Origin of the sequence: Kribbella sp. NPDC004536, from assembly GCF_042873835.1 — a bacterium.
Lineage (GTDB): Bacteria > Actinomycetota > Actinomycetes > Propionibacteriales > Kribbellaceae > Kribbella.
The window spans coordinates 789696-844506 of record NZ_JBIALY010000001.1 but is presented as its reverse complement, the minus strand read 5'-3'; the positions used below and the strand labels follow the sequence as shown (position 1 = coordinate 844506).

Annotated in this window: 60 protein-coding genes, 1 pseudogene and 1 riboswitch (1 of these 62 running past the window's edge); of the genes and pseudogenes, 29 read left to right on the top strand and 32 right to left on the bottom strand. The window is 68.5% G+C overall.

The genetic code is table 11. The features are described from left to right. Positions 1-88 precede the first annotated feature (88 nt). Positions 89-871, bottom strand: coding sequence for an alpha/beta fold hydrolase (locus tag ACFYRU_RS04095; RefSeq protein ID WP_387652735.1), 783 nt, complete (start codon positions 869-871; stop codon positions 89-91). Between the two features lie 154 nt (positions 872-1025). Between ACFYRU_RS04095 and ACFYRU_RS04090 the strand changes: the two genes are divergently transcribed. Together ACFYRU_RS04090 and ACFYRU_RS04085 are read left to right on the top strand one after the other, a co-directional pair. After that, complete coding sequence (locus ACFYRU_RS04090; RefSeq protein ID WP_387652733.1) at positions 1026-1472, top strand: phage holin family protein; 447 nt, start codon at positions 1026-1028, stop codon at positions 1470-1472. Then, positions 1469-1774 (top strand): DUF3618 domain-containing protein, encoded by a 306-nt coding sequence (locus tag ACFYRU_RS04085; RefSeq protein ID WP_387652732.1) that lies wholly within the window; start codon positions 1469-1471, stop codon positions 1772-1774. The genes ACFYRU_RS04090 and ACFYRU_RS04085 overlap by 4 nt, the downstream gene beginning before the upstream one ends. A 6-nt stretch (positions 1775-1780) precedes the next feature. Here ACFYRU_RS04085 and ACFYRU_RS04080 read toward each other — a convergent pair whose 3' ends face one another. Beyond that, a complete protein-coding gene (locus ACFYRU_RS04080; RefSeq protein ID WP_387652730.1) occupies positions 1781-3037 on the bottom strand; it encodes an RNA polymerase sigma factor in 1257 nt (418 codons plus the stop codon). A gap of 24 nt (positions 3038-3061) precedes the next feature. Here ACFYRU_RS04080 and ACFYRU_RS04075 point away from each other — a divergent pair, with 24 nt between their 5' ends. Further along, positions 3062-3439: a hypothetical protein gene (locus ACFYRU_RS04075; protein WP_387652728.1), complete on the top strand. Its 378-nt coding sequence runs from the start codon at positions 3062-3064 to the stop codon at positions 3437-3439. Between the two features lie 18 nt (positions 3440-3457). Here the strand turns inward: ACFYRU_RS04075 and ACFYRU_RS04070 are convergent, their stop codons facing one another. Further along, positions 3458-4426, bottom strand: coding sequence for a methyltransferase (locus tag ACFYRU_RS04070; RefSeq protein ID WP_387652726.1), 969 nt, complete (start codon positions 4424-4426; stop codon positions 3458-3460). 119 nt (positions 4427-4545) lie between these two features. Beyond that, positions 4546-5445, bottom strand: coding sequence for a TIGR03564 family F420-dependent LLM class oxidoreductase (locus tag ACFYRU_RS04065; protein ID WP_387652725.1), 900 nt, complete (start codon positions 5443-5445; stop codon positions 4546-4548). A gap of 88 nt (positions 5446-5533) precedes the next feature. On the opposite strand from ACFYRU_RS04065, the gene ACFYRU_RS04060 reads away from it, so the two are divergent. The 7 genes from ACFYRU_RS04060 (at position 5534) to ACFYRU_RS04030 (ending at position 15180) form a co-directional block, all read left to right on the top strand. Then, entirely contained in the window at positions 5534-6070 is a 537-nt protein-coding gene (locus tag ACFYRU_RS04060) for a TetR/AcrR family transcriptional regulator (protein WP_387652723.1), read from the top strand. 32 nt (positions 6071-6102) lie between these two features. Continuing rightward, positions 6103-9111 carry a glycine--tRNA ligase gene (locus ACFYRU_RS04055; RefSeq protein WP_387652721.1) on the top strand — a complete coding sequence of 1003 codons (3009 nt, stop codon included), beginning with the start codon at positions 6103-6105 and terminating at the stop codon, positions 9109-9111. Beyond that, positions 9108-10079 carry a pyridoxal-phosphate dependent enzyme gene (locus tag ACFYRU_RS04050; protein WP_387652719.1) on the top strand — a complete coding sequence of 324 codons (972 nt, stop codon included), beginning with the start codon at positions 9108-9110 and terminating at the stop codon, positions 10077-10079. Before ACFYRU_RS04055 ends, ACFYRU_RS04050 begins: the two co-directional genes overlap by 4 nt. After that, positions 10072-10980, top strand: coding sequence for a ribonuclease Z (locus ACFYRU_RS04045; protein ID WP_387652717.1), 909 nt, complete (start codon positions 10072-10074; stop codon positions 10978-10980). The genes ACFYRU_RS04050 and ACFYRU_RS04045 overlap by 8 nt, the downstream gene beginning before the upstream one ends. 114 nt (positions 10981-11094) lie before the next feature. Next, the gene (locus ACFYRU_RS04040) at positions 11095-12216 is read left to right on the top strand and encodes an imelysin family protein (RefSeq protein ID WP_387652715.1); all 1122 of its coding nucleotides are present in this window, start codon (positions 11095-11097) and stop codon (positions 12214-12216) included. 118 nt (positions 12217-12334) lie between these two features. Then, positions 12335-13528 (top strand): iron uptake transporter deferrochelatase/peroxidase subunit, encoded by a 1194-nt coding sequence (gene efeB, locus ACFYRU_RS04035; RefSeq protein ID WP_387652713.1) that lies wholly within the window; start codon positions 12335-12337, stop codon positions 13526-13528. A 23-nt stretch (positions 13529-13551) separates the two neighbouring features. Then, positions 13552-15180, top strand: coding sequence for a phospholipase C (locus ACFYRU_RS04030; RefSeq protein WP_387652711.1), 1629 nt, complete (start codon positions 13552-13554; stop codon positions 15178-15180). Here ACFYRU_RS04030 and ACFYRU_RS04025 read toward each other — a convergent pair. Beyond that, positions 15177-15998, bottom strand: coding sequence for an alpha/beta fold hydrolase (locus ACFYRU_RS04025; protein ID WP_387652709.1), 822 nt, complete (start codon positions 15996-15998; stop codon positions 15177-15179). The genes ACFYRU_RS04030 and ACFYRU_RS04025 overlap by 4 nt on opposite strands. Positions 15999-16014: 16 nt before the next feature. After that, positions 16015-16959 (bottom strand): helix-turn-helix transcriptional regulator, encoded by a 945-nt coding sequence (locus tag ACFYRU_RS04020; protein ID WP_387652707.1) that lies wholly within the window; start codon positions 16957-16959, stop codon positions 16015-16017. Positions 16960-17020: 61 nt separating this feature from the next. On the opposite strand from ACFYRU_RS04020, the gene ACFYRU_RS04015 reads away from it, so the two are divergent. Continuing rightward, complete coding sequence (locus ACFYRU_RS04015; protein WP_387652705.1) at positions 17021-18163, top strand: epoxide hydrolase family protein; 1143 nt, start codon at positions 17021-17023, stop codon at positions 18161-18163. Here the strand turns inward: ACFYRU_RS04015 and ACFYRU_RS04010 are convergent, their stop codons facing one another. Next, positions 18164-18994, bottom strand: coding sequence for an oxidoreductase (locus ACFYRU_RS04010; RefSeq protein WP_387652704.1), 831 nt, complete (start codon positions 18992-18994; stop codon positions 18164-18166). Between the two features lie 95 nt (positions 18995-19089). On the opposite strand from ACFYRU_RS04010, the gene ACFYRU_RS04005 reads away from it, so the two are divergent. Both ACFYRU_RS04005 and ACFYRU_RS04000 read left to right on the top strand, forming a co-directional pair. Continuing rightward, the gene (locus ACFYRU_RS04005) at positions 19090-19644 is read left to right on the top strand and encodes a TetR family transcriptional regulator (protein WP_387652702.1); all 555 of its coding nucleotides are present in this window, start codon (positions 19090-19092) and stop codon (positions 19642-19644) included. 81 nt (positions 19645-19725) lie between these two features. Then, positions 19726-21288: a trypsin-like peptidase domain-containing protein gene (locus ACFYRU_RS04000; protein ID WP_387652700.1), complete on the top strand. Its 1563-nt coding sequence runs from the start codon at positions 19726-19728 to the stop codon at positions 21286-21288. Between the two features lie 341 nt (positions 21289-21629). Here ACFYRU_RS04000 and ACFYRU_RS03995 read toward each other — a convergent pair whose 3' ends face one another. Together ACFYRU_RS03995 and ACFYRU_RS03990 are read right to left on the bottom strand one after the other, a co-directional pair. Then, a complete protein-coding gene (locus tag ACFYRU_RS03995) occupies positions 21630-22346 on the bottom strand; it encodes an NAD-dependent epimerase/dehydratase family protein (protein WP_387652698.1) in 717 nt (238 codons plus the stop codon). Then, the gene (locus ACFYRU_RS03990) at positions 22307-22498 is read right to left on the bottom strand and encodes an NAD-dependent epimerase/dehydratase family protein (RefSeq protein WP_387652696.1); all 192 of its coding nucleotides are present in this window, start codon (positions 22496-22498) and stop codon (positions 22307-22309) included. Before ACFYRU_RS03990 ends, ACFYRU_RS03995 begins: the two co-directional genes overlap by 40 nt. A gap of 134 nt (positions 22499-22632) precedes the next feature. Here ACFYRU_RS03990 and ACFYRU_RS03985 point away from each other — a divergent pair, with 134 nt between their 5' ends. From ACFYRU_RS03985 to metH, 3 genes are all read left to right on the top strand, one after another. Then, on the top strand, positions 22633-24030 hold the full coding sequence (locus tag ACFYRU_RS03985; protein ID WP_387652694.1) for an MFS transporter: 1398 nt from the start codon (positions 22633-22635) through the stop codon (positions 24028-24030). Between the two features lie 7 nt (positions 24031-24037). Next, positions 24038-24571 carry a TetR family transcriptional regulator gene (locus ACFYRU_RS03980; protein WP_387652692.1) on the top strand — a complete coding sequence of 178 codons (534 nt, stop codon included), beginning with the start codon at positions 24038-24040 and terminating at the stop codon, positions 24569-24571. A 69-nt stretch (positions 24572-24640) separates the two neighbouring features. Continuing rightward, positions 24641-24717: riboswitch (S-adenosyl-L-homocysteine riboswitch) on the top strand. Between the two features lie 22 nt (positions 24718-24739). After that, on the top strand, positions 24740-28357 hold the full coding sequence (gene metH / locus ACFYRU_RS03975; RefSeq protein WP_387652691.1) for a methionine synthase: 3618 nt from the start codon (positions 24740-24742) through the stop codon (positions 28355-28357). On the opposite strand, the gene ACFYRU_RS03970 is transcribed toward metH, so the two are convergent. Next, positions 28242-29237, bottom strand: coding sequence for a hypothetical protein (locus tag ACFYRU_RS03970; RefSeq protein WP_387652689.1), 996 nt, complete (start codon positions 29235-29237; stop codon positions 28242-28244). The two genes, metH and ACFYRU_RS03970, sit on opposite strands and share 116 nt — an antisense overlap. A 48-nt stretch (positions 29238-29285) precedes the next feature. Here ACFYRU_RS03970 and ACFYRU_RS03965 point away from each other — a divergent pair, with 48 nt between their 5' ends. Beyond that, positions 29286-29756, top strand: a complete 471-nt coding sequence (locus ACFYRU_RS03965) for a GNAT family N-acetyltransferase (RefSeq protein ID WP_387652687.1) — start codon at positions 29286-29288, stop codon at positions 29754-29756. Positions 29757-29849: 93 nt separating this feature from the next. Next, positions 29850-30701 carry an HAD family acid phosphatase gene (locus ACFYRU_RS03960; protein WP_387652685.1) on the top strand — a complete coding sequence of 284 codons (852 nt, stop codon included), beginning with the start codon at positions 29850-29852 and terminating at the stop codon, positions 30699-30701. Here the strand turns inward: ACFYRU_RS03960 and ACFYRU_RS03955 are convergent. Further along, complete coding sequence (locus ACFYRU_RS03955; protein ID WP_387652683.1) at positions 30689-31363, bottom strand: TetR family transcriptional regulator; 675 nt, start codon at positions 31361-31363, stop codon at positions 30689-30691. The two genes, ACFYRU_RS03960 and ACFYRU_RS03955, sit on opposite strands and share 13 nt — an antisense overlap. Positions 31364-31462: 99 nt before the next feature. Between ACFYRU_RS03955 and ACFYRU_RS03950 the strand changes: the two genes are divergently transcribed. Both ACFYRU_RS03950 and ACFYRU_RS03945 read left to right on the top strand, forming a co-directional pair. Continuing rightward, positions 31463-32389, top strand: coding sequence for an SDR family oxidoreductase (locus ACFYRU_RS03950; protein ID WP_387652681.1), 927 nt, complete (start codon positions 31463-31465; stop codon positions 32387-32389). Continuing rightward, positions 32386-33147, top strand: a complete 762-nt coding sequence (locus ACFYRU_RS03945; protein ID WP_387652679.1) for a class I SAM-dependent methyltransferase — start codon at positions 32386-32388, stop codon at positions 33145-33147. The genes ACFYRU_RS03950 and ACFYRU_RS03945 overlap by 4 nt, the downstream gene beginning before the upstream one ends. On the opposite strand, the gene ACFYRU_RS03940 is transcribed toward ACFYRU_RS03945, so the two are convergent. Continuing rightward, positions 33110-33652 (bottom strand): GNAT family N-acetyltransferase, encoded by a 543-nt coding sequence (locus tag ACFYRU_RS03940; protein ID WP_387652677.1) that lies wholly within the window; start codon positions 33650-33652, stop codon positions 33110-33112. The genes ACFYRU_RS03945 and ACFYRU_RS03940 overlap by 38 nt on opposite strands. A gap of 60 nt (positions 33653-33712) precedes the next feature. On the opposite strand from ACFYRU_RS03940, the gene ACFYRU_RS03935 reads away from it, so the two are divergent. Then, on the top strand, positions 33713-34006 hold the full coding sequence (locus ACFYRU_RS03935) for a YciI family protein (protein WP_387652675.1): 294 nt from the start codon (positions 33713-33715) through the stop codon (positions 34004-34006). Positions 34007-34350: 344 nt separating this feature from the next. On the opposite strand, the gene ACFYRU_RS03930 is transcribed toward ACFYRU_RS03935, so the two are convergent. The 8 genes and pseudogenes from ACFYRU_RS03930 to ACFYRU_RS03895 all read right to left on the bottom strand — a co-directional run bounded on the left by ACFYRU_RS03930 (position 34351) and on the right by ACFYRU_RS03895 (position 39736). Continuing rightward, positions 34351-34869 (bottom strand): nucleotidyl transferase AbiEii/AbiGii toxin family protein, encoded by a 519-nt coding sequence (locus ACFYRU_RS03930; RefSeq protein ID WP_387658007.1) that lies wholly within the window; start codon positions 34867-34869, stop codon positions 34351-34353. Beyond that, a complete protein-coding gene (locus ACFYRU_RS03925) occupies positions 34751-35302 on the bottom strand; it encodes a nucleotidyl transferase AbiEii/AbiGii toxin family protein (protein ID WP_387652673.1) in 552 nt (183 codons plus the stop codon). Before ACFYRU_RS03925 ends, ACFYRU_RS03930 begins: the two co-directional genes overlap by 119 nt. Then, positions 35299-36174 (bottom strand): type IV toxin-antitoxin system AbiEi family antitoxin domain-containing protein, encoded by an 876-nt coding sequence (locus ACFYRU_RS03920; protein ID WP_387652671.1) that lies wholly within the window; start codon positions 36172-36174, stop codon positions 35299-35301. Before ACFYRU_RS03920 ends, ACFYRU_RS03925 begins: the two co-directional genes overlap by 4 nt. Before the next feature lie 164 nt (positions 36175-36338). Next, a pseudogene (locus ACFYRU_RS03915) lies at positions 36339-36647 on the bottom strand (PDDEXK nuclease domain-containing protein); the annotation flags it as partial. Between the two features lie 125 nt (positions 36648-36772). Then, a complete protein-coding gene (locus ACFYRU_RS03910) occupies positions 36773-37867 on the bottom strand; it encodes a methyltransferase domain-containing protein (RefSeq protein WP_387652669.1) in 1095 nt (364 codons plus the stop codon). Between the two features lie 276 nt (positions 37868-38143). Continuing rightward, positions 38144-38596: an Imm1 family immunity protein gene (locus tag ACFYRU_RS03905; protein WP_387652667.1), complete on the bottom strand. Its 453-nt coding sequence runs from the start codon at positions 38594-38596 to the stop codon at positions 38144-38146. Then, positions 38593-39459 carry a DddA-like double-stranded DNA deaminase toxin gene (locus ACFYRU_RS03900; protein WP_387652665.1) on the bottom strand — a complete coding sequence of 289 codons (867 nt, stop codon included), beginning with the start codon at positions 39457-39459 and terminating at the stop codon, positions 38593-38595. The genes ACFYRU_RS03905 and ACFYRU_RS03900 overlap by 4 nt, the downstream gene beginning before the upstream one ends. Positions 39460-39475: 16 nt before the next feature. Next, positions 39476-39736, bottom strand: a complete 261-nt coding sequence (locus ACFYRU_RS03895) for a hypothetical protein (protein WP_387652663.1) — start codon at positions 39734-39736, stop codon at positions 39476-39478. Between the two features lie 109 nt (positions 39737-39845). Here ACFYRU_RS03895 and ACFYRU_RS03890 point away from each other — a divergent pair, with 109 nt between their 5' ends. Continuing rightward, positions 39846-40370: a hypothetical protein gene (locus tag ACFYRU_RS03890; protein WP_387652661.1), complete on the top strand. Its 525-nt coding sequence runs from the start codon at positions 39846-39848 to the stop codon at positions 40368-40370. A gap of 33 nt (positions 40371-40403) precedes the next feature. Here the strand turns inward: ACFYRU_RS03890 and ACFYRU_RS03885 are convergent, their stop codons facing one another. Further along, positions 40404-41246 (bottom strand): class I SAM-dependent methyltransferase, encoded by an 843-nt coding sequence (locus ACFYRU_RS03885; RefSeq protein WP_387652659.1) that lies wholly within the window; start codon positions 41244-41246, stop codon positions 40404-40406. Between the two features lie 559 nt (positions 41247-41805). After that, complete coding sequence (locus ACFYRU_RS03880) at positions 41806-42234, bottom strand: hypothetical protein (protein WP_387652657.1); 429 nt, start codon at positions 42232-42234, stop codon at positions 41806-41808. 94 nt (positions 42235-42328) lie between these two features. Between ACFYRU_RS03880 and ACFYRU_RS03875 the strand changes: the two genes are divergently transcribed. Together ACFYRU_RS03875 and ACFYRU_RS03870 are read left to right on the top strand one after the other, a co-directional pair. After that, positions 42329-43450, top strand: coding sequence for a helix-turn-helix domain-containing protein (locus ACFYRU_RS03875; protein WP_387652655.1), 1122 nt, complete (start codon positions 42329-42331; stop codon positions 43448-43450). 15 nt (positions 43451-43465) lie between these two features. Then, on the top strand, positions 43466-44041 hold the full coding sequence (locus ACFYRU_RS03870; protein WP_387652654.1) for an HD family hydrolase: 576 nt from the start codon (positions 43466-43468) through the stop codon (positions 44039-44041). A gap of 271 nt (positions 44042-44312) precedes the next feature. Here ACFYRU_RS03870 and ACFYRU_RS03865 read toward each other — a convergent pair whose 3' ends face one another. Beyond that, positions 44313-44858: a dihydrofolate reductase family protein gene (locus ACFYRU_RS03865; RefSeq protein ID WP_387652652.1), complete on the bottom strand. Its 546-nt coding sequence runs from the start codon at positions 44856-44858 to the stop codon at positions 44313-44315. 192 nt (positions 44859-45050) lie between these two features. On the opposite strand from ACFYRU_RS03865, the gene ACFYRU_RS03860 reads away from it, so the two are divergent. Continuing rightward, positions 45051-45911 carry a hypothetical protein gene (locus tag ACFYRU_RS03860; RefSeq protein ID WP_387652651.1) on the top strand — a complete coding sequence of 287 codons (861 nt, stop codon included), beginning with the start codon at positions 45051-45053 and terminating at the stop codon, positions 45909-45911. On the opposite strand, the gene ACFYRU_RS03855 is transcribed toward ACFYRU_RS03860, so the two are convergent. Further along, positions 45869-46624, bottom strand: coding sequence for an SDR family oxidoreductase (locus tag ACFYRU_RS03855; protein ID WP_387652650.1), 756 nt, complete (start codon positions 46622-46624; stop codon positions 45869-45871). The two genes, ACFYRU_RS03860 and ACFYRU_RS03855, sit on opposite strands and share 43 nt — an antisense overlap. Before the next feature lie 156 nt (positions 46625-46780). Between ACFYRU_RS03855 and ACFYRU_RS03850 the strand changes: the two genes are divergently transcribed. Continuing rightward, complete coding sequence (locus ACFYRU_RS03850; protein WP_387652648.1) at positions 46781-47158, top strand: YciI family protein; 378 nt, start codon at positions 46781-46783, stop codon at positions 47156-47158. 124 nt (positions 47159-47282) lie between these two features. After that, the gene (locus ACFYRU_RS03845) at positions 47283-47864 is read left to right on the top strand and encodes an adenylate kinase (protein ID WP_387652646.1); all 582 of its coding nucleotides are present in this window, start codon (positions 47283-47285) and stop codon (positions 47862-47864) included. A 3-nt stretch (positions 47865-47867) separates the two neighbouring features. Here ACFYRU_RS03845 and ACFYRU_RS03840 read toward each other — a convergent pair whose 3' ends face one another. Further along, positions 47868-48500: a hemerythrin domain-containing protein gene (locus tag ACFYRU_RS03840; RefSeq protein WP_387652645.1), complete on the bottom strand. Its 633-nt coding sequence runs from the start codon at positions 48498-48500 to the stop codon at positions 47868-47870. 133 nt (positions 48501-48633) lie between these two features. Between ACFYRU_RS03840 and ACFYRU_RS03835 the strand changes: the two genes are divergently transcribed. After that, complete coding sequence (locus ACFYRU_RS03835; protein ID WP_387652643.1) at positions 48634-49683, top strand: lipoate--protein ligase family protein; 1050 nt, start codon at positions 48634-48636, stop codon at positions 49681-49683. On the opposite strand, the gene ACFYRU_RS03830 is transcribed toward ACFYRU_RS03835, so the two are convergent. Continuing rightward, positions 49667-50488 carry a PhzF family phenazine biosynthesis protein gene (locus ACFYRU_RS03830; protein WP_387652641.1) on the bottom strand — a complete coding sequence of 274 codons (822 nt, stop codon included), beginning with the start codon at positions 50486-50488 and terminating at the stop codon, positions 49667-49669. The two genes, ACFYRU_RS03835 and ACFYRU_RS03830, sit on opposite strands and share 17 nt — an antisense overlap. Positions 50489-50500: 12 nt before the next feature. Continuing rightward, positions 50501-50860 (bottom strand): hypothetical protein, encoded by a 360-nt coding sequence (locus tag ACFYRU_RS03825; protein ID WP_387652639.1) that lies wholly within the window; start codon positions 50858-50860, stop codon positions 50501-50503. A 77-nt stretch (positions 50861-50937) separates the two neighbouring features. On the opposite strand from ACFYRU_RS03825, the gene ACFYRU_RS03820 reads away from it, so the two are divergent. Next, positions 50938-51321: a VOC family protein gene (locus ACFYRU_RS03820; protein WP_387652637.1), complete on the top strand. Its 384-nt coding sequence runs from the start codon at positions 50938-50940 to the stop codon at positions 51319-51321. On the opposite strand, the gene ACFYRU_RS03815 is transcribed toward ACFYRU_RS03820, so the two are convergent. From ACFYRU_RS03815 to ACFYRU_RS03795, 5 genes are all read right to left on the bottom strand, one after another. Beyond that, positions 51309-52151, bottom strand: coding sequence for a DUF1707 domain-containing protein (locus ACFYRU_RS03815; RefSeq protein ID WP_387652635.1), 843 nt, complete (start codon positions 52149-52151; stop codon positions 51309-51311). The genes ACFYRU_RS03820 and ACFYRU_RS03815 overlap by 13 nt on opposite strands. Further along, positions 52148-52876, bottom strand: coding sequence for a PadR family transcriptional regulator (locus tag ACFYRU_RS03810; RefSeq protein ID WP_387652633.1), 729 nt, complete (start codon positions 52874-52876; stop codon positions 52148-52150). Before ACFYRU_RS03810 ends, ACFYRU_RS03815 begins: the two co-directional genes overlap by 4 nt. Before the next feature lie 83 nt (positions 52877-52959). Then, entirely contained in the window at positions 52960-53661 is a 702-nt protein-coding gene (locus ACFYRU_RS03805) for a DUF2993 domain-containing protein (protein ID WP_387652631.1), read from the bottom strand. Then, the gene (locus tag ACFYRU_RS03800; RefSeq protein WP_387652629.1) at positions 53651-54559 is read right to left on the bottom strand and encodes an NAD-dependent epimerase/dehydratase family protein; all 909 of its coding nucleotides are present in this window, start codon (positions 54557-54559) and stop codon (positions 53651-53653) included. Before ACFYRU_RS03800 ends, ACFYRU_RS03805 begins: the two co-directional genes overlap by 11 nt. A 76-nt stretch (positions 54560-54635) precedes the next feature. Next, positions 54636-54811 carry the 3' end of an AAA family ATPase gene (locus ACFYRU_RS03795; protein ID WP_387652627.1) on the bottom strand. The gene runs 388 nt beyond the window's last position, so only the last 176 of its 564 coding nucleotides appear in the window; the start codon falls outside the window, past its right edge; the stop codon is at positions 54636-54638.

Below are 54811 nucleotides of genomic sequence, written 5' to 3'. Positions count from 1 at the left end.
GACCCGCAGGCCATCACAATCGATCGCGCCCGCCCGGTCCCCGCTCACGCGGGGCGGGCGGGCGCGATTGTGATGGCCTGGCCGTCCATCACTTGCAGAAGTCCGCGATCACCGGAGCGATCGCCGACGCCTTGATCACGTGGTTCTGGCCCGGTACTTCGGTGTGCTGCGCGCCCGGTACCGCTGCCGCGAGCGCGCGGGTCGACGTCTTCATCCAGCCCGGGCTCTTCCCGCCGTTGACCACCAGTACCGGCTGGTCGATCGGTGCCCACTGCGCCGCGTCCATCGGGTCCCCGAAGCAGTTCGTGCCGAGCACCTGGGCGTCGTACGGCAGCGTGTGCGCGATCGCCTTCATCGGCTTCCAGGCCGGCATCAGCTTCATCATCGTGACGAACGCGGCCGGCAGCCCGATGCCCTTGGTGAAGAAGTACTTGATCGCGGCGGCCGGCTCCAGCGCCTGCAGGTCAGCGACCCAGGTCCGCGGAATCTGCTTGCGGCTGCCGTCGACGACGTACGGCGGTTCGAACGCGACCAGCTTCTCGACCGGCAGGCCCGCGGCCGTCGCCCGTAGCGCCAGCGCCGCACCGGACGACGAGCCGTACACGTACGCCGATCCGCCGGCTGCCTCGATCACCGCGGCCAGGTCCTCGATCTCGCGGTCCACTGCGTACTCCGTACTGTCGCCCGAGTCGCCGCGCCCGCGACGGTCGTAGTTGTAGACGGTGAACCGATCCGCGAGCGCCTCGGCGAGCTCGGGCATCGGCCCCTGCGCACGGGAGCAGAGCGCCCCGTCGACCAGGACCAGCGCGGGGCCGTTGCCACGCCGGTCGTACGCGATGGTGGTGCCGTCCTTCGAAACCACGGTGTGCATGGTGTCCTCCTGAGTGGGTCGGTGTTCACCCGTGCGTCGACCGTCCCGGCTGGTGATCGACACATTGTGACCTAGATCACTCCCGCCCCGTATTTCGGTGCGTGACGGTCCGTGATCTGGGTACCGGACCGGAAGCCGAGCACAGGAGGCGGTCATGACGACACGTCCGGAGGCTGTCCGGCATCAGGCCGGAACGAGCGAGCAGTCTGCACATGTCGGAGCGCTGGTCAGTCAGGCGACGAGTGACCTGAGCCGGCTGGTCCGCGACGAGTTGCAGCTCGCGAAGGTCGAGCTGAAGGTGAAGGGGAAGGAAGCGGGCGTCGGCGCCGGCTTGTTCGGCGGAGCGGGGACGCTCGCGCTGTACGGCCTGGGCGTACTGATCGCCGCCGCGATCCTCGGGCTCGCGACCGCGCTGCCCGGTTGGCTGTCGGCGCTGATCGTGGCCGCCGTGTTGTTCGCCGCCGCGGCGGTGGCGGCCCTGCTCGGCAAACGGCACGTCTCGCGTGCCACTCCGCCCGTACCGCAAAGTGCCGTCGACGGCGTGCACGAGGACCTGGAAGCACTCAAAGGACACCAGTCGGAAGGGAAGGTCATGTCGTGAGTACCACCAAGAACGGAGCGCACCGCGAGCCGATGTCCGAGAGTGAGACCCTTCGGGTCGACCTCGAACAGACCCGGCAGCACCTGGCCGAGACCGTACAGGAGCTCAGCCGGCGCCTCGACGTACCGCACCGGATGAAGGAGACGGCGGGGCACGCCGGGCAGACGATCAAGCAGATGCCTGCCGCGATGAAGGACCTGCCGGCCGTCGGCAAGCGGCACCCGAAGGCCACCGCCGCGGTTGGCGGTGCGGTCGCCCTCGGCGCCGGAGCCGCGGTCTGGATGGCCCGGCATCACAAGTAACAGTGGTCAGCAGGCGGCGGCGCGTTCGAGGAGGAACTTGCGTTCCCGCTCGTTGCGGGTCAGTGCGGCGGCCTTCTCGAACTCGGCGCGCGCCTCGTCCAGGCGGCCGAGCTTGAACAGCAGGTCACCGCGGACGCTCGGCAGCAGGTGGTAGTCCTGCAGCGACGGGTCGTCGGCGAGCAGGTCGACCGCCTGCAGCCCGCGTTCAGGGCCGAACGCCATCGAGATCGCGACCGCCTGGTTGAGCTCGACCACCGGTGACGGCGTGACCTGGACGAGTACGGCGTACAGGCCGGCGATCCGGGCCCAGTCCGTGTCGTCCGGGTCGGCGGCGCGGGCGTGGCAGGCGGCGATCGCTGCTTGCAGGAGGTACGGGCCGGGTGGTTTCTCCAGCGTCCAGGCGCGGTCGATGCCTTCGAGGCCGCGGCGGATCAGCAGCCGGTCCCAGCGGCGGCGGTCCTGGTCGAGGAGCAGAACCGGTTCGCCGTCCTTGTCGGTACGGGCGTTGGCGCGCGAGGACTGCAGTTCCATCAGGGCGAGCAGGCCGAGTACTTCGGGTTCGGTCGGCATCAGCTCGACGAGCAGCCGGCCCAGGCGCATCGCCTCGTTGCACAGCGCCGGGCGCATCCAGTCGTCGCCGGCGGTTGCCGAGTACCCCTCGTTGTAGATCAGGTACACGACCTCGAGGACCGATTGGAGCCGGTCGAGCAGCTCGGGACCGGACGGTACCTCGAACCCGACACCGGCCTTCGCGAGGTTGCGCTTCGCCCGGACGATGCGCTGGGCGATCGTCGCCTCCGGGGCGAGGAAAGCGCGGGCGATCTCGTCGGTCTTCAGGCCGCCGAGGAGCTTCAGCGTGAGCGTGACGCGCGCGTCCGTGGTGAGCACCGGGTGACATGCGGTGAACACCAGCCGGAGCAGGTCGTCCTCGATGTGGTCCTTGAGGATGGCCTCGACGTCGTCCTCGACGGAATCGCCGTCGATCTCGAGTTCGTGGCCCAGCTCGGCGAGCTTGCGCTGGTACGTCTCCTTGCGCCGGATCAGGTCGATCGCGCGGCGTTTCGCGATCGCCATCAGCCAGGCGCCCGGGTTCTTCGGTACCCCGGACTCCGGCCACTGCTCCAGCGCCGCCACCAACGCGTCCTGAGCCAGCTCCTCCGCAAGCCCCACGTCCCGCACGATCCGCGCCACACCCGCGACGATCCGGGCCGACTCGATCCTCCAAACCGCGTCGACCGCCCCACCCGCATCAGTAACCGTCACCCGCCGATAGTAGACACTGCTCGGGTGGACCCGCTGCACACTGCACTCAGCCTGCTCGTCAGGGATCTCCGGAGCACTGGGGGAATCACCCTGCAACTGCTGGACGAGCCCGTGCTCGAGGACCCGGCCTACGAGTCGCTCTGGATGGTGTCCGGGGACGACAGCCGTACTGGCCTGCTTGTCCTCCGCGACCTACCTGCTGCGGAGCGGGTGGTCGAGGTCGCCGAACAGGTGCAGGACTTCGTCCACGAGGAACTGTGCCGCCTGGGCCTGCCCGTCACCTGGCCGGAGTGCCCCGAACACCCCGCCTCCCACCCACTCACCCCTGCACTGCCAGGCGGCGCCCCGACCTGGCAGTGCCCGAAGTCGAACCATGACATCAGCGCGATCGGTGAGCTGTAGGCACCCGGCTCCGGTGGCCTAGAAACCTTGTAGTTTCCAGAGGGTGGTGGTTTCACCGGTTCGCGCGCGCCCGTGGCGCGGTGTCACATCCTGCTGTCCGGCGACTCGCAACCCACCGGTGTGGATGAGGGTGAGTAGCTCGTGGCCGGTGCGCAGTCCTAGGTGTTCCGCTAGGTCGGAGAGGATGAGCCACACCTCGCCTCGCGGTTGGAGATGCTCGCGGGCGGTTCGGAGGAAGTCGCGGAGCATTCGGCTGTTCTCGTCGTAGACCGCGTGGTCGAGCGGCGTGAGCGGCTTCGCCGGGATCCACGGGGGATTGCACACGATCAGATCAGCTCTGCCTGGCGGGAACAGGTCGGTGTGGAGCACCTCGGCGGTCAGCCGCAGGCGGTGGAGGTTTTCGCGGGCGCACTCGACCGCCCGCGGGTTGTTGTCGGTGGCAAGTACTCGCGGGATGCCGCGGCGGGCGAGGATCGCGGCCAGTACGCCGGTGCCGGTTCCGATGTCGAACGCCGTACGTGCGCCGGGCGGGAGTGGGTGCTCGGCGACGAGGTCCGCGTACTCGGATCTGGTGGGGGCGAACACCGTGTAGTGCGGGTGGATCCGATCGCCGAGTGCCGGCACGTGCACACCACGAAGCCGGAGCTGGTGGGCGCCGATCACGCCCAGCAGTTCACGCAACGGCACCCAGCGGTTGCCGGTCGGTGGGCCGTACGCCTCGGCGCAGGCTGCGCTTACGTCTGGGGCTCGGCGGAGGGGGACCTGGTGGTTGGTCAGCGGGATCAGGAGTGCGTTGAGGATTCGCGTGCGCTCAGCCTGCGCTCGGCGCTGGGCTTTGAAGGGGGCTGTGCGGTTGGTCGGGAGGCGGCGGGCCAGCGCGGACAGGAGTTGTTTGGCGTTGTGGTAGTCGCCTTTCCAATAAAGGTTGGTACCGCGGTTGATCAGGCGGAGCGCTTGATCGGCGGAGATGGTGTCGTCGACATGCATGGGTCGTCCCTGCCAGGTGTTGATGCGAGATGGGCAGCACGGCTCGACCCGTACGCCGGGAGTGGCGCCGGGGAGCGGACGACGGAGCTAGCGAACTACGGCCGCATGTCTGGGCGAGGTCACCGGACAACTGTAGACAGGTACTCGCTCGTACGCCGCTGCTCCTCGGCGGTGCCGATCGGCGCGAGCATCACGTCGGTCGCTCCGGCGTCGCGGATCCGGTCGAGCTGCTTCCCGATCGCCGCCTCGTCCCCGGCCAGCAGGATGTCGGCCGGCCCGTCGGCGCCTTCCCGCTCGAGCATCGCGCGGTACTCCGGAACCTGCCCGGCGAGCGCGAACTCCTGCGCGAACCGTGCCCGGACGGCGTCCTCGGCGGACGTGAGACACACAGCAAACCCGGCCACGACCCGCGGCACCCGACTCCCCGCCGCTCGCGTGATCGACGGTACGACGTGGTTGCTGAGTGTCCGAGGTCCGGTCATCCAGGTGATCGTCCCGCCGGCGAGCTCGCCCGCCACCTTGAGCATCACCGGGCCCAGCGCCGCCACCAGCACCTCCGGGCGGTCATCCGCCGGCGGGGTGAGTTGACCGACGGCCGTGTAGTGCTTGCCGTGGTGGTCCACTGGGTCGCCTCGGAGGAGGGAGTGGAGGACTTGGAGGTACTCGCGGAGGCGGGCGGCCGGTTGGTCGGTGGGGAGGCCGTACATGGTCTCGACCATTCGGGCGATGCCGGCGCCGATGCCGAGGGTGAGGTGGCCGCCGACCGCGGCCTGGGTGGTGAGCGCTTGGCGGGCGAGTAGGAGCGGGTGACGTTGGGGGAACGGCACGACCGCGGTGCCGAGCTCCATCCCGGACGGCGTCGGGCCGACGGCGGCGAGGGCGGTCAGGGCGTCCCAGCCGACCCCGTCCGAGATCCAGGCCGACCGCACCCCGGCCGCGGCGGCCGCGTGGAGCTGGCGGGTGATCTCGGGCAGCGGGCTCGGTCCGCGGACGTCGCCGAATGCCATACCGATGCGCATACACAGTCCTTCCGATTAACTGGGGTACCACCCCGTTTACATCCGGTACGATATGGGGGACCGCCCCATTTACGCAAGGGACCTGAGGATGCGAGCCGACGCGCAGCGCAACCGTGACCGCCTGGTCGCGGTCGCGGCCGACGTGGTGGGGGAGTACGGCGCGGACGCGTCGCTGGAGGAGATCGCCCGGCGCGCGGGCGTCGGCTCGGCGACGTTGCATCGGCACTTCGGTGGCCGGGCCGCCCTGCTGGAGGCGGTTTTCCGGAGCAGTATCGACGCCGTCTGCGCGCAGGCGACCGAGTTGCTCGACGACCCGGATCCCCTGCGGGCGTTGACGTCCTGGCTGCACACGATGGTGGCGCACGCGACCGGCAGCCGGGGGCTGGCGGCCGCGCTGGTGATGAGCGGCGACTGTGGTTCGGACGCCCACGCCCGCCTGCTGACCGCCGGCCGGAAGCTCCTCGAACGGGCTCAGAGCGAAGGTGCCGTACCGAACGACACCCGGATCGAGGACCTGCTCAAACTGGCCAACGGCATCTCGCTGGCCAGCGGCGACGACCCCGCCCAGGCCTCCCGACTGCTCACTCTGGCAATCCGGGGAATAGCACCAGCACGCAGCGAATAGACTTCGTGACCGGAACTCCCCCGGACGATGGCATGAGGTTTGTTGTGCTCACCATGCAGGACGCGCTGCTGGCGCTGACGAAGTACTGGACCGATCGGGGCTGCATGGTCGTGCAGCCGTTCAACACCGAGGTCGGTGCCGGGACGCTGAACCCGGCCACGATCCTGCGGGTGCTCGGTCCCGAGCCGTGGCGGGTGGCGTACGTCGAGCCGAGTGTCCGGCCGGACGACAGCCGCTACGGCGAGAACCCGAACCGGCTGCAGACCCACACCCAGTTCCAGGTCGTACTGAAGCCCGACCCGGGCAACCCACAGGAGCTGTTCCTGGACAGCCTCGAGGCGCTCGGGATCGACATCGACGCGCACGACGTACGGTTCGTCGAGGACAACTGGGCGAACCCGGCGACCGGTTCCTGGGGCCTCGGCTGGGAGGTCTGGCTGGACGGCCTGGAGATCACCCAGTTCACGTACTTCCAGCAGGCCGGCGGCATGACGCTGGACCCGGTGTCGGTCGAGATCACCTACGGCATCGAGCGGATCATGATGGCGCTGCAGGGCGTCTCGCACTTCAAGGACATCGCGTACGCGCCGGGCATCTCGTACGGCGAGGCCTTCGGCCAGGCGGAGTACGAGATGAGCCGGTACTACCTGGACGACGCGGACGTCGAGTCGCAGAAGCGCCTGTTCGAGGAGTACGCGAACGAGGCCCGCCGGATGATCGACGACCGCCTCCCGGTGCCCGCGCACATCCAGGTACTGCGTTGTTCGCACACGTTCAACGTCCTCGACGCCCGCGGTGCCGTCAGTACGACCGAACGCGCGAAGGCGTTCGGCCGGATGCGCACGCTGGCGCGCGAGGTGTCGCGGCTGTGGGCGGAGCGCCGCGAGGAGCTGGAGCACCCGCTGGGTCTCGCGGAACTGCCGCCGGCCGCGCCGGAGCCGACCGAGTTCCCGGTGATCAGTGGCACCCGGCAGCTGACCTTCGAGATCGGCACCGAGGAGATGCCGCCGTCCGAGGTCACCAAGACCGCCGCGGCGGTGCAGGCCGCGCTGGAGGAGAAGCTCGCCGCGACCCGGCTCGAGCACGGCAAGATCACCACGTACGCGACTCCGCGCCGGGTGGTCGCGTTCGTCGCCTCGGTGCACGCGGGTGAGCCGGACGCGGAGCGGGTGGTACGTGGTCCGCGGAAGTCGGCCGCGTACGACGCCGACGGCAACCTGACGAAGGCCGCCGCCGGGTTCGCCCGCGGGCAGAAGGTCGACGAGAGCGAACTGCACGACCTGGAGGTCGACGGCGTCGAGTACGTCGCGGTCACCAAGCCGGACCCGGGTCGCGGCGCCGCCGAGGTGCTGAGCGGCGTACTGAGCGAGATCGTCGCGGGCCTCCGCTCCGACAAGAACATGCGCTGGAACGACGCCAAGCTCTCCTTCACCCGCCCGATCCGCTGGCTGGTCGCGCTGCTCGGTGACGAGATCGTCCCGGTCTCGGTGTCGAGCCTGGCTGCCGGTCGGACGACGCGGGTGCACCGGACCGCCGCGCAGCCGAAGGTCGAGATCGCGTCCGCCGAGGGGTACCTGGACCTGCTGCGGATCCACGGCATCGAGGCCGACCCGGCCCGGCGCCGCGCGACGATCGTGGAGGCTGCGGCCGACCTGTCCGCGAAGGTGCAGGGCACCGTGGACGTCGACAGTGAGGCGGCGCTGGTCGACCAGATCGTCAACCTGATCGAGGAGCCGACGCCGATCCTGGGCGGGTTCGCCCCGGAGTACCTGGATCTGCCGAGCGAGATCCTGACCACGGTGATGCGCAAGCACCAGCGGTATCTGCCGGTCCGGGACCACGACGGCAAGTTGCTGCCGCACTTCGTTGCCGTGGCCAACGGTTCGGTGGACGAGGACCTGGTCCGGGCCGGTAACGAGGCGGTGCTGCGGGCGCGGTACGAGGACGCCGCGTTCTTCTGGCGGGCCGACCTGGAGACGCCGCTGGAGCAGATGAAGGGCGAACTGGAGAAGCTGGCCTTCGAGGAGCGGCTCGGTTCGATGGCCGACCGGGCAGGGCGGATCGGGCGGATCGCGCTCAAGCTCGCCGAGACGGTTGAACTCGACGGGGACGAGCTGGCGACGTTGCAGCGGGCGGCCGAGCTGGCGAAGTTCGATCTGGGGTCGCAGATGGTGGTCGAGCTGACCAGCCTGGCCGGCACGATGGCGCGTGAGTACGCCAAGCGCGCGGGCGAGACCGACGCGGTCGCGCAGGCGCTGTTCGACATGGAGCTGCCGCGGTCGGCCGGGGATCCGGTTCCGTCGACGACTCCGGGTGCGCTGCTCGCGCTGGCCGATCGGTTCGATCTGCTGGCCGGGTTGTTCGGCGTCGGTGCGAAGCCGACCGGTAGCTCGGACCCGTTCGCGTTGCGGCGGGCGGCGGCGGGTGTGGTCGCGATCCTGCGCGAGCACCCGGAGCTGCGGGCGATCACGTTGCCGGTCGGGCTGCGGGCGGCCGCGGACGAGATCGGTGCCCAGGGCATCGACGTGCCGGCGGACTCGCTGGACGAGGTGGCCGAGTTCACCGTACGGCGGTACGAGCAGCAGCTGCTCGATCGTGGGGACGACCACCTGCAGGTGGCCGCGGTGTTGCCGCTGGCAACTGCTCCGGCGGCGGCGGACGAGACGCTGAAGTCGTTGCAGCAGCTGGTCGGCAACGACGACTTCGCCGGCCTGGTCGCGGTGCTGCAGCGGGTCCGACGGATCGTGCCGGAGGGTACGGAGGCGGAGTACGACGCGAGCAAGCTGACCGAGCCGGCCGAGGTCGCGCTGCACGAGGCGGTGCAGAAGATCGGCCAGGCGCCGACCGGCCTGTCCGACTTCGTCGCCGCCACGTCGGCGCTGGTCGACCCGGTGAACGCCTTCTTCGACGACATCCTCGTGATGGCCAAGGAACCGGACCTCCGCGCCGCCCGCCTCGGCCTCCTCGCAACCATCAGCAAACTGGCAGCCCCCGTCCTGGACTGGCAGGCCCTCGGCACCAGCCTGAGCCCCACGGAATGAGCAGTCCCGCAGAGGTTGCCGAACGGGCCGAGCGCATCGCTCCGGCCCTTCGGCAGCACCTGCCGGTGACGGCGTTCGTGCGGTACGACGCGTTCAGTGATGACGTTGGTGCTGAGGTGTTGGTGAAGTGTGAGCATCTGCAGCGGACCGGGTCGTTCAAGGCGCGGGGTGCGATGGCGAAGGTGTTGAACCTCACCGACGCCGAGCGGGCGGCCGGTGTTGTCACGGCGTCGACCGGCAACCACGGGCTGGGTGTGGGTAATGCCTTGGCGACGCTTGGTGGGCACGGCATCGTCTATCTGCCGGAGAACGCCGCGCCCGGCAAGGTCGCTGCTCTCCAAAGGTTCGGACTGGAGTTGCGGGCCGAGGGCAACGACACCGGTGTGCTGGAGTCGAAAGCGCGCGCGTATGCCGCGGAGCACGGGTTGACCTACGTGCCGCCGTACAACGATCCGGACGTCATCGCCGGGCAAGGGACCGTCGGTGTCGAGATCGTGGAGCAGTTGGACGGGCAACAGTTGGATGCGGTCGTCGTGTCGGTCGGTGGTGGCGGGCTGATCAGCGGTGTCGCCGCGGTGCTCAAGAAGCACCTCCCGAACCTCAAGGTGTACGGCGCCCAGCCGGCTGCTGACGACGCGATGGCAGCCTCGGTGCGAGCCGGCGAGATCGTCCAAGTACCAGCGAAACAGACCTTGTCGGACGGTACGGCGGGCAGCGTCGAGCCCGGGAGCATCACCTTCGACCTGTGCCGCGACCTGGTCGACGACTGGGTCCTCGTCGGTGAGGACGCGATCCGCGAAGCGCTCCGGCTCGTGATCGACACCGAACACCAGCTGATCGAAGGATCGGCCGCGCTCGCGTTCGCCGCCGCCCGCGAACGCCGCAGCGAACTCGCCGGCAAGCGCGTCGCGGTGGTCAGCTGCGGCGGCAACATGTCGTCGACGACGTTGGTGTCCGCACTTGCGTGAGCTCGTCGTACTCGGGACCGGCAGCCAGGTGCCGTCCCGGGAGCGTACGCAGAACGGCTACTTCCTCCGCTGGGACGACGAGGGCTTCCTGTTCGATCCGGGTGAGGGCACGCAGCGGCAGATGATCTTCGCCGGCGTCAACGCCGGAGCGGTCACCCGCCTCTGCGTGACGCACTTCCACGGCGACCACTGCCTCGGCGTACCGGGCGTGGTGCAGCGGCTGTCGCTGGACGGCGTACCGCATCCGGTGCACGCGCACTACCCGGCGTCCGGGCAGACGTACTTCACCCGCCTCCGCTACGCCGCCTCGTTCTTCGAGCGGGCCGAGCTGCTCGAGGAACCGGTCGAGGAGGACGGCCTGCTCTCGGTCGGCTCGTTCGGCCAGCTGTGGGCGCGCCGCCTGGAACACCCGATCGAGTCGTACGGGTACCAGCTGGTCGAACCGGACGGCCGCCGGATGCTGCCCGGCAAGCTCGCGGAGTACGGCGTGAGCGGTCCCGCCGTCGGGCGGCTGCAACGATCCGGCTCGATCGAGGCCGGCGGCCGGACCGTACGGCTGGAGGACGTCAGCGAGGTACGTCCCGGACAGCGGTTCGCGTTCGTCATGGACACGCGGTTGTGCGAGAACGTGCTGCGGCTCGCTGAGGGCGCAGACCTGCTGGTCATCGAGTCGACGTACCTGTCGTCGGAGGCGGACCTGGCCCGCCGGTTCGGGCACCTGACCGCGCGCCAGGCGGCCCGGGTGGCGGCCGAGTGCGGCGTACGGAAGCTGGTCCTGACCCACTTCTCGCAGCGCTATCTCGAGCCCGAACGGTTCCACGACGAGGCCGCCGCGGAGTTCGGCGGGGAGATTGTAGTGGCCTCGGATCTCAGCAGAATCTCAGTTCCAGCCCGTCGCTAGCGAACAATTCGTTACGCGTCGGCGAACAAGCTTGAACCCGGCTGGCGGCAGGATCGACGGCAATTAGCATTGCCCGCGGATGTAAACCAGTCGATCCCCCAGGAGCAACCTCTCGTGCGCACTCCCCGTCTGTTGCCGGCGGCAGTGGCACTGGTTGTTCTCGGCGCGGCCGCCACCGTGACGGTCTGGCGGCCCTGGGAGGGCTCGGCCGACGCCGCGGGGGGACCGGCCGGCATCAGCGTGTCCCGCAGCCAGTGCGGGCAGGGCTGGACCAACGCGAAGACCGGGCGCCAGACGCTGTACCTGCACAACACCGGCGACGCCGCGGCCGAGGTCGATCTGGTCGAGCTGGGGACCAACAAGGTGTACGGCGAGATCGACGGCCTCGGCCCCAACACGACGGCTCCGATGGATGTGCAGCTGGGCGCCGGGAAGTACGCGATCCGCTGCCTGATCGAGGACACCGACACGATCACCGGCCCGGCCGTCACGCTGACCGGCACCGACCAGGGCGGACCGGCCGTCGTCGCGGTCACCAAGAACGACATGCTTCCGCTGGTGAAGAAGTACGAGGCCGGCGTCGCCCGCGGCGTGGCCGGCCTGGCCGCGAAGACGGACAAGCTGGACGCGGACGTTGCCGCCGGCAACCTGACCGCCGCGCGAACCGACTGGCTGGCCGCGCACCTGGCGTACAACTCCCTGGGTGCGGCCTACGATGCGTTCGGCGACTTCGCGGACAAGATCGACGGCTCCGACGCCGGGTTCCACCCGCTGGAGAAGGGCTTGTGGCACAACGCGTCCGCCGCGAGCCTGAAGCCGATCGCGACCCGGCTGGCCGCCGACGTCCACGGTCTGCAGCAGGACCTGCCCAACGAGCAGGTCGATCCGAACGACCTCGGCCTGCGCGCCCACGAGATCATGGAGAACGCGCTCCAGTTCGAACTGACCGGCGAGAACGACCAAGGCAGTGGTACGTCGCTGAACACCGCCCTGGCCAACCTGAACGGTACGGCGAACGTCCTGGCCGTCCTCGACCCGGTCCTGAAGCCGCGGTACGCCGAACTGCCGCAGGCGCAGAAGTGGGAGACCCGCGTCCGCGCGCTGCTGACCGCGCACCAGAACACGCCCGTCGACAAGCTCGACCGCACCACGCGCGAACAGCTCGACGGCGCGGTCGGTGAACTGCTGGAGAAGCTCGCGCCGGTGGCCGCGATCTGCGAAGTCCGGAGGTCCTGATGGCTGTGCATATGCCACGACTCCGTCGCGGCGGGTCATGGGGCTCGAACTCCCGGTCTTCCCTCGTCGCTCTGGTCGCTTCGCTCCCGCCGCTCCTCAGTCCAGACCGGGAGGCCCCATGACCGGGTTCGACCGGAGATCCTTCCTCCGTGGCACGCTGGCCGGCGCCGGGGCCGCCGCCGTCACCGGTCTGACGCTGAACGCCGACGCGGCCACGCCGACGTCCGTACCGTTCCACGGCGTACATCAGGCCGGCATCGTCACCCCGCAGCCGTCGCAGGTGATCTTCGCGTCGTTCGATGTGATTGCCGTAGGCAAGGATGAGCTGACCGACCTGTTCCGGACACTGACCGAGCGGGCGCGGCTGCTCACCACCGGCGGTGCGCTGCCCCCGTTGGGGATCACCGCACCGCCGGCCGATTCCGGCGTACTCGGGCCGGACATGCCGGGGGACGACCTGACGGTCACCGTCGGCGTCGGCGCCTCGCTCTTCGACGACCGGTACGGCCTGCAGGCGCTCAAGCCGGCGAAGCTCACGCCGATGAAGACGTTCCCGAACGACAGCCTCGACGAGGCCTTGTGCCACGGGGATCTGAGCCTGCAGTTGTGCGCGACCGAGACCGACACCGTGTTGCACGCGCTGCGGGACATCGCCCGGCACACCCGCGGTGCGATGCAGTTGCGCTGGCGGGTCGACGGGTTCCGGAGCAAGCCGCGTCCGGCCGGTGCACCGCGCAACCTGATGGGCTTCAAGGACGGCATCGTCAGCCCGGCATCGGCCGACTACGACAAGCTCGTCTGGGTCGGCAAGGGCAATGGCGAGCCGTCCTGGACCCAGGGCGGCAGTTATCAGGTGCTGCGGCAGATCCGGATGCTGGTCGAGTTCTGGGACCGGGTGTCGGTCGGCGAGCAGGAGAACATGTTCGGCCGCCGCCGCGACTCCGGCGCGCCGCTGGACGGCAACAGCGAGACCGATCTGCCGGACTACCCGGCCGACCCGACCGGCGGGGCGATCCCGCTGACCAGCCACATCCGCAAGGCGAACCCGCGGACGCCGGAAACCGCGTCCAGCCAGTTCCTGCGGCGCGGCTACAACTACGACAAAGGCACCGACGCCGTCGGTGACCTGGACATGGGCCTGTTGTTCTGCGCCTACCAGCAGGACATCGCCCGGCAGTTCGAGGCCGTCCAGACCAGGCTGACCGACGAGCCGCTCGTCGACTACATCCGGCCGGTCGGTGGGGGCTATTTCTTCACGCTTCCCGGTGTACGGGACGGCAACGACCACTTCGGGCGGTCGTTGCTCGCATGAGGTATTCATCAAGAGGAGAAGGCATGCGCGCAAGACTCCCAGTCGCCGCCACGGCCGTAGCGGCCGCGACGGGCTTGTTGCTGGCCGCCTGTGGCGCCCCCGGCGCCGCCCAGCAGGTGACCAACGCCGGCGCGGCGTTCACGGCGGCGGACGCCGCTTCGTACCACCCGGCGGGCACGACCACGCCGATCAAGCACGTGGTGGTGATCTTCGGCGAGAACATCTCGTTCGACCACTACTTCGGGACCTACCCGAAGGCGGCCAACACCGACGGTACGCCGTTCAAGGCCGCGCGGCACACGCCGAAGGTCGATGGTCTGACCAACGAGCTGCTGACGAACAACCCGAACGTGTACAACCCGAAGCGGCTGTCGCCGTCGCAGGCCATGACCTGCGACCAGAACCACGGCTACTCCGCCGAGCAGAAGGCCGTCAACGGCGGCAAGGACGACAAGTACGTCGAGTTCACCGAGACCTCGAAGTGCACCGGGCAGCCGGTCCTGTTCGGTGAGCCGGGCCTGGTGATGGACTACTACGACGGCAACACCGTCACCGCTCTGTGGAACTACGCCCAGCACTACTCGCTGAGCGACAACTCCTACAGCTCGGTGTACGGGCCGTCCACCCCGGGCGCGCTGAACCTGATCTCCGGGCAGACCCACGGCGGCCAGGCCTACGACCCGAAGACAGGCCAGCCGACGACCGACGCGTACGCTGTCCAGTCGCCGGACGCGAACGGCATCGGGACGATCACCAACGACCCCGACCCGATCTACGACGACTGCTCGAACAGCAACGGCAAGTCCACCAACAACCTGGCGGGCATGCACGGGCAGAACATCGGCGACCTGCTGAACCGGCAGAACGTCACCTGGGGCTGGTTCCAGGGCGGCTTCAAGCCGACCTCCACGGCCAACGGCAAGGCCGTCTGCGGTGCGTCCCACACCAACGTCGGCGGCAACACCGTGAACGACTACAGCCCGCACCACGAGCCCTTCCAGTACTACAAGTCGACCGCGAACCCGAAGCACCTGCCGCCGTCGTCGGTGGCCGCGATCGGTCACACCGACCAGGCCAACCACCAGTACGACACCTCGGACTTCGACGCGGCCCTGGCGGCGAACAACCTGCCGGCGGTCAGCTTCCTGAAGGCCGGCGAGTACCAGGACGGCCACGCCGGGTACTCCGACCCGCTGGACGAGCAGGCGTTCGTCGTCAAGGAGATCAACGCCCTGCAGAAGTCGCCGGAGTGGAAGTCCACCGCGGTCGTCCTGGCCTACGACGACTCCGACGGCTGGTACGACCACGTCACGCCGCCGAGCGTGAACGGCTCGAACGACGCGGCGCTCGATCAGGCCGCGCTGTGCGGCAACAAGCACGTCGCCGGTGGGTACGCCGACCGTTGCGGCTACGGCCCGCGGCAGCCGCTGCTGGTCGTCTCGCCGTTCGCGAAGACCAACCACGTCGACCACGCGCTGACCGACCAGTCCTCGATCCTGAAGTTCATCGAGGACAACTGGCGGACCGGCCGGATCGGTGACCACTCGTTCGACCAGCGGGCCGGCAGCCTGAACAGCATGTTCAGCTGGTGGGCGCACCCGAACACCAAGCCGCTGATCCTGGACCCGAAGACCGGGGCCGTCGTCAGCTAACCGCTTCCCCGGATGCCCTGGTCGACGAGGAAATCGTCGATCAGGGCATTCACCTGTTCCGGGGACTCGAGCGCGGCCAGGTGCGCCGACTGCTCGAGTACAACGAACCGCGCGCCGGGGATCGCGTCGGCCATCTCCTCGGTCTCCGCGACCGGGAACGTCTTGTCCTCGGCGCCTGCGACCACCAGCACCGGCGTGCGGATCTTCCCGAACAGTGCCCGTTGGTCGGGCCGGTTCGGGACCACGCTGGTGACCGCGTGCATGCCGGACCGGATGTTCACTTTCGCGGCCAGTTCGTTGACGGTGGCAACGACCTCGGGTCTCTCGCGTTTCGCCGTCGGGCCGAGGAACGCGTCCCGGACCGGACCCTTGAGCGGTCCGCGGATGCCACCCAGTAGTTGCGCGCTCCGGGTGAGTAGACCGTACTCGAATCGCTGGCGGCGTCCGGCCGGCGAGGCGGTGGCATTCATCAGGACGGCGATGCCGATCCGGTCCGGGTGCAGCGCGGCGAACGTGCCGCCGATCATCCCGCCCCAGCTGTTGCCGATGACATGGACCGTGCCGGCCTGCAGACTGTCGGCGATCTGCAGGATCACCTCGGCGCACTGCTCGAACGTGAACGGCTGCGTGAGCAGATCGCTACCGCCGTGCCCGGGCGGGTCGACGAGCACCACCTGGAAGCGATCCTTGAAGTGCGCGGCCTGCGCCGACCAGAGCGTGCCGTCCATCAGCAGGCTCGGCCAGAACAGCATCGCGGGCCCCGACCCGACGACGCGCAACCGGATCCGGCCAAGCACGGTCTCGACGTACCGATCCATGCCTGAACGGTACTGGTCAGGACGCCGCGATCGCCGCCGCCAGGCGCGTCGTCAGTTCGCGGATGGCGTCGATCAGCTCCGGCGGCTCCTGCACCTCGAACGGCAGACCGAGCACGCCGAGGTGCACCGCGATCTGGTCGAGCGAGTTGGCCCCGGTCTCGACGAGGGTGGATTTCTCGTCGATCGGGGTCACCGACGCGACATTCGGGCCGAAGCGGTCGGCCACCTCCTCGGCCGGAGCGTGGACCACGATGCGTGCCTGGTAGCGGTAGCCGCCGTACGCGACGCCCCGGTTCGTGCTGGCCAGTTCGGGCACCTCGCGTGGCGTGAACCGCGGTCCGGTCGGGATCCGCGGCTCCAGCCGGTCGACGCGGAACGTCCGCCAGTCGTCGCGGTCGAGGTCCCACGCGACCAGGTACCACCGCCGCCCGGTGTGCACGAGGCGGTGCGGCTCGGTCGTCCGCGTGGTCGCCGTACCGTCGTGGTTGCGGTAGTCGAAGCGCAGCCGGTGGTGGTCGCGACAGGCGGCGGCGACGGCGAGCAGTACGTCGGGTTGAACCGACGGGCCACCCGCGGGGGTGACCGCGACCTGTTGGAGCAGCTCGATCCGGTACCGGAGGCGGGATGGCAATACTTGCTCGAGCTTGGTGAGTGCGCGTACGGACGCCTCCTCCGTGCCGGCGACGGTTCCGTTGGCGGCGGCGCGCAGGCCGACCGCGACGGCGACCGCTTCCTCGTCGTCGAGCAGCAGCGGCGGAAGCGCGGCGCCGGCGCCGAGGCGGTAGCCGGCCACCCCGGGTACGGCGTCGACCGGGTAGCCGAGGTTGCGCAGCTTGTCGACGTCCCGTCGTACCGTCCGGACCCCGACGCCGAGCTCGCCGGCCAGGGCGGCGCCGCTCCACTCCTTCGGTTGCTGCAGCAGGCTGAGCAGCTTGAGCAGTCGTGCGGACGTTTCGATCATTCCTCCAGTCTGGCAGCTGGCTAGGACCGAAGCTGTCCTAACCGGCATTCAGACTGGAATCATGATCAAGGAATTCAGCATCGACATCCCGCAGAGCACGCTCGACGACCTCGCCGCGAAGCTGGCGAGCGCCCTGTTCCCCGCACCGCTGCCCGGCGACGACTGGAACACCGGCGTTCCGGTGTCGTGGCTGTCCTCGCTGGTCGAGTACTGGCGCACGTCGTACGACTGGCGCGCGGCCGAGAAGGAGCTGAACTCGTACCCGCAGTTCGTCGCGGAACTCGAGGGGCAGCGGATCCACTTCATCCACGTCCGCTCGGCCGAGCCGGACGCGCTGCCGCTGCTGCTCACCCACGGCTGGCCGGGGTCGATCGTGGAGTTCCTGGACCTGATCGGGCCGCTGACCGACCCGGTCGCCCACGGCGGGCAGGCCGCGGACGCGTTCCATGTGGTGATTCCGGCGCTGCCCGGGTTCGGGTTCTCCGGGCCGACCGCCGACGGCGACTGGACGTTCCCGCGGATCGGGCGGGTGTGGGCGGCGCTGATGGCGGAGCTCGGGTACGAGAAGTACGGCGTACAGGGTGGGGACCTGGGCGGATCGGTCTCGCCTGAGGTGGGGCGGGCAGCGCCGTCGGCTGTTGTCGGCGTGCACACGAACGGCGGGACGAACCTGCCGCCGATGCAGCTGTCCGACGAGGAACTGCAGTCGCTGACGCCGCTGGAGCAGGACAAGATGGCGCGGATCGGGCAGTTCATGAAGGACGAGTTCGGCTACATCTCGATCCAGTCGACCCGGCCGCAGACGCTGGCGTACGGGCTGGTCGACTCGCCGGTCGCGCAGCTCGCCTGGATCATGGACAAGTTCAAGGCGTGGACGTGGCCGGGGGAGTCCTTGCCGGAGGCAATCATCAGCAAGGACCGGCTGCTCACCAACGTGATGATGTACTGGCTGACCGGCACCGGCGGGTCGGCGGCCTACATCGGGTACGCCCAGCCGCGCTCGTGGGCACCGCGGCCGAACTCCGGTGTCCCGACCGCCGTCCTCGCCACCGCCCACGACGTCGCGATCCGCCGCTACTGCGAAACCTCCAACAACATCACCCGCTGGACCGACCTCGACCACGGCGGCCACTTCGCCGCCCTCGAAATCCCCGACGAGTTGCTCACCGACGTCCGACAGTTCTTCCGGGAGCTGCGGAGCTGACTACTGGAAATCTGTCGAGGTGGTGAGGTGAGCCCAAGCGGCTGCCTCCTCGGCGCGGGAACGCGACGAGCTCTCCGCGAGGGCTAGCGCGTCGCTCCCCAGCAACAGCCGCAAAGGCGGGTTCTCGAGGTCGACCACTTCGAGGACCGTCTGCGCGGCTTTCGCCGGGTCGCCTGGTTGCCTGCCGTCGGTTTCCAGGCGGCGGCGGTGCATCTCGCCGACTGTGGACTCGTAGTCGGGGTGTACGTCGTGGAGTTGCATCGACGAGCCGCCCCAGTCCGTGCGGAAGCCGCCCGGCTCGACGATCGTCACCTTGACGCCGAACGGCCGGACCTCGTTGTTCAGCACCTCGGAGAACCCCTCGACGGCGAACTTCGCGGTCTGGTACGCACCCATCCCCGGCGTCCCACCGGCCCGCCCGCCGATCGACGAGAACTGTAGGAAGTGCCCACCCCGCTGCTCGCGGAACACCGGCAGCGCCGCCTTCGTCACGTTGACCACCCCGAACAGATTCGTCTCGATCTGCGCCCGGAAGTCCTCGTCCGCCATCTCCTCGATCGACGCACTGTTGGCGTAACCAGCGTTGTTCGCCACCACGTCCAGGCCGCCGAACTCCTCGACCGCCGTCCGTACGGCAGCCCGCGCCGCGTCGGCGTCCGTCACATCGAGCGCGACCGCCCGGAGTTGCTCGCCGTACTTCGTCACCAGGTCGTCGAGCTGCTCAGGCCTGCGGGCCGTCGCGACGACACGGTCGCCGGCCGCCAGTACCGCCTCGGTCAACGCCCGGCCGAGGCCGCGCGAGCTGCCGGTGATCAGCCAGATCTTGCTCATCTCAGTTCCTAACTAACCGTTTGGTTGGATCTGAGTCCATCTAACCAACCGGTTGGTTAGAAATCAACCAACCGGTTGGTTGCTAGGCTGGACGCATGGAACGGAATGCGGACCGGACCCGCGCGCGGATCCTGGACGCGGCGACCGAGGAGTTCGCCGCCCGCGGGATCGGCGGCGCGCGGGTCAGCCGGATCGCCGAGGTCGCCGGCTGCAACAAGGCGATGCTCTACGCGTACTACGGCAACAAGGACGACCTGTTCGACGCGGTCTTCAGCGCCTCGCTGGACAAGTACCTCGACGAGGTCGGGTTCGACGTCGACGACCTCCCGGCGTACGCGGGGAAGGTGTTCGACTACTTCGAGGCGCACCCGGACCGGCTGCGGCTCTCGGTCTGGTACCGGCTGGAGCGGCCGGACGGACAACCGCTGGAGGCGATCGTCGCGGTCAACCAGCGTCGGCTCGAGGAACTGCAGCGGGGGATGCGGCGACGGACCGTGTCGCGGCGGTTCACGCCGGTGAGCCTGCTGTCGCTGATCCAGGCGATCGCGACCAGCTGGTCCTCGATGAACCCGGAGTACGGCGCCGAGTTGCCGGCGGCGAAGGTGCGCCGCGCGGCGGTGGTGGCGGCCGTGGAGCGGATTCTCAGCTGATTCATTGGTTGACCGGATGGAGTTCTCAGTCTGGCGCGCTCTACTCGTAGGCAGAGGGAACTGGCCGAGGAGGGCAACGCGATGAACGAGAGCGCTGGAGCGGGACCGGACAACGGTGACCAGCCGCCGCAGCAGGCTGCGCAACACCAGCAGGCTGCGCAGTACCAGCAGGCACAGCAGGCTGGGCAGTACGAGCAGGTTGCCGCGGGCCCGCAGTACCAGCAAGGGCAGTTCCAGTACGGTCCGCAGTACCCGCCCGGTCCGCAGTACCAGGCGGGGCCGTACGGGCCGCACCCGTACGGCCCGCAGTACCCGTTCGGGATGCAGCCGCAGCCGCCGAAGAAGCGTGGGCGCCGGTTGCTCGGGGCCGGAGCGCTCGGGTTGGCCGCCGTACTCGTCGCCGGATCGGTTGCCTGGGGCATCGACCAGCGGACCGGCGGGAACAACTCGACGCTGTCCCAGACCGCGTTCGACGCGTCGTCCGTCGCGGCGAAGGTGTCGCCGGGGCTGGTCGACGTGAACACCGTCCTCGGGTACGAGAACGCCCGCGCCGCCGGTACCGGGATCGTGCTGACGTCCGACGGCGAGGTGCTCACCAACCACCACGTGATCGAGGGCGCGACATCGATCACCGTCACCGACATCGGCAACGGGAAGACGTACACGGCGAGCGTCGTCGGGTACGACGAGGCGCACGACATCGCCGTACTGAAGCTGAAGGACGCGTCCGGGCTGCAGACCGCGAAGACCGGCAACTCCGACCAGGTGAAGCTCGGCGACCAGGTCGTCGGCGTCGGGAACGCGGGCGGTACCGGCGGTACGCCGAGCTACGCCGCCGGGAAGGTGACCGGGCTGAACCAGTCGATCACCGCGACCGACGAGAACGGGCAGGACCCGGAGAACCTGGCGAACCTGATCCAGACCGACGCGAACATCCAGGCGGGCGACTCAGGTGGGCCGCTGGTGAACGCCAACGGCGAGGTCGTCGGCGTGGACGTGGCCGGCAACGGAGGCAGCAACGGCGGCCAGGGGCGTCCTGGGCAGACCGCGACGTCGACCGCTGCGGCGGCGACCGCGACGCTCGCGGGCTGGGGCGACGGGAACGGGAACGGCGACGGCACCGGCTTCCCGTTCGGCAACGGCAACGGCTTCGGCGACGGCTCGGGGAACGGGTCCGGGTCCGGGTCCGGCGACGGTTCCGGGAACGGCGACGGTTCCGGGAACGGGTACGGCAACGGCGGTGGGTACGGGAACGGCGGGTCCGGGAGCGGGGCGACGACCGAGGGGTACGCGATCCCGATCAACCAGGCGCTCGACATCGCCAAGAACATCGAGAACGGGAAGTCCTCGAGCACCGTACACATCGGCGACTCGGCGATGCTCGGCATCTCGGTCGTCACCAGCACCGGTACCAGCGGCGCGGTCGTCGGCGACGTGGTCGCGAACGGTCACGCCGACGAGGCCGGCATCGAGCCCGGCGACGTGATCACCTCCTTCGCCGGCCACGCGGTCACGAGCCCCGACACACTGTCGGAGCTGCTGAACAACCAGCACCCCGGCGACAAGGTAGAGGTCGGCTGGACCGACCAGAACGGCCAATCGCACAAGGCAACCATCGAACTCGTCACCGGCCCGGTCCGCTAGTACAAGCGCACCCCCTCACAACTGGCGGACCGCCCGATCGGGCCCGCGCTCCCTCCCCCTCGAGCGCCGGGCCCGATCGCCTGTCCCCCGCCCCGCCCCGCCCGCCCCGCACCACCCGGCCCCGCCCCGCACCACCCGGCCCCGCCCCCGCGCCGCCCCCGCGCCGCCCCCGCGCCGCCCCCGCGCCGCCCGCCCCGCGCTGCGCCGCCCCCGCGCCGCCCGCCCCGCGCTGCGCCGCCCCCGCGCCGAGATCCGCCGAGTCGTGAGTTGTGGTCGGTTTCTGGCGCCGATATCCACGACTCGGCGAAGGGGGTCTGAGTCATTTGCCACGACTCGGAGCGTCAGGCGGCGAAGCCGGTGCGCCAGGTCGGGTGGGTGGGGGTCCAGCCGAGAGCGTGGGCGCGGGTGTTGGTGGCGCCTCGGGCCCAGAGTGCAGACCGAGGCGTCGCTGCCGGCGAGGATCCGGGCGTGGCGATCGCTGCCGGTGAGGACTCGGGCGTGGCGATCGGTGCCGGTGCGGCGGCCGCGGCGGCGAAGACGGGGGCCCAGGTGGAGGCGGCCGCGGGCTCGTCGTCGACGATGTTGACGGCGCCTGACGGCCAACTCAGGGCGGCGGAGGCGGCGCGGGCGGCGTCGTCGATGTGGAGGAAGCTGGTGACGTCGGGGCCGGTGGGGAGTGGGGCGGTGGCCATCAGGCCGCCGCGGGTGTACCAGGTGTCGGGGCCGTAGAGCATGCCGTAGCGGAGTACTACCCACTCAGGAGCTTCCGCAGTGATCTGCTCCAGCGTGTGAACCGAGTCGACGGTTGTACGTCGGTTCGCATCCGGCGAGTGCAGATCCAGCGGCGTCGACTCGTCGGCAGGTGCCGTACCAGGCTCGTACGCCCACGCGATGCTCTGCGAGATCACCCGCCGGACGCCGGCCGCGAGTGCCGCGTCGACCAGGTTGCGGGTGCCTTCGCGGCGGATCCGGCCGTTGGCGGCGAAGTCGCGTGAGGTGAGGTCGGTCAGCTGGTGCATCAGTACGTCCGGCCGCGCCGCCGCCAGCAACTCGGACAACCGCTCCCGGTCATAACGTCGCCGAGCACGGTCTCCGTCCCCGGTACCTCTGTCCGACGCGAAAGCGCCGTCACTTGGTGGCCTCCGGCAACCAGCAGCGGGACGAGACGGCGCCCGATCACGCCGGTAGCGCCCGCGACGAAGATCCTCATGGGAACCAACCGTAGTCAGCGCCGAACCCGGCCGGCTGGTCCAATCGGTGACCGGCGTCACGGTCCATTCCGCTGGGGTGAACAAGCGTTTACGATTCCCGGGTAAACAGTCGTTCACCCCTGTGAGGCTCCGCTTGACTGCCCGTCCGCGCCTGATCCTGTCCGCGCTCGCCTTCTGCGGCGTGCTGGTTTCGATCAGTCAGACCATCGTCGTACCGCTGCTGCCCGAGCTCCCCGCGATCACCCACAGCCCGCCGTCCGACGTCAGCTGGCTGATCACCGTCACGCTGCTGACCGGCGCGGTCTTCACCCCGCTGCTCGGCCGCGCCGGCGACATGTACGGCAAGCGCCGCGTGCTGCTGATCGCGCTGTCGTCGATGATCGTCGGCTCGCTGCTCTGCGCGACCAGCTCGGACCTGACCGTGCTGGTCGTCGGCCGGGCGTTCCAGGGCGCCGCGGTGGCCGTCGTACCGCTCGGCATCAGCATCCTCCGCGACGAGCTCCCGCAGCGCCGGGTGATCCCGGCGATCGCGATCATGAGCTCGACGCTCGGGATCGGCGCCGCGTTCGGTATCCCGGCCGCGACGCTCGTGGTCGAGTACGCGAACTGGCACACGATGTTCTGGATCAACCTCGGCCTCGGCGTCCTCGACATCGTGCTGGTGCTGCTGATCGTCCCGGAGTCCGCGGTTCGTACCAGCGGCCGCTTCGACGTCGTCGGTGCGCTCGGACTGAGTGCGTTCCTGGTCTGCCTGCTGCTCGCCGTTTCGAAGAGCAGCGCGTGGAGTACGCCGACCCTCGCCGTTCTGTACGCCGTCGCGGTGCTGCTGGTGCCGTTGTGGGGGTGGTACGAGCTGCGTACCGCCAGTCCGCTCGTAGATCTGCGGGTGTCGGCGCGGCCGGCCGTACTGTTCACGAATCTCAGTGCGCTGTTGATCGGGTTCGCGTTCTATGCCAATTCGCTGTCGACCGCTCAGTTGGTGCAGGAGCCGACGTGGACCGGCTACGGGTTGGGCGAATCCATCGTGGTCAGTGGACTGTGTCTGCTTCCGGGTGGTGTTGCGATGGTGTTGCTGTCGCCAGTGTCGGCCAGGATCTCCGGGGCGCGCGGGCCGCGGTTCACGCTGGGGATCGCGTCGTTGATCATGGCGGCGGGGTATGTCGTACGGCTGTTCACCAGCGGCAGCGTGGCGGGGATCGTGATCGGGGCGACCGTGGTGTCGGCCGGGACTGCTGTGGCGTACTCGGCACTGCCCGCCCTGATCATGCATGCTGTGCCGGTGACGGAAACCGCGGCGGCCAACGGGCTGAACACGCTGATGCGCACGATCGGGCAGGCGATCTGCAGCACGATCGTCGCCACCGTGCTCGCCAACGTGACGATCGCCCAGGCAGGCAAGATCGCGCCCGCGCTCTCGGCGTACCTGATCGTGTTCGTGATCGCGGGCATCGCGGCCCTCGCCGCGGCCGGGTTCGTACTGTTCATCCCGGTACGGCGTCCCGCGTCGGCGTACGAGGTGACAGTGGGGTGACGGGGACGTGATCGATCCGGGCCGGACCGCGATCCTCCGCGCAGCCCGGAAGGCTTTCGCCCGCGAGCCGTACGATGCGGTCACCCTGCGCGGGGTGGCCGCGGACGCGGGCGTCAGTGCCGCCCTGATCGTCAAGTACTTCGGCGGCAAGGAGGCGCTGTTCGAGCGGGTCGCCGACTTCACCGAGGCCGCGCAACTGCTGCTCGCCGCGCCGAACGAGCAACTCGGCGAACACGCCGTCCGCACCCTGGTCGCGTACCGCCGGGAGAACGACCAGGACCTGCTCGTCCGGGTCGTGTTCGCGGCCGGCAAGGGTGACGAACGCGCACTGATCCGCGAGCACTTCCGCGACCAGGTGACCCGTGCCTTCGCCGCCCGGCTGACCGGGCCGGACGCCGAGTTGCGCGCCGGCCTGATCACCGGGCAACTGCTGGGCCTGGGCGCCATGCTCGCCATCGACAAGACCGGTCCGATCGCCACCGCGGACCCGCAGACGATCGCCGACCTCTATGCTCCCGCGATCCAGGATCTCATCCACTGATTGAACACTCGTCCTAGAATGTGGACAGAGGACTTGGCGCAGGATGTGACGCCACTAACATGGAGCATCCAGGCCGAGAGGCGCTGCAACGGGCTTCAGGTCCGCCACGCTCGACCTGGGGTCGACTGCAAGGGCGCCTCCGGAGATCGCTTCTGGAGGGGTTGGCAGATGAGTGAAGCCGCGTTGCGCGAGCTGCTGGACCAGCGGATCGTCGTGCTCGACGGTGCCTGGGGCACGATGCTGCAGAACGCGAAGCTGTCGCCCGCGGACTACCAGCCGGAGCGGTACGCCGACGAGACGCACGACGTCACCGGCGACCCGGACCTGGTGAACCTGACCCGGCCGGACGTGATCCTCGACGTCCACCGGCAGTACCTGGCGGCCGGTGCGGACATCACCACCACGAACACGTTCACCGCCTCGCGGATCGGCCAGGCCGACTACGGCCTGCAGGAGCACGTCCGCGAGATGAACCTGGCCGGCGCCCGGCTGGCCCGGCAGGCGGCCGACGAGTTCGCCACCCCGGACAGCCCGAAGTTCGTCGCCGGATCGATCGGTCCGCTGAACGTCACGCTCTCGCTGAGCCCGCGCGTCGAGGACCCGGCGTACCGCGCGGTGACCTTCGAGCAGGTCAAGCAGACCTACGCCGAGCAGATCGCGGCGCTCGCCGAGGGCGGCGTCGACCTGCTGCTGATCGAGACGATCTTCGACACCCTGAACGCGAAGGCGGCCGTCGCCGCGGCCCGTGAGGTCGCGCCGCACCTGCCGCTGTGGATCTCGGTGACGATCGTCGACCTGAGCGGCCGGACGCTGTCCGGGCAGACCGTCGAGGCGTTCTGGAGCTCGGTCGAGCACGCGAACCCGCTGGTCGTCGGCGTGAACTGTTCCCTCGGCGCCGCGCAGTTGCGCCCGCATGTCGCAGATCTGGCTCGGTTCGCCGGTACGTACGTCGCCTCGCACCCGAACGCCGGCCTCCCGAACGCCTTCGGCGGGTACGACGAGACGCCCGCGGAGACCTCGGCGCTGCTGCGGGAGTTCGCCGAGTCAGGCCTGGTCAACATCGTCGGCGGCTGCTGCGGTACGACCCCCGCGCACATCGCCAAGATCGCCCAAGCAGTCCGGCAACTGCCGCCGCGAACCGTCGTACCGACCGATCACACCACCCGGTTCTCCGGCCTGGAGCCGTTCAAGATCGGCAAGGACACCGGCTTCGTGATGATCGGTGAGCGCACCAACGTGACCGGGTCGGCGCGGTTCCGCCGGCTGATCGAGGGCGACGACCACCAGGCCGCGGTGGACGTGGCGCTGGAGCAGGTCCGGGGCGGCGCGAACCTGCTGGACGTGAACATGGACGCCGACCTGCTGGACAGCGAGCAGGCGATGACCACGTTCCTGAACCTGATCGCGACCGAGCCCGAGGTGGCCCGGATCCCGATCATGATCGACAGCTCGAAATGGTCGGTGCTGGAGACCGGGCTGAAACACGTGCAGGGCAAGGGCGTGGTGAACTCGATCAGCCTGAAGGAGGGCGAGGAGCAGTTCCTCGACCACGCCCGGCGGATCCGGGACTACGGCGCCGGCGCGGTCGTGATGGCCTTCGACGAGCAGGGTCAGGCGGACACCGTCGAGCGCAAGGTGGAGATCTGCGGCCGGGCGTACGACCTGCTCACCCAGGAGATCGGGTTCCCGGCCGAGGACATCATCTTCGACCCGAACGTGCTCGCGGTCGCGACCGGGATGTCCGAGCACAACAACTACGCCAAGAACTTCATCGACGCGCTGCCGTTGATCAAGGCCCGTTGTCCCGGCGTGCACATCAGCGGCGGGATCTCGAACCTGTCGTTCTCGTTCCGCGGTAACGACATCGTCCGGGAGGCGATGCACTCGGCGTTCCTGTACCACGCGGGCAAGGTCGGCCTGGACATGGGCATCGTGAACGCGGGCCAGCTCGCGGTGTACGAGGACATCCCGAAGGACCTGCTGGAACTGGTCGAGGACGTCATCTTCAACCGTCGCGACGACGCGACCGACCGGCTGGTCGAGTTCGCCGAAACCGTGAAGGGCAAGGGCAAGCAGCGCGAGCTCGACCTGACCTGGCGCGAGGGCACCGTCGAGGAACGGCTGTCACACGCACTCGTGCACGGGATCGTCGACTACATCGAGGCGGACACCGAGGAGGCGCGGCAGCAGCTGCCGCGGCCGCTCGACGTGATCGAAGGCCCGCTGATGGACGGGATGAAGGTCGTCGGCGACCTGTTCGGCGCCGGCAAGATGTTCCTCCCGCAGGTGGTGAAGAGCGCGCGGGTGATGAAGCGCTCGGTTGCGTACCTCGAGCCGTTCATGGAGGAGGAGAAGGAGCAAGCCCGGCGTGAAGGCCGCGCGGAGATGGTCCGCGGCCAGGGCAAGGTCGTGCTCGCCACCGTGAAGGGCGACGTCCACGACATCGGCAAGAACATCGTCGGCGTCGTGCTCGGCTGCAACAACTACGAGGTCATCGACCTCGGCGTGATGGTGCCCGCGGCAAGGATCCTGGACACAGCGGTCGCCGAGGGCGCGGACGCCGTCGGCCTGTCCGGGCTGATCACGCCGTCGCTGGACGAGATGGTGTCGGTGGCCGAGGAGATGCAGCGGCGCGGGCTGAAGCTGCCGTTGCTGATCGGTGGTGCGACCACGTCCAAGCAGCACACCGCGGTCCGGATCGCCCCGGCGTACGAGAACACCACCGTGCACGTGCTGGACGCGTCCCGGGTGGTCGGCGTGGTGTCCGACCTGCTCGACGACGAGCGTGCCGAAGAACTTGCCAAGAGCAACAGTATCGAGCAGGAGCGGTTGCGCGAGCAGCACGCGAACAAGCAGCGCGCGCCGATGCTGACACTGGCCGAGGCACGGGCGAACCGGGAGCCGGTGGAGTACGGCGAGCTGCCGGTGCCGGCGTTCACTGGTCTGAAGCGCGTGTCACCGAGCATCGAGACGCTGCGCGAGATGGTCGACTGGCAGTTCCTGTTCCTGGCCTGGGAACTGAAGGGGAAGTACCCGGCGATCCTCGAGCAGCCGGTCGTGCGGGAGCTGTTCGACGACGCGAACGCGTTGCTGGACGAGATCATCGCGAACGGGTCCTTCACCGCCGAGGGTGTGTACGGGTTCTGGCCCGCGCACAGCGACGGCGACGACATCATGCTGGACGGGCTCGACCGGTCGTTCCCGATGTTGCGGCAGCAAACCGAGAAGCCCGCGGGCCGGCACAACCGTTGTCTCGCCGACTACATCGCGCCGTCCGGCGACCACCTCGGTGGCTTCGGTGTCGCGATCCACGGCGCCGAGGCGCTGGCGAAGTCGTACGAGGAACGCAACGACGACTACAAGGCGATCATGGTGAAGGCGCTGGCCGACCGGCTGGCGGAGGCGTTCGCGGAGTGGATCCACCTGGAGGCACGCCGCGCCTGGTTCGAGCCCGACGTACAGCCGGTACTGGAGGACCTGCACGCGGAGCGCTTCCGTGGCATCCGCCCGGCCCTCGGCTACCCGGCGAGCCCTGACCATTCCGAGAAGAAGGAGCTCTTCGAGCTGCTCGAGGCGGACAAGATCGGCCTCGGCCTGACCGAGTCGTACGCGATGACGCCGGCCGCGGCGGTCAGCGGCCTGATCTTCGCGCACCCCGCGTCGCGCTACTTCAGCGTCGGCCGTCTGAACCGGGACCAGATCGAAGACTACGCAGTACGCCGAGGAATCCCGCTTTCCGAGGTCGAGCGCTGGCTCCGTCCGAACCTGGCGTACGACCCGGAGTAAGGGCCCCGTCGTTCGCGAACCCCGCGAGCCGCCCGCCGACGGACGCGGACCGTCGGTCGGGCGAGGCGGTCCGCCCGTCGGTCGCGGTGCGGACGGCCGCGGCGACATCCCGGGTCATCACACTGATCCGGGATTCCGGCGTACCACTCTGCGGGTCCTCGGTGGCGAGAGCGGCCTTGAACCTCGTCCGCAGGTCCCAGCCGAACTTCCGGCGTTCCTCGGTGGACAGCTTGTCCGCGTCGGGCATCCGGTCGATCAACGCCTGCCAGCGCTGGTGGTCGGGCGGTACGACGATCAGTTCGTTGCAGGCGGCGACGAAGTCGCGGGACGTCGGCTCCTGCCCTTGCTGCCGGACGATCTCCGTGAGCACGTCACGCGTCGCCGCGGCCGCCGGGCCACGGCCGGCGTACGTGAAGTGCGGCGACGGAACCTCGTCGGGAGACATCAGCTGGGCGGAACCGCTGTTCTTCCACAACTGCGGCAGCTGTTCCTGTGTCAGGACGTCGGCCAGTCCACCGTTGAGATCGGCCTCCACCTGCCCGACCGGATGCATGTCGGCCAACGGGCTGAGCAGTCCGGTCGACTGGGACGCCACGTACCCGGTCGCCTCGACCAGCGTGTCCCAACGCCGCTGCTTACCCTCGACAGTCGCCGGCGACTCGGTCTGCTGCACCGCGTCGACGTGCTGCTGGAGCATGAAGAGGGAGTACTGCATGCCGTTCAGTCCGAACTCGGACGTTGTCGCGCTCGGCGTGCGATCCGTGTCGCGGACCATCACTTCGCCGTTCCAGCGCGTCTGGGCACGGCTCGGTCCCGCGATGACGGCGACGGACTCTGCCCACGTACCCGCCGCGGAGCTGTAGGGGAGTAGCTCGGCCATGGAGGAAGCGTAGAAGTCCCAGAGGGCCATCGGATTACGCTGACGTGCATGACTGTCAGACGTGCGGTTGCAGCCGATGCGGAGGCGATCGCCGCGATCTGGTACGCCGGCTGGCGGGACGGGCATCTCGGGCACGTACCGGCCGCGCTGGTCGCCGTACGGACCGAGGAGTCGTTCGGGACCCGGGCCGCGGAACGGATCGCGGACACCACCGTCGCCGTGGCCGGGGACGAGGTCGCCGGGTTCGTGATGGTCGTCGGCGACGAGGTCGAGCAGGTGTACGTCGGGAGCGCGCATCGCGGATCGGGTGTCGCCGCGGAGCTGCTCGCGGAGGCGGAGCGGCAGGTGAAGGCCGGCGGGTACGACGAGGCCTGGTTGGCGGTCGCGACCGGGAACGCGCGTGCCCGGCGGTTCTACGAGCGGAACGGCTGGCGCGATGGCGGCCCGTTCGACTATCCGGCGTCGGTCGGCGACACAACGTTGCCGGTGCCGTGCCATCGCTACCTCAAGCGGACGTGAACACCCGCAGGATTCCCCTTGACGTGCAGCTGAACAGCCGGTGCCGGGGTTAGCGTGCCCTGGCAAGCATTTCTCGTTCCCGAAGGGGTCATCATGGCATTCCGTTCCTGGCGCCGGCCGTCCCGCCGGATGGTTCTGACCAGCGTCGCCGCGGTCGCGATGACATCGGTCGTCGGCGGGGTCGCGTACTCGGCCGGTGCCGCCACCCAGCAGCCCGCGATCCAGACGTCCACGCCGAACCGCGCCGACGACGTGACGAACATCGACGTCCTGCGGCAGCAGTTGCGCAACTACTACGGCGACCCGCTCGGCTCCGGCAACTTCGCTGCCGACAGCAACTACGCGAACGAAGCGCAGAAGGTCGCCGCGGCCGGTACGCGCTGGCTCTCGGTCCCGCACCACACCCGCAAGCAGAAGGCGATCCTGCTGGACGTCGACGACACCACACTGGCCACCTGGAACTACGAGATCGCGAGCAACTGGGCGTTCAACCCGACCAGCAACGCGGACTTCGTACTGAACCAGAAGTTCCCGGCCGTGCCCGGCATGGTCGACATGGTGACGACCGCCGCGCACGAGGGGTACGCGATCTTCTACCTGACCGGCCGTGGTACCGCGCAGGAGAAGGCGACGCTGGGCAACCTGACCTCGGACGGGATCGGTGTCGACGCGGGCTACCCGGCGCCGACCACGCTGACCAACGGCGAGGACGGCCTGTTCACCAAGCCGGCCGTCGCCGACTACCCGGACTACTTGAAGCAGGCCTGTGCGGCCGACCCGGACGGCAAGTGCACGACGATCCACTACAAGTCGGCGACCCGCGCACACATCGAGTCCCTCGGCTACGAGATCGTCGCGAACTTCGGCGACCAGTTCTCCGACCTCAAGGGCGGCTTCGCCGACCGCACCTTCAAGCTCCCGAACCCGAACTACTACCTGCCCTGATCGCGCGGCATCGCGCCGTACAGCAGGGTTTCGAGGCCGTCGGTCAAGGACGGCGCGAAGTTCATCCTGAGCGCATCGAGGGCCGGGTCGGCCTCGTAGGCGGCCAGGACAGCCGGTACCGGATGGGAGTGGGTCCAGATCGCGCCCGCGAGCAAGCTCGCGATCGCGATGAAGCGGCCCGCTCCCTCGCGGCCGAGCTCCGGCAGCACGCCTGCCACCACGTCGATCATCTGCTGGTACGCGACCGCGGCCGAGCGCTTGAAGTCCAGCGCGGTCTCGGCCGTGATGTTCCGCTCGAGCACGGCCGCCTGCGAGCTGATCAGGTCGCAGAGCACGGGCCGCTTTCCCAGCGTGTCGACGACCGCGGCGATCAGCCGTTCGCCGCGCTCCGCGCTCGAGAGCGCCGGTGAGACGCCGGCCAGAGCAGCGGCCAGGTCCTGTACCCAGGCCGTCAGCTCGCTGCCGGACAGTTCGAGTAGCACGGCCTCGCGGGAGTCGAAGTACTTCAGCACGTTCGACTTGGCCAGGCCGACGCGGCGGCTCAGCTCGTTCAGGCTGACGTCGGCGACCGGCATCTCGGTCAGCATCGTGGCCGCGGTCGCGAGGATCGCCCGCCGCCGCTCGGCCCGCTGCTCGGCGCTTCGCGCGCGCTGGAAACTCATGTCACCCATTCTACAGACCGACGGTCTGTTGTTATCGGACCGCTGGTCTGATAATGTCGTGGGCATAACAGACCACCAGTCTTTTATGGAGAGTGGAACATGTACGACGTCCCCGACCTGACCGGCAAGCTCGTCGTCGTCACCGGCGCCAACAGCGGCACCGGCAAGGAGGCCACCAAGCGCCTCGCCGCGGCCGGCGCCCGCGTGGTGATGGCGGTCCGGACCCCGTCCAAGGGCGAGGCCGCCCGCGCCGAGATCCTGGCCGAGCACCCGGACGCGCAGTTGGAGGTCCGCCGGATCGATCTCGCCGACCTGGCGTCCGTGCAGGAGTTCGCCGAGCAGTTGTCGGCCGACGAGTCGCACCTGGATGTGCTCGTGAACAACGCCGGCGTGATGACGCCGCCGTCCCGGCTGACCACCAAGGACGGGTTCGAGCTGCAGTTCGGGTCGAACTACCTCGGCCCGTTCGCGCTCACGGTCCGGCTGCTGCCGCTGATCCTGGCCGCCCCGGCGCCGCGGATCGCGACCATGTCGAGCGGAGCGGCGTACTTCGGCAAGATCGGTTTCGACAACCTGCAGTGGGAGCGGGGCTACCGCCCGACCTCGGCGTACTCGCAGTCCAAGCTCGCCGACCTGATGCTCAGCAACCACCTGGCCAAACTGTCGGTCGACCACGGCTGGGGTCTGGTCAGTGTCGCCGCGCACCCGGGCTACACGCGGACGAACCTGCAGACTGCCGGCGCTTCTCTCGGCCCCCAGACCTCGCTCAACAAGTTCTTCATGCGCCACAACCCGCTGCCGAAGCAGGACGTCGAGACCGGTACCGAGCCGCTGCTGTTCGCGGTCGCCGACCTCGCCGCCAAGTCCGGTGAGTACTACGGCCCGAACGGGATCTTCGGCCTGGTCGGCAAGACCACGCTGGTCCGCAACCCGAAGAGCGCCACCGACCCGGCCACGAACGCCCGGCTCTGGCAGGTTTCCGAGACATTGACGGGAGTCGCCCTGCCCTCGATCCTGCGAAAGTGACTGAGTGGTCCAGCGGGGGAGTCTACGAGTCGTACGTCGGCCGGTGGAGCCGGCTGGTCGCGAGTGAGTTCGTCGGCTGGCTGGACCAGCCGCCGGGGTTGCGGTGGCTGGACGTCGGCTGCGGTACGGGCGCGCTGACCAGCACGATTCTCCGGATGGCAGCGCCGTCGTCGGTGCTCGGCGTCGACCCGTCGGAGGGCTTCGTCGGGTACGCCAAACAGGCCGTCGACGATCCGCGGGTCTCCTTCGAGGTGCGATCCGCGGCGGAGCTACCGGACGGTCCGTACGACGCGATCGTCGCCGGGCTGGTGCTGAACTTCGTCCCGGAGCAGGTCGCGGCGCTGCGCCGGATGCGGGAGATCGGGTCGACGGTCGCCGTCTACGTGTGGGACTACGCGGGCGGGATGCAGCTGATGCGGTACTTCTTCGATGCGATGCTCGCCGTCCGGCCGCAGGACCGGGAGGCCGACGAGGGCCGCCGGTTCGCGTTCTGTACGGCGGAAGGCCTCGACGGGCTGTTCCGGGAGGCCGGGTTCGCGGACGTGCGGACGCGGGAGATCGTCGTACCGACGGTGTTCGCGTCGTTCGACGACTACTGGCAGCCGTTCCTCGGCGGGCAGGGCGTCGCGCCGGCGTACCTGCGCGGCCTGGTGCCGGCCGACCAGGACGCGATCCGGGACGCCGTCCGGGAGCGGTTGCCGGTCGAGGCGGACGGGTCGATCAGGCTGACCGCACGGGCGTGGGCTGCTGCGGGTTGAGGTACCCGTACAGCAGGTCGTCCGTCCACTCGCCCTTGAACCACGTGTGCGACAGCCGCAGGCCCTCACGCGTGAAGCCAACACGTTCGAGCAGCTGGGCCGAAGCTGTGTTGCGGGCGTCGCACTCGGCGGACACCTTGTGCAGTTGACGATCCACGAACAGGTGCTGGAGTAGTCCGCGGACCGCCTCGGACGCGTACCCCTTGCCCTGGTATTCGGTCGCGAGCGTGAACCCGAGCTCCGCCTGCATCAGGTTCTCGTGCAGGTTCAGCCCGAGATCCCCGATCAGTACGCCGTCCAGCGCGACCGCGTACTGGAACCAGCCGGGCGCCTCCGGATCGCCGGCCGCGAACCGCTCGACCGTCTGCTGGGCCTCGGCGAGCGGGACCGGCGCCTCCCACCCCTGGAAGCGGGCGACGACCGGATCCGACCGGTACGCCGCGAACCACTCGGCGTCGCCGGCCAGGAAGCGGCGCACGGTCAGCCGCTCGGTACGCACGAACATCGCCCCATCATGTCAAAAACCGGCCCTCGGCTCCGTCCTGTTGACGAGAGGAGAGTGCCGATGAAGTTCCTACTGATCCTGCAAGGTGCCGGCGACCCACGCCTGCCCCGCGACGAGTTCGAACGCGCCGCCCACGACGCGGGCGAACTCGTCAGCGGCGAACTGCTCGCCGACCCCCAACTGTCCGTCCAGCTCCCCACGAGCGAACCGGCCGCCATCGACGGCTACTACGTCGTCGACGTCGAGAACCGCGACCGCGCCGTCGAACTCGCCCGTCTGCTCCCGGACGCGCGAGCCACGGACCGCTCCGTCGAGATCCGCGCGCTCATGCGCCCGGCCGGCTCCGAGTACTGACGGTTTGAAAGGCGACTGTGCCGAGCCCACGCGGCACTGCTGACCATTCGGACGGGCTGTGCTGCTACCCCGCTCCCACCCTCCCGACTGTCTCCCGTGCTGAGTCGAGCTGCCGACGCTCGAGCTGACTGTGTCTGTGGGGGCGGGGTTGAAAGGCGGGTGTGGCGAGCCCTCGCGGCACTGCTTCTTGTACGGCAAGGCCTCGAGAAGCTCGTCGCTGTCGACCTGACGACCGGCGCGCGCTGGTCAAGAAACGGGGGACAGTCCGTCTTGATGCAACTGGCGCGACCTTCGCGGAACGGAGTCCGACGGGCCCGCGCAACAGCGGAGGACTGCTTGGGCGTCTATCTCGAGGTCAGCCCGTCGAGGCGGTGTTCGACCGTGTCGTCCCAAGCCAGTTGGGTCGGATTCCACCGCCCCGTGGTTCGGGCGCCGGCAAGCAGGGGCCCGAGGCAATGGCCGACGAGGCTCAATGCAGCGTCCAGGGACTGTAGTTCGGGATCGAGGCTCGTTTCGACTGCGGAACCGCGATATCCATGACTCCACGATGGGCCGGGCGATGTGAGTGCGTCAGGCAACTCGATGCCTCGTCGGCCGGCCTCACCTCGGAGGGCTCGGAGGGTCTGTGCGGCGTCGAGTTCGTGGGTAGTGACGATGAGGGTCAGGTCGACAAGATCTCGGTATCGTGAGGAGGGCATGTCGCGATACCGGCCGTACATCGCGCAGAGCTTGTCGGCCATCTGTTCAGGAAGCGGGTACAGGGCGAACCGAGGCAATGGGTCGGCCCCGGGCAGCTCGACAACCGGTCGTGGCTGCTCCCAGTCGACCGGTTCGGCTGCACGCTGGTTCAGGGACAGATCGATCGGAAAGTTTCCGACGTACTCGGCGCTCCGATGTATCCAGTGACCTTGAGGGTGGCGACGACATGGTCGTGGTCCTGGCCGCCTCCGCGCTGGGGATCGCCGATGGCGAACGTGAACCGGTCGCCGGCGAGTGACCGGGTGGCAGGTCGGCGCAAGTCATCGATCGCCGCAGCAAGTTCTTGGTCGGCTGCGGCGTAAACAGGTCGATGTCCTTGCTGTAGCGGGCAGACGGGCTGCGGACGGCCAGACTCGTGCCACCCTTGAGAACCCAGTCATTCGTCGGCTCGATGAAGATTCGGGCCAGGAACCTTTGCAGGATCAGCTCTCTGCGGACTCGCTCTGCCGGCAGGCCACGCGCAGCCGCCGCGGCCTTGACGCTGCGCTCGATGCCGACCCGGAACGCGTTCGCGTTCCGGTACGGCTTGCCGCTCACCGCTCGGCCTGCGGCTGGTTGCTTGCGGCGGCCTGGATGGCGGCCAGGAACCTCTTTCTCGTTTCAGGATCGAGCGCATCCCACAGTGCGTGCTTGGCCACTTCATTGACCGCGGCGCTGTCGGCCGCCGAGACCAACGGCCGAAACAGTTCGGGATCGGTGTTTGCTGCGATGAACTTTGCGACCTGGCCGAAAGTTCCCTGACCGCGGACAAGATCGCTCGCCCGCTCCGTGGTCGCGGGGAGCCCCGCCTCGCTGACAAGCCGCTCAACGAGTGCTCTTCCGTTTCCGAGAGTGGCGTTGTAGCGGTGTGCGTAAGGTGCGAGCGCGGCGCTGAGGTCGTCGATGTCGACTACGGCGGTTGCCACGGCGTCCCTGACGATGCCGGCCAGGTGACCGCCATCGGTATTCGCGGCCGCGAGATCCACGATTGTCGCCATGATCGTGGTTACGGGTAGACCAGCTACCCGGGACCACGATCTCGGGTCGATGGGTGCTGAGCGGGTGTGAAGACGTACGTCGGGACGGCGTGACTGCCGGCGCCCGTGGACGGTGAACTCGAGGACGTCGGCATCCAGATCTCCGAGGCCGTGCAGCGCCGCTGCGGAGCGGTGCGATACGACTGCGTCGACCTGCTGCTGCGCGAGCCGATCGATGGCGGTGCGTTTCGGGTCGAGCCCGAGCCATGCGGCGCGGAGGTCGTCGCGGGGGTCATAGGAGCTGCCCGTGATTTTGTAGACACCGTGAGCAAGCCTGGTCAGGGCGCCGCGGTCGGCCCAACGAGCCAGCTCAGCGGCGCTCACGCCTAGCTGTCTTGCTTGGCCTGTAGTGATTAGGCCCCATTGCTCACCGGCAAGCTCTGCCACCTGCATCAACCTGGACAATCTCCAACCTCCCATCACATACTGCAATATTCTACAGCAGTGTAGAAGATCGCAGTAGGTGAGTGACTGAGGTGGAAGTCTCTTGGGCCTGAGTCCATCGGCGCGGCCCAGCAGCGGGACGGTTCGCTCCGGCTGCCTTGGTTGATCGGGAGTCAATATCTCATGCTTCGCGGACTCGTCGCTGCTGGTGGACGTGATCTCGACGACGTCGATGAACAGAAGGGTGCCGACAAAACGGTTGCGAGTTCGGTGCCCGTCGGCAACGGTTCGGGTGAGCGGGCCGCAAAGGTGCAGTCTGCGACCGCGATCGGGTGGGCGGCACCCACGAGTACATATCGGACTACATGGTCGTTACCTTCCGCACACAGCAAGATGCCGACAGTCGGCGCGCGGCGGTCCGGCCGACGCAACTGGTCCTCGACCAAGGAGACGTAGAAGCTCAACCGGCCGGTGTACTGCGGCTCGAAGGTACTGACCCCTCGCGGAACTGCTGGCGGTTCGGGCTGTGCTGTGCTGGAAACCGCTCCCGCCCTCCCGACTGCCTTCTGTGCTGGGACGGACTGCCGACACGGGAACTAATCACCGGTCAGGGCGTCGGCGGTAGAGCCCATTCGAACCCGCGCCCTTCAAGCCGGATGTGTTGCGAGTCGGGTTTCACGGCGATGCTGAACTGCTCACGGGTCGGCCGGCCGAGGTGGTCCCACTGTTCGTACGCTGCCTCGACGGCGTTCCAGATCTGCTGATCCCCGGCCTGTGCGACCGTGCCGTTGTCGACTCTGGCCCATGAGCCGTCAAGATGGGTGAAGATCGTGATCCCGCTCGGCAGCTTGCTCAAGAACCGCAAGCCGGGGAGCGCTGCGGCCAGGACGAAGCGGAAGTCGTCGTCGAACCAGATCTTGTCGTCGACGTCGGTCGCACGGGTCGGCGCTGTGGCCGATGCGATGTCGGCGATCTGACTGCCCAGATCGGTCGGCTTCGGCGTCGGCCGCAGTGGCATGAAGTACGCGGGAACGGGCAGGAACCGCCCCTCACCCGTCCGGCCTGGATCGACGTCTACGACGGCCACGCCAGTCGCGATGGGCGTCACGATCCGCCCACCGGGACGAGTCTGATCGAGCCAAGCATCAGGAACCCGGTTCGGCGCGCAGGTCGCGATGATCCCGTCGTACGGAGCGCCGGCTGCCCAGCCGTCCGCGCCGTCGCCGATGCCCAGCGTCGGCCGGTATCCGCTCGAGGCCAGGTGGGTTTGTGCGGCGTTGACCAGATCAGCGGCGATATCGACGCTGACGACGTTGCTGTCTCCAAGGCGATGGCTGAGCAACGCAGCGTTGTATCCGGTTCCGGTGCCGATCTCGAGCACGCGCTGACCGTCCTGCGGGTCGAGGGCTTCCAGCATTGCCGCCATGAGGCTCGGGACTGTGCTTGATGACTTCACGTCGGGAGAAACGACGAGGAGCTGGTTGCTGTAGACGCCTCTGAGCCAGGCGTCCGGCGTCGATCGGTCGACGGCCGGCTGCTCACCGGGAGTCTGCCGGTAGAACCTCGGCACGAAGACATGGCGCGGAACGGCAGCGAACGCAGCCTTCCAAGCCTCCGAGGTCACTCCGCCGTCAGCCACCAAGTCCTTGGCCAGCTGCTCACGCAGCTTCTCCGCGAGCCTCTCGATCCGCGCCTCGCTCACCCAACTGCGCCTTTCTCCAGAATGTCCGCCAGCGCTGCACTGATCGGCATGCCGGTCTCTTGCTCGGTCCGAATCATTGGCCATTGGTGTTGAGAACATCAGCGCTCGCAATCCAACGCTTGACGCGCACGCTCTACTCATCCCGCCCGGAATCCCGACGCTGACGCGCGCCGAGCTCCAACGCGAGACGACAGACCCATCCCTTACCCCGGGCCTCACACGGGACGGGTGCCCCGATCTTGGTGACCGAGGCACTCCGTTCGACTGGACGCGCAATCAGCCGACGTGGGCGGGCCATTCAGCCCAGTTGAGTGCTGCTGGGCGTCCTCCGCCGTTCTCCAAGAAGTCCTTGATTGCTCCACGAATGTCTTGGATGGGTAGTTCGGAGTCCTGCGGATAGCCCTCGTCGTGGCCGGTGTAGTAGTAGAACACCTCATCACGCTGGCTCTGCCGGCCGACCGCGTACCAGGCACCAGTTTCGCCGTCGACCTTGCCGACGTAGCGCAGGCTGCCGACCTTGCCCTCGGGATAGAGACCGACGCGCAGCTCGTGATCGGGGTAGCCGCGATCGTTGCGCGGTCGCTGCTGGATGTAGAGCGTGGCGACCGAGTTCTCAAAGGGTTCCGCCAGCATGGCCTCGACGAGTGCGTCGACATCGGCGGTGGAGGTGACCAGCACGCCGCCGTCGGTGTGCTCGTGCTTGTAGTAGGCCTTCAGCGAGTACGTCATGCTGACTCTGTCCCTTCGGGCTTCGTCGGTTTGGGGTAGGTCTCTTTGAAGTTGTTCGGTCCGAAGATGGTCAGCGCGGCGCCCTTGGGCAGGAAGTCCTTCAGCATCTCATCGCAGCCGGCTTCACCGGGGCAGGGACGGTTGTTGATGACGAGTGTTGCCCGTCGTAGGCCTCGTTCGCGCATGAACATGGCGAACTTGATCTCGACGTGTGAGGTGATCTGCAGCAGGTGCGGCGCCTCGCCGATCTTCTCGGCGACGGCGAATCGATCGGCCTTGTCGCGCCACTCGTCGAAGCCACTGACCCACTCATCTTCCGTGCCGTCTTCGTTGCGCCACAGGCCACGGGTCTTCTCGCGATGGCCGGGCTGGTCGCGGCGAACCGGCAGCTTGGCGAACAGTCGCCAGGCTTCGCCATCGTCGATGTCTGGGACTGCGGCCTCCGGGCTCGTCCCATCGCCAGCCCCCGCGGTCTTGTCTGGCTTGTCAGCTTCTCGCCTGTTCTCGCTGTTGCCCTGTCGGCGTTCTCGAGGCGATGCGCTGCCATCTGGATCGAGCGGCCGCCCAGCCGTCGCGCTGCCGCTCGGCTCCACGGTTCGGATGCCGCTGACCATCTGCTCGACCCACTGCTTCGCTCGGGTCTCAGCCAGCGAGAGGTAGTGCGCTGCTTCTTCGCAGCGCCGTGCGGCGTCGTCGAGCTGCATGGCGGCCATTCGGGCGCTCGGATTGTTACTGGTGCTCCCGATCCATGCCGCGGCTTCGCGGCACTTCCGGGCTCGGTCATGCAGGTAGCCGGCCGCCCGCGGTGCCTCGTTCAGGCAGGCGAACAGCTGTTCGGCGACCCGCTGTAGCTCGGAAGGCATGCGCTGCCTCGGCCGGCTATATCTGGTCGGCGTAGCCGCGGCAGCCGGCTTCGGCGATCTGCAGCGACTGGACGGCTTGGTCGACCGACTTGGCGGCGGCATCCAGCATCGTTGCGATGTCCTGATCAGCCCGCGTCGTTGTGCCGCGGATGAGGGCCTGGACCTGCTGGCTGGACTGTTCGAAACGCTGCTTGAACCCAGCCAAGCTGGCTGCGCCTTGCCTGGACTGATCGGCCAAGCCGTGTAGCTGCATCTTCATCTGTTCGACTTGGGACATGTACGGCTCCTCACTTGGTTGGACAATCAGCGATCTGCTGCGGTCCGGATTGACAAGCCGCGCGGTGGCGCGGCAATGATGTTCCCGATACGGGAGGACGATCAGGCAGATGATTCGACGCAAGAACGCCTTGTTGGACACGGCTCTCGCCTGCGTGGAGCGCGGGATTCCGGTGCGGGCGGCAACTATCGCAGGTGCGCCGGACGGCGACTGGATCACCGATGCCGATGCAGCCCGCGTGCTCTGGGACGTCGCCGAGCCGCCGAACCTGGCGGTCACCTCTTGCCCGACCGTGGCGATCTGGCGCCTGCCGCGGATCGCCGGCGCTTACGGCAAACGGCTGTACGAACAGGAGCGACCTGGGATCTGGCCGCCGACGATGAAGCTGCCGGACGGTGACTGGATCACCTGCACGCTCCAGCCCGAAACCGACCTTGGTCCGCTGGCTACCGGCGTCGAGTACGTCGAGCCGGGGACACCCGTGGTCATTCCGCCGTCGACGACCACGGCTGGCCGGTTGAGGTGGGACGGGTCGAACTTCCCGCTCCATCCACTGCCGAGCGCCGATGCTGTGATGTCGAAGGTGCTGCGTGCCGAAGTGGAGTACGTCGAGCTGCACGGCCAGCTCGGCTGAGATCTCGCCAGCCGTGCAGCACGACACCACGACTCAAACCTTCTGGCCAACAGCCAGGAACAGCGAGCTAGCTGCCACCAGTTCGGGCATCCGGTCTGCCAGGCGAGAGCACTCCAGGGCCGTGTCGAGCGGGTCGTGCTCGGCCAGCTTGTCGGTGTAGGGCTGGTTCTTGAAGTGTGCGTCGATCATGACTGTGAGCCAGCCACCGGGACCGGTGAGGCCGAAGATGTTCACCGGTCGCAGCCCAGCGCTGATCAGTTCGCTGCGTAGCTCGCTCTCGCGGTGGTAGTAGCAATGCGCCATGCGCTCGTTGTCGGCGCTGTGGCCGGTTTCCAGGATGTCGCGCACGATGCCATGACGCGTCAGGAGCGTGTTGGCGAGGGTGGAACCAATCAGGTTCGCTGCACGGTTGATCGCCACCGCCGCCAGCACGCCACCGGGACGCAACACCCGCAATGCCTCGCGAAGTGCCAGCCGACGGTCGCGCGCATCCGGCAAGTGGTACAGCGGTCCCGCCATGAGTACGGCATCGAACGACTCGTTCGACCATGGGAGTCGGCGTCCGTCGCCAAGTTCGGCGGTGATGCCAGCAGCGTTGGCTTGTTCGATGTGACGCTGGACTGGGTCGAGTAGTACGACGTCGTGTCCTTGGTCGCGGAGCCAGCCAGCGTGTACGCCGGGACCACCGCCGATGTCGGCAACACGAGCCGGAAGCGGCGGGAACCACTGGCCAAGGAAGTCGTACAGCCGGGCCTGTTCCAAGCGCCCCTTGATGGTCGAGCTCAACCGGGCGGACTCGTCCCAGCGGCTCGTGTAGTGCGTCTCTATCTCTGGATCGATGGTCGGCCGTTCCAGTGGGATTACGGGGGTCTCCACTGCGCTCCCTATTGTCGAGGTGGTACAGCGGGCGGGCGTCCGCTCTGTAGGCTGTGCGCCCGCCCGCTGGTCTTGAACGGCGGCGGCTCAGTGGTTGCTCGCCCGGGCGCGTACGCCCCAACCACCCAGCCGACCGGGACCGAGGCACCCGTCCGCGCCTCGGTGCTTGAGCGGACACGGAACGGACTCGCTTCCGCGTCCCGTGCCAGCTCGCCTTTCGGGGTTCCTGGCCGAGTCCTCCACAGGGACAGGAAAGACTCGGGCAAGAACCGTGATGCGGCGAGACCGGCAGCTCACGGCGTCACTCCGCGAGTTGACGGCTGAGGAGGACCGTTGCCGGCCCCGCCAGATTCGTTCACAATCCCCAGCCGGTGGCCGTTCGAGGCAGCTACCTGCGATGTTGCGGGCTCGTTGGAGATCCGAAGACTGATGTATCGCCCGCGCATGCCCGACTCGTAGGCGACCGCAGCGTCTGGGTCGCCCACGTACTCCGAGATGAGGTGCGTACCGAGCCAGACGCGCACGCGATGGCCCGACGTGTGCGGCTGCGGACCAGCGCTCATTCGTCACACACTTCCTCCTGCGCAAGCTCGCCGGTGTCACGAGAGCGTTTCTGCGGTCCGTTGGAACAGCGGGCGGGCGCAGGTGCAGGGACCGGTACGCCCGCCCGCTGGCTCGGCGGAACAAGGTCAGGCGACGAGCCGACCAGTTCTAACCCGTCAGACGGAGACAGATAGATAACCTCACTGGCACCGCGGTGGCCGTGGTCGGCAAGGACCGCACGCACCCCCGCCTCGTAGAACGAGGTCGAAGCGTGTTCGCTGCGCCATCGGAGGGAGACGGATCCGTCCGTCCACTCGGTTCCCTCGGCGACGATGCATGTGTCGCTCACGCCGGACGCCTCAACGTGTCGCACCAGAAAGAAGACTCTGGGAACTCTTGATCGCATCTCCGCGGTCACCATCCGCAGATCCAGATCCATCGGCATGTCGACAACGATGACGCGGCGTTGACCTATCCTGAACTCACTGTGAGTACGGGTGGTTCGCGTGATGTAGCGCGGCTTGAGGGAAGGCTCGCCGGTGCGTGGTCCTGAAACACCGACCGACATGCCGGGTTTCCCGATGCCCGGAGATCACCACGGTGTGATTTCGGGCTATGTCCTCAAAATGCTGCGCGGCTCGATCGGCATGACCCAGACATCGCTCGCGGAGCGCCTTGGGGTCGACGTCAGCACCATCCAAGGCTGGGAAACCGGCCGTCGGTCGCTGACCTCGCTGCGAGTCTCCGACTTCCGGAGGCTTCAGACACGTCTGGCGGCCTTTGGTGCACCTGCCACGGGTGTGGCCTCGTTGCACGACGCCATCGACGCAGACGAGCTTCTCGCCCAGATCATGAACGGCGAACTCGGCAACGCCGACATCCAGCAACATCCACTGGCCTCGACCGTGCACCGGCGGCGACTGGTAAACCTCGTGACCTGGCCGTTCACAGGAATCATGCCTCCACAGCTCCGCGGTTTGCCGGCCAGGCCCGGCCGTGGACCTGTCGCATCGCGTCCGGTCCTCACCACTGCCGCAAAGCACGATTTCTTCGATCAACTACTGAGCGTGGCGGAGCTTGCGTCTCCTGAGGAGATGCCAGTCCTGCGACGTCAGGCGACGTACCTGCTCGGATTCGACAAACGCCAAGACTCTGCCGACTGGCTCACTTCGCAACACAAACATGCATTCACCGGCAGCTCGGCGGCGAATCTCACCAGTGGGATCGCCGCCCGTTCAGCGGCAGTCGCACTAGCCCGACATGGCGACGCGGATCCGCTGCGCTACTTCATTGACAACACACTGATCGACGAACGACATGCAGCCGCGAACCTCACTTACTGGGCCTACTGGCTTGGAGAGATCAACGAACCGCACTCCGACGACTCCTACCTGATTACCGCAACTTCGACTCGAAGTTGGTCAGGAGTGCGGCTAGCAAACCACCTGCTCGAACATCTGACAGATCAGGTGAATGCTCCGCTGAACATCCACAGTCTCTGGCAACTAGTGCTCGCACGTCCGGAGCTCTTGCAGTACGACAGAGAGCTACGGCAACGAGCCGGCGAGCGGGTCGAAGCAGCGCTGGACGACAACCCCGCTCGCAGCAGCACCGTAGAGTTGAACAATCTGCGGTGCGCTGTGCAGTTGGCCAACCGATGATCGAACGGAGTAATCGTGACGGATGACGCTACCGACCCGGACGCAGCAGGAGTCATCGCCTTCGCCTACGAGATGGGCGTGCTCAAGCGGCTCCGTCGGGCCGGATGGTGGCACGTCGGAGTCCGCGACCCCGAGTCCGTCGCAGAGCACAGCCTGCGCGTTGCCCAGCTCGCGGCGCTGATCGCCAGCGAGGAGGGCGGCGACCCGGCGCGGGCGGCGTACCTCGGGATGTGGCACGACTCCCAGGAAACTCGCATCGGGGACATTCCGCACAGCGCCAAGCCGTACATGGATGTCGCGAGCAACGAACGCATCACCGAGGACCAAGTCGCTGTCCTTCCCGAGGCAGCCGCCAAGAGCATCAAGGAAGCCGTTACCGAATACGAGGCCGCCGAGACCATCGAGGCTCGCTGCGCCAAAGACGCCGATCGCCTCGAGTGCCTCATGCAGGCCGTCGAGTACGGCGAAGCCGGCTACAAGCGAGTCACAGGCTGGATCGAATCCTCCCGCGCCCGAATCCAAACCGACTTCGGCCGCCGCCTTGCCGAAGCAGCTCTTCAAACCTCACCACTCGCCTGGCGCGATCGCTGACGCTCGCCAACTTGCTGCGTGACCACCACCTGACAGCTTGTAGGCCGCCCGCCCGCCGCAGCTCGGCCACCTCGACCTCGACCATGCCCGGCACCTGAGTTGCGGTGGTCTTGTGGAGGATTCGGCTCGGGCGTGGCGGGTCGGTCTCGGCGCGGGAGGACAGCGGGGTGGGTGGGAGCGGGGTGTGGCACAGCGACGTCCGAGCCGCGGGCGGTGCCGCGCGGGCTCGGTGCAGTCGTCTTCGAATGTCCAACTACCAGATCAGCACCTGTTAGTTCTTGATGACGTCGAACCACAAGCTGGTTGCGAGTGGGGTCGGGGTGACGGATCTGCGGTGCAGGCGGACCGTTCGGCCGCCGGGGTGGTCGAAGAGGCGGGTGCCGTCGCCGAGCATGACGGGGGCGTACAGGACCAGCACCTCGTCCAGTTCGCCGGCCTCGATGCACTGCTTGGCGACGGTTGCGCCCATCACGTTGACGTACCTGTCGCCGGCCGACTCCTTTGCGGCGGCCAGGGCCTTGGAGAAGTCGTCGACGTACGTGACGGCAGGGCTCGGGTCGGCCGGTGGGTGGTGGGTGACGACGTACTCCGGTCCGTCGAAGCCGCCGCCGAACGCCTGGCCCTCGTTCGGTTCGCCCTTGTGCGGGTCGTCGCCGTCGTGGGTGCGGCGGCCGACCAGGATCGCGCCGATCCGCGGGACCAGCTCGTCGACCTCGGGGTTCGGGCCGAGGTACGGGCGCATCCACTGCATGTCGCCGTTCGGTCCGGTGATGAAGCCGTCGATGGACATCGTGACTGAGTACAGGACTTTCGCCATGGTGTTCCTCCTTTCCCGTTGAGACGAGTGAGCGCCGGAAAACTCATCGCAATCCGCGCGCCGGCCCGCGATGATGGGCTCCATGTCCGCTGCTCCGGCTGCTGCCGCTTTCTGATCGCTGATTCCGGCCGATCAAGCCCGTCGCGCTCGACGGGCCCCGAAGTGTGCAGTTCTTCAGCCTTTGGAGCATCTATGAGCTTTGAGATCGCCTGTGACGAGTCGGGGTTCTCCGGATCCAACCTGCTCGATCCCGCCTCGCCTGTCATCACCCATGCCAGCGTCGACCTCGACGTACCGGCCGCCGCCGACCTGATCGGCGTGCTGCAGAACAGCCGGCGTTCGGAGTACAAGTCCAACCGGCTGCTCCGCCCCGAGCAGCGGCCCGCGCTCGAGTGGTTGCTCGGGGAACTCCGCGGGCACGCCCACGTCCACGCCATCGACAAGACCGCGTACGTCGCCGCGCGGGTGCTCGAGCTGTTCACCGAGGAGCCGTCGTACGGCTGGGGCACGAGCCTCGGCGCGGATCACTCTGAGACGGCCGAGCTGCTGCGGCACCGGACCGGGTTCCTCGCGGCGTTCGTGGACCTGACCCGGACGAAGCGGGTGCGGCTGATGGACCACGCGGCCGTGGACCGGTTCTTCGCGACGATGCCGGCCGACGTACCGGCATTACGAGCGGTGACCCGGGCCCGGGTCGAGGAGGTGATGCAGCGACTGATCGACGAGGATCCGGACATCCCGCCGCCGTTGGAGCCGCTCGTACCGGCGCTCGCCGCCACGGTTCTGCACTGGTGCGCCGGCGGTCGTACGGTCGCCGTGGTGCACGACGAGCAGAGTGCGCTGACACCGGGCCGCGTCGCCCGCGTCGGCGCCTTTCTCGCGGCTCGGGTGGATCCCCCGCCGCTACGGTCGTTCGTACAGGTGGACTCGCGCGACGATCCGCGGGTCCAGGTCGCCGACTTCCTCGCCGGGATCGCCCGCCGCCGTAAGCCCGACCTCGACGAGCTGCTTCAGCCCTTCACCTGCGCTTCGACGAACTCGTCCCAGGTGTGAGTGCCGACCGTGGCGCCCGACAGCGTCAGGTTGTCGCCCGCGCGGTACACCTTGCCCGCCTTGCCGGGGACCCGGATCGGGAGCGACAGCCGGCGCTTGCCGGTGGCCCGCAGGTAGTCGCGGGCCAGCTCCGCCAGCGTGTACACCGTCGGTCCGACCAGGTCGGGGGCCAGGCCCCGCGGTTCGCCGAGCGCGAGTTCGGCGAGCCGCGCGGCCACGTCCCGGCGGTCGACAGGCTGGAACCGGATCCCGCCCGGGACCGGCATGACCGGCAGCTTGGCCATCGCCCGCACGGCGTTCCAGGCGAACTCGTTCAGCTGCGCGACCCGCAGTACGGTCGAAGGAACGTTTGCTCCGAGGACTGCTTGCTCCGCGCCGAGCTTGGACTTGAAGTAGGTCAGTGGCAGCTTGTCGACCGCGGTCACCGAGATGTGTACGAGGTGCCCGACCCGCGCCCGCTCGGCCGCCGCGACCAGGTTCCTCGTGCCGACGTCGTCACCCTTCGGGCCGCCGGCCAGGTGCAGGATCACGTCCACGCCGCCCACCGCCGCGTCCAGCCCGTCGCCGTTCAGCAGGTCGACGGCCAGGTATTCGACGCCGTCGCCCCTGTCGCCTGCATGCCGGCTCAGCACCCGGACCTTGCGGCCGGCCGCCTGCAGCAGCGGTACCACCTCGCGGCCGATCGTTCCCGTACCGCCTGTCACCAGAATCATGGGATCTGCTCCGTTCTCGGGGTTCTGTAGCGCTGACGGAGCTCGGTGGGGTGAGTGTGACCGGATGTGAGCTGGAATACATCCAGGGAAAATGTCGAGGCCCTGCCGGCGCCTCCGACGTCCGGGGTGAATCCGCACAACACAGGAGGTTCCGAGATGAAGTACGTGGTCCTGATCCACTCGAACCCGCAGCCGTGGGGGCACCCGACGATCGACTTCACCGAGGTCGGACGGGCCATCCCGGCCGACGAGCGGGCGGCGATGGGCAAGGAGTTCGACGAGCTGCTCGCGGAGCTGTCCGCGTCGGGCGAACTGGTCAGCGGGCTGGCGTTGGACGCCCCGACGACCTCGCGGGTGTACCGCTGGGAGGGAAAGAAGCCGGTGAGTACGGACGGCCCGTACGCCGAGTCCAAGGAGCAGCTCGCGGGGTTCTTCGTGCTGAACTGCGCGAGCCAGGCCCGCGCGGAGGAGTTGGCCGCCAAGTTCGCCGGCCCGGGGGACGTCGTCGAACTCCGTCCGGAGATGGAATTCTGACCGCGCTTGCGGACAGTTCTGCGCGGATGTGACGTACATCGGAAATTTGGAGTGACGTACGCCGTACCGCGGGCGCGGCCGGTCCAATAATCTTGGGTGCCTTACCGAGAGTCAGGAGTGCGCCGTGACGACTGTCTTGCTGATGGGGCCGCCCGGAGCGGGAAAGGGCACGCACGCGGGCCTGCTGGCCGGACATCTCGGAGTACCCGTCATCTCCACCGGCGACCTTTTCCGCCGCAACATTGCCGAAGGTACCGAGCTCGGCCGGACCGCGCAGCGTTACCTCGACAGGGGCGAGTACGTCCCTGACGAGGTTACCAACGACATGGTGCGGGACCGGCTCGCGGCCGCCGACGCCCGTCCGGGGTTCGTCCTGGACGGGTACCCGCGGACCCTCGACCAGGCCGCCGTCCTGGACGAGATCCTCGACGGGCAGGGCCGTTCGCTGGACGCTGCCGTGGTCCTGCAGGTGCCGGTCGACGCGCTCGTGGACCGGCTGCTCAAGCGCGCCGAGATCGAGCACCGCAGCGACGACACCGAAGAGGTCATCCGCCGCCGGTTCGAGGTCTACCACGAGCAGACCGCACCGCTGATCCACTTCTACTTCGAACGCGGCATCCACCACGAGGTCGACGCCTCACCAGGCATCGAAACAGTCCGCACCCACGTCCAACGCGTCGCCGTACAACTCAAGACGGCCGCGTAGCGGTCAGTTCCGCCAGACTGGCGCGACCGACTTGCGGTAGTTGCGGCCGAAGAGGCCGACGATCACCGTGAGAACCGGCTTCGGGATCGTGCCGGTGATCGCGTGCGATTCGGTGGGGGTGGCGCCGTCGAGGGCCCACGCGAAGAACGTGCCGCCCTGGGCCGGGCTGACCTTCGCGAACTCGCGGCCCATCGCCTTCAGCTCCGGCGTACCCTCCTTCTCCAGGTAGACCGGCTCGATCTCCTTCTCCTCGTGCTCGAAGTGCTCGACCGTGACCCGTTGCAGCTCCTGCATCGCGGTCCGTGCAGCCACCGCGTCCTCGGCGCCCGAGGTGTTGCTCAGGGCACCCATCGCAGTACGGGCTGCCGTCAACGCCGTTGCCATCGCGTCGTGCTCGGCGTCGAGCTGCGCCAACACCTCCGGGGAGACACCGACCTTCTGCAGTGCGGGCCAGGCGATCTCGTGCTCGCCCTCGTGGTGCCGGGTGAGTTGCTCGTCGAAGTTCCGCCAGGCCGTCGCCAGCTGTGTGGCCCGCTGCCGGTCCCCGCCCGGGAACCGTTCGAGTGCGTTCAGGAAGCGATCGAGATCACGCCGCACGGCGGCGTGAATCGCCTTGTTCATACTCATCTCCGCCATGGTCGCAGTATCCGTCCGGCGTTGCCGGCTGCCCAGCCCCCGTGGGCCGATTCCCGGATTTGCCGGGGGCAACGGTTGAGCCGGAACCGGGGTCCGGGGAACAACTTTCGGCTGCCAGGAGTTGCTGCTGAACATGCATGGTGAGTACAAAGTTCCCGGTGGGAAGCTCGTTGTCGCCGATCTGGATGTGGTGGACGGCCGGGTGCGGTCGGCGCAGATTTCGGGGGACTTCTTTCTGGAGCCGGACGATGCGCTCGAGCGGATCAACGGCGCGCTCGCTGGGCTTCAGGTCGACACCGCGGCGGCGCAGATCGCGGCGCGGGTACGCGGTGCGCTGGGCGACGGGGTGGAGATGCTCGGGTTCTCACCCGAGGCCGTCGCGGTCGCCGTACGGCGCGCGCTGACCGGGGCGACGGGTTGGCGCGACCACGAGTGGCAGTTCGTGCACGACGTACCGCGGGAGCCGGCGCTGCAGATGGCGCTCGACGAAGTACTGACCGAACAGGTGGGTTCGGGGGAGCGCCCGCCGACGCTGCGGGTGTGGGAGTGGGCGTCGAACGCGGTCATCATCGGCAGCTTCCAGTCCGTCCGCAACGAGGTCGACCTCGACGGCGCGGCCCGTCACGACGTCACCGTCGTACGGCGGATCAGCGGCGGCGGCGCGATGTTCGTCGAGCCCGGCAACACCATCACGTACTCGCTGTACGTCCCGGAGTCGCTCGTCTCCGGGCTGTCGTTCGTCGAGTCGTACGCGTTTCTCGACGACTGGGTCATTGGTGCACTCAACGATCTCGGCATCGCCGCGACCTACCAGCCGATCAACGACATCACCTCGCCGGCCGGCAAGATCGCCGGCGCCGCGCAGAAGCGGTTCGCCGGCGGCGCCGTACTGCATCACGTCACGATGGCGTACGACATGGACGCGTCGAAGATGCTCGAGGTACTGCGGATCGGCCGGGAGAAGCTGTCCGACAAGGGCACCACGAGCGCGAACAAGCGGGTCGACCCGCTCCGCAGCCAGACCGGCCTCGACCGGACGGACGTGATCTCGCGGATGGTCGGGACCTTCCGGAACCGGTACGGGCTCGCGGACGGCACGATCTCCGCGGACACGGTCGCGCTGGCCGAGGAGCGGGTCGCGGCGAAGTTCGGGACGCAGGAGTGGCTTACGCGGGTGCCGTGATCGGTACGGCCGTACCGCTCACGCGGACGCGCGGGTCGTCCGGCCGCAGCTCGACGGTGATCAGGCTCGGCCGGCCGAGGTCGTCGCCCTGGTGCAACGTGATCGTGGGCTGACCCTTGCCGAGCTCACGCAGGTACGCCCCGAACGCGGCCGCGGCGGCACCGGTCGCCGGGTCCTCGACGACGCCACCGACCGGGAACGGGTCGCGAACGTGGAACACCGTCGGCGACTCCTGCCAGACGAGCTGCAACGTGGTCAGATCCAGTTCGAGCATATACGCCAGCAGGCCGTCGAAGTCGTAGTCCAGGTCGGCCAGCCGCTGGCGGGTCGCGGTACTGAGCACGAGATGCCGCGCACCGGCGTACGCGATCCGCGGGGGAAGGTCCGGGTTCAGATCGTCGGGTGACCAGCGCAGGATCTCGAGCACGTGCGCGAGCTCACCGGCGTCCTCGACGGCCGGCTCGACACTCGTCAGCGTCGCGCGCAGCTTCTCGTCGACGCTCACCGGCACGAGACCGGCCCGCGTCGAGAACACGACCTCCCCGGGACCGTTGCGCTCGGCAAGCGCCACCGCCGTCGCCACCGTCGCATGCCCACAGAACGGAACCTCTGCCTTGGGCGAGAAGTACCGCACCGGCTGCACGTCGGACGCCTCCGTCAGAAACGCCGTCTCGGAATACCCGACCTCAGCCGCAATCCTCAACATTTCCGCGTCATCCAGCCCATTCGCATCCAGCACCACCCCAGCCGGATTACCGCCATCGGGCTCGGACGTGAAGGCTGCGTAGCGAAGTACGGTCGTCATCCACCCATCCAATCACTGCGCCCAGTCCAGTTGCGCCTCGGGAATCCGCAACCCACGCCCGAACTCCTTCGCCGCTTCCCGCGCCGCCTGATCGCCTTTGGCATAACGGAACACGCGCCCCGGAAACACCACGAACGTCTCCCGCTCGTCCCGAAAGTCCGCGTACCACCCCGGCGCATCCAGCACCCCGGCCAACACCCCGGCCAACCGCTCACCGTCCTCCACCGAGAACTCCAGCAACGACCAAACCCCAGGCTGCTCGGCCGAGGTCCCACCCACCTCGACCCGGCTGACCTTGGTCACCACCAACGACAGGTCCGCCACCACCACCCCCACCTTCAAGCTCTCCAAAATCAACACACCGTCATACATACCCGCGACCCTACGACCCCCCGCCGACACTGACCGCTGGTCGTCCCCACCTCGACAATCGGCGTAGCGTCCATGGGATGGAGATCGGGTACGTCATTTTGTACGTCTCGGAGCTTGACGTGTCGGTGGGGTTCTATCGGGATGTGGTGGGGCTGGCGTACAAGTTCACGGATGCGGGGTATGCGGAGTTCCGGGCGGGTGGGGTGCGGTTCGGGTTGTACGAGCGACGGCGGGCGGAGTGGTTGGTGGGGCGTGCGGTGGCGCCGGGCGCGGGTGGTGAGGTGGTGGTGATGGTGCCGGACGTGGATGCCGTGTACGCGCGGTTGCGCGGCGCGGGTGTGGACGTGCTGAGCGGGCCGGCGGACCGTCCGTGGGGACACCGGACGGTCCACGTCGCCGACCCGGACGGGTTCGTCGTGGAGTTCGCGGCGGAGATCCCGCGGGCTCGTCAGCGCCGGTAGTACCCGCGGCGGCGGGAGATACCGCTGATCATCACGACCCAGAACACGCCCCACAGCAACCACGGCGCGGCCAACGCGACCGAGCTGATCACCAGCCCGAGCATCAGGAACGGCATGATCATCATGAACGCCGGAGGAGGACCTGGACGGCGCCGCAGCTGAGCGCCTCGCACCGGCTGCAGCTCGCGCGAAACAGGCAGGTCGTCGAAGAGCGCCTCGAACTCGTCCGAGTACCGCGCCTTCGTCGCCTGCTCGCTCCGCTCCTCGAACTCCGCCTGCGTCAGCCGACCGGCCACGAAGTGATCGCTCAGCTGCGCAACCGCCTGATCCCGCTCGGCATCCCCGATCCGAACCCGCTTCCGGGGTACGTCCTCCCGCCCCGAGCCGCCGCCCGGGGCCGGGCGCCGGTCCTGCGAGCGGTCGTCGGAGGAGCTGCCCCGCCGGCCGCCCCAGGTCTCGTCTTCCGCGGACGAGCCGCCGCCGGTGCCTGGTCCGCCCCACGAGCCGCCGGTGCCGCGTCCGTCCCAGGAGCTGTCCTGGCGCGCCTCGTGCAACGAGTTGTCCTGGCGCGCGTCCCACGAGTTGTTCCGGCGCGGGTCGATCCGCGAGTTGTCGTCGGCCTCGCTCCAGGCGGTGGCTTGCCAGTCGCCGCTCCAGCCGCGGGCGTGCCAGTCGCCGCCCCAGTTGTGCTGCCGCGACCGGCCGCGCGGGTCGTCGTACCAGCCTTCGTTCCGGTCCTGCCCGTTCCAGTTCGGGTCGTTCCAGCCCTGCCAGTCGCGGCGGCGGCCGGCGGGACCGCCGCGCCGTCGGCGGTCCCGGTCCGAGGTCATGACGGGTCCTGTTCGGTGCCGTCGTCGGCGTCATCGGAGTCGGCGAGGATCCCGTACAGCCTCCGCCGCAGGTCCGCGACCGCGTCCCGCGCCTTCGCCTGCTGTTCCGGCGTGCCGCTCGCCATGATCTGCCACATCGCCGTCGCGACCTGCCCGAACAGCGGCTTGAACCCGTTCTCGTCCTCGCCGGACGGCGGCGCGCTCATCGCCTCCCACGGCGCGGACACCTCGTCCTGGTGCTCGGCGACGTACGTACGTCCCTCGTCGGTCAGCCGGAACGTCCGCCGCCCGACCTCCGCGTCCGCAGTCACCAGCCCCTCGTCCTCGAGCTGCTGCAGCGTCGGGTAGATCGAGCCCGGGCTCGGCTTCCACCCACCGCCGCTGCGCTCGGCGATCTCCTGGATGATGCCGTACCCGTTCATCGGCTGCTCGGCCAGTACGGCCAGGATCGCCGCGCGGACGTCGCCGCGCCGAGCCTTCGGGCCCCGCCACTTCGGCGGCGGCGGACCCCACGGCGGTGCGAACATCCCGCCGCCGCCGAACATCCCCCACTGCGGCCCGAAGTGCTGCTGCGACCTGCCCTGGTGCCCGCGGCGGCCGGTCATCGCCGCGCGCAACTCTTCCTTGATGTCGTCGAACGCGGCACAGTTCCGCCCCAGCTGACGCTCGAACTGCCGCACGAAGTCCTGCCACGGAAACCCCGCGGCGTACGCCGATCCGGTCATCTCGACCACCCGTCCCTACGAAAGTGATTGCGATAGTTCGACGATATATCGCGAACCATCGCAACCCAAGGGCGGTTTCGTGGTCAGTGGTTGAACGAGAGGTCCGGCACGGTGGCCGCCAGGACGACCGCGTTGTCTTTCAGGTCGACCGACGTGAGCTGCGCCTTGAACGGTAGCTCCGGCAGCTCGATGCCGTTGGTCAGTTCGGACTTCAGGGCGGCGGGCACCGAGCCGTCGCTGAGGTCCAGTGTGAGCTTGCCGTCCTGGATCTGCGGCACCACCGGTACGTCGAGGTTGACCCCGTTCGCCGCGTACTTCACATGCAGCTTCCCGCCGACGGCCTCCATCGACAGCCCCTGCAGCCCGGTGGTCTTCACCGCCAGCCGGCCGAGCTCGCGCGGCGACAGCCGGACCTGCATGTCGGTCTTGTCGACGGTGACCGTGCCCGTCTGCTTGAACAGCAACGAGCGCGGCACGTGGACGCCGGTCATGTCGACGGTCAGGTTCTCGCCCGGGACCTTCGAGAAGGCCGGCTTGCCCATCGTCAGCGTCACCTTGGCGAACTTCTGGTTGAACAGCTGCGGGAAGAACCCGAACCCACCGATCTTCGCCGAGGTGTCGGCGGAGCGTACCTGGTACTTCGCCGCCTCCTTCTGCGCCATCGACGCAAGCTGGTTCTGGGCGACGGCGGCCGCGATCCGGTCGGCGGCCACGGCCAGGACCACCAGTACCACCAGCGTCACGATCAGCCGGCGCAAACCCCGGCCCTGCCTGCTAGGACTCATTACTGCCCTTCCCGATCATTTCCTTGAGTGCGTCGTCGGTCGCCGCCGGTTCGAGGCCGAAAGCAACAGTCGCGGCGGAGGAGTCGACGACGAACGGACGCTGCCACTGGTACTGCATCTCAACCATCTCCCGGGCGGCCGGATCCACCAACCCGGCCAGCCGGAGTACTACGCCCGGCAGCGCGGCGACCCGCGCGGGCGGCGCACCTGCGAGTACGGCGGCCCGCGTCGCGAGCTGGCGTACCGACAGCGGCTCCGGCGTCGGTACGTGCCACGCCCGGCCCCAGGCCTGCTCGTCGTCGGCGACCGCGATCAGCGTCCGCGCGACATCGCCGACGTACGTCCAGCTGTGCGGCGCGTCCAGATCACCTGGCATCACCCCGCGCTTCCCGGCGATCACCTTCGGCAACACGGTCACACTGAATGGCGACACCGCGCCGACGCCCAGATAGTCGGACCCACGGACCTCGGCCGTCCGGATCCGCCCGGCCTCATGCGCCGCCAGCGCCTCGTTCCACAGCTGCGCCCGTACGTTCCCCTTCACGGTGTTGGGCCGCAGCGGGAGGTCCTCCGTCATCGCCCCGTCGACAGGCCCGTACCCGTAGAGGTTGCCGGTAGTAACCAGCACCGCCCCCGACGCCTCAGCCGCCGCGATCAACGCAGCATTCAGCGGCGGCCACTCGGTAGTCCACTTGTCGTACGCCGGTCCCGCACACGAGTAGATCGCCGTGGCGCCCTCGACGTACTGCTGGAGGCCCGCCTTGGCATCAGCCGCAACCCGCTCCACCCCGTCCGGCCCAGAACCGGACCGGGTGATCACCCGAACCTGCTCACCGCGCGCCAACAGAAGCCGGGCGACGACGCCGCCGACCGCACCGGCCCCCACAACAACGTGCACGTGCTTCCCTTCCAGATGACCAGCCCACACAGTACAGACCAAACGGCCTGAGTATTTGTGGCAGCTGAAGGTCTTCTCAGCTGACCGCGGCCGGCCACCGATCAGCCATCCATTCCCGCCACCCGGCGAAGCCCTCGGGCGGCGTTCCGATCGGCTCGCTCCCGTCCAACTCACCCGGAGTCGGCTCCTCGAACCTCGCGGCCCATTCGTTCAGCTCGTGCTCGGAGATCGGCCAGGTGTCCTGCGGCCGTT

Coding starts and splice junctions, on each gene's coding strand:
- ACFYRU_RS03880 (WP_387652657.1), bottom strand. CDS start 42,234: ATGCCGATGGATCTGGATCTGCGGATGGTGACCGCGGAGATGCGATCA.
- ACFYRU_RS03955 (WP_387652683.1), bottom strand. CDS start 31,363: ATGAGTTTCCAGCGCGCGCGAAGCGCCGAGCAGCGGGCCGAGCGGCGG.
- ACFYRU_RS03940 (WP_387652677.1), bottom strand. CDS start 33,652: ATGTTCGTGCGTACCGAGCGGCTGACCGTGCGCCGCTTCCTGGCCGGC.
- ACFYRU_RS03825 (WP_387652639.1), bottom strand. CDS start 50,860: ATGTATGACGGTGTGTTGATTTTGGAGAGCTTGAAGGTGGGGGTGGTG.
- ACFYRU_RS03865 (WP_387652652.1), bottom strand. CDS start 44,858: ATGGCGAAAGTCCTGTACTCAGTCACGATGTCCATCGACGGCTTCATC.
- ACFYRU_RS04015 (WP_387652705.1), top strand. CDS start 17,021: ATGATCAAGGAATTCAGCATCGACATCCCGCAGAGCACGCTCGACGAC.
- ACFYRU_RS03965 (WP_387652687.1), top strand. CDS start 29,286: ATGACTGTCAGACGTGCGGTTGCAGCCGATGCGGAGGCGATCGCCGCG.
- ACFYRU_RS03920 (WP_387652671.1), bottom strand. CDS start 36,174: ATGCAGGTGGCAGAGCTTGCCGGTGAGCAATGGGGCCTAATCACTACA.
- ACFYRU_RS04090 (WP_387652733.1), top strand. CDS start 1,026: ATGACGACACGTCCGGAGGCTGTCCGGCATCAGGCCGGAACGAGCGAG.
- ACFYRU_RS03860 (WP_387652651.1), top strand. CDS start 45,051: ATGAGCTTTGAGATCGCCTGTGACGAGTCGGGGTTCTCCGGATCCAAC.
- ACFYRU_RS04055 (WP_387652721.1), top strand. CDS start 6,103: ATGAGGTTTGTTGTGCTCACCATGCAGGACGCGCTGCTGGCGCTGACG.
- ACFYRU_RS04095 (WP_387652735.1), bottom strand. CDS start 871: ATGCACACCGTGGTTTCGAAGGACGGCACCACCATCGCGTACGACCGG.
- ACFYRU_RS04025 (WP_387652709.1), bottom strand. CDS start 15,998: ATGGATCGGTACGTCGAGACCGTGCTTGGCCGGATCCGGTTGCGCGTC.
- ACFYRU_RS03960 (WP_387652685.1), top strand. CDS start 29,850: ATGGCATTCCGTTCCTGGCGCCGGCCGTCCCGCCGGATGGTTCTGACC.
- ACFYRU_RS03820 (WP_387652637.1), top strand. CDS start 50,938: ATGGAGATCGGGTACGTCATTTTGTACGTCTCGGAGCTTGACGTGTCG.
- metH (WP_387652691.1), top strand. CDS start 24,740: ATGAGTGAAGCCGCGTTGCGCGAGCTGCTGGACCAGCGGATCGTCGTG.
- ACFYRU_RS03950 (WP_387652681.1), top strand. CDS start 31,463: ATGTACGACGTCCCCGACCTGACCGGCAAGCTCGTCGTCGTCACCGGC.
- ACFYRU_RS04065 (WP_387652725.1), bottom strand. CDS start 5,445: ATGCGCATCGGTATGGCATTCGGCGACGTCCGCGGACCGAGCCCGCTG.
- ACFYRU_RS03905 (WP_387652667.1), bottom strand. CDS start 38,596: ATGACGTACTCGCTGAAGGCCTACTACAAGCACGAGCACACCGACGGC.
- ACFYRU_RS04005 (WP_387652702.1), top strand. CDS start 19,090: ATGGAACGGAATGCGGACCGGACCCGCGCGCGGATCCTGGACGCGGCG.
- ACFYRU_RS04010 (WP_387652704.1), bottom strand. CDS start 18,994: ATGAGCAAGATCTGGCTGATCACCGGCAGCTCGCGCGGCCTCGGCCGG.
- ACFYRU_RS03850 (WP_387652648.1), top strand. CDS start 46,781: ATGAAGTACGTGGTCCTGATCCACTCGAACCCGCAGCCGTGGGGGCAC.
- ACFYRU_RS04030 (WP_387652711.1), top strand. CDS start 13,552: ATGCGCGCAAGACTCCCAGTCGCCGCCACGGCCGTAGCGGCCGCGACG.
- ACFYRU_RS03970 (WP_387652689.1), bottom strand. CDS start 29,237: ATGGCCGAGCTACTCCCCTACAGCTCCGCGGCGGGTACGTGGGCAGAG.
- ACFYRU_RS04000 (WP_387652700.1), top strand. CDS start 19,726: ATGAACGAGAGCGCTGGAGCGGGACCGGACAACGGTGACCAGCCGCCG.
- ACFYRU_RS04070 (WP_387652726.1), bottom strand. CDS start 4,426: ATGCATGTCGACGACACCATCTCCGCCGATCAAGCGCTCCGCCTGATC.
- ACFYRU_RS03855 (WP_387652650.1), bottom strand. CDS start 46,624: ATGATTCTGGTGACAGGCGGTACGGGAACGATCGGCCGCGAGGTGGTA.
- ACFYRU_RS04060 (WP_387652723.1), top strand. CDS start 5,534: ATGCGAGCCGACGCGCAGCGCAACCGTGACCGCCTGGTCGCGGTCGCG.
- ACFYRU_RS03895 (WP_387652663.1), bottom strand. CDS start 39,736: ATGTCCCAAGTCGAACAGATGAAGATGCAGCTACACGGCTTGGCCGAT.
- ACFYRU_RS03935 (WP_387652675.1), top strand. CDS start 33,713: ATGAAGTTCCTACTGATCCTGCAAGGTGCCGGCGACCCACGCCTGCCC.
- ACFYRU_RS03830 (WP_387652641.1), bottom strand. CDS start 50,488: ATGACGACCGTACTTCGCTACGCAGCCTTCACGTCCGAGCCCGATGGC.
- efeB (WP_387652713.1), top strand. CDS start 12,335: ATGACCGGGTTCGACCGGAGATCCTTCCTCCGTGGCACGCTGGCCGGC.
- ACFYRU_RS04020 (WP_387652707.1), bottom strand. CDS start 16,959: ATGATCGAAACGTCCGCACGACTGCTCAAGCTGCTCAGCCTGCTGCAG.
- ACFYRU_RS03815 (WP_387652635.1), bottom strand. CDS start 52,151: ATGACCTCGGACCGGGACCGCCGACGGCGCGGCGGTCCCGCCGGCCGC.
- ACFYRU_RS03900 (WP_387652665.1), bottom strand. CDS start 39,459: ATGCCTTCCGAGCTACAGCGGGTCGCCGAACAGCTGTTCGCCTGCCTG.
- ACFYRU_RS04050 (WP_387652719.1), top strand. CDS start 9,108: ATGAGCAGTCCCGCAGAGGTTGCCGAACGGGCCGAGCGCATCGCTCCG.
- ACFYRU_RS03810 (WP_387652633.1), bottom strand. CDS start 52,876: ATGACCGGATCGGCGTACGCCGCGGGGTTTCCGTGGCAGGACTTCGTG.
- ACFYRU_RS03990 (WP_387652696.1), bottom strand. CDS start 22,498: ATGAGGATCTTCGTCGCGGGCGCTACCGGCGTGATCGGGCGCCGTCTC.
- ACFYRU_RS03805 (WP_387652631.1), bottom strand. CDS start 53,661: ATGAGTCCTAGCAGGCAGGGCCGGGGTTTGCGCCGGCTGATCGTGACG.
- ACFYRU_RS03890 (WP_387652661.1), top strand. CDS start 39,846: ATGATTCGACGCAAGAACGCCTTGTTGGACACGGCTCTCGCCTGCGTG.
- ACFYRU_RS03835 (WP_387652643.1), top strand. CDS start 48,634: ATGCATGGTGAGTACAAAGTTCCCGGTGGGAAGCTCGTTGTCGCCGAT.
- ACFYRU_RS03840 (WP_387652645.1), bottom strand. CDS start 48,500: ATGGCGGAGATGAGTATGAACAAGGCGATTCACGCCGCCGTGCGGCGT.